The sequence below is a fragment of the Nocardia sp. CC213A genome (assembly GCF_030766805.1).
Classification (GTDB): Bacteria; Actinomycetota; Actinomycetes; order Mycobacteriales; family Mycobacteriaceae; genus Nocardia; species Nocardia otitidiscaviarum.
On record NZ_JASFXA010000001.1, the window covers coordinates 513,187 to 570,857 of the forward strand.

51 protein-coding genes (1 of these 51 running past the window's edge) are annotated in these 57,671 nt (G+C 66.6%); 19 read left to right on the forward strand and 32 right to left on the reverse strand.

The genetic code is table 11. The features are described from left to right. The first annotated feature begins 73 nt into the window (after nucleotides 1-73). Nucleotides 74-2,287: an MMPL family transporter gene (locus tag QJS31_RS02405; protein ID WP_306355846.1), complete on the forward strand. Its 2,214-nt coding sequence runs from the start codon at nucleotides 74-76 to the stop codon at nucleotides 2,285-2,287. Nucleotides 2,288-2,304: 17 nt separating this feature from the next. On the opposite strand, the gene QJS31_RS02410 is transcribed toward QJS31_RS02405, so the two are convergent. The 9 genes from QJS31_RS02410 to QJS31_RS02450 all read right to left on the reverse strand — a co-directional run bounded on the left by QJS31_RS02410 (nucleotide 2,305) and on the right by QJS31_RS02450 (nucleotide 14,483). Next, nucleotides 2,305-2,622 carry a hypothetical protein gene (locus tag QJS31_RS02410; RefSeq protein WP_282776707.1) on the reverse strand — a complete coding sequence of 106 codons (318 nt, stop codon included), beginning with the start codon at nucleotides 2,620-2,622 and terminating at the stop codon, nucleotides 2,305-2,307. A 14-nt stretch (nucleotides 2,623-2,636) separates the two neighbouring features. After that, nucleotides 2,637-3,797, reverse strand: coding sequence for an L-prolyl-[peptidyl-carrier protein] dehydrogenase (gene redW / locus QJS31_RS02415; RefSeq protein ID WP_306355847.1), 1,161 nt, complete (start codon nucleotides 3,795-3,797; stop codon nucleotides 2,637-2,639). A gap of 5 nt (nucleotides 3,798-3,802) precedes the next feature. After that, a complete protein-coding gene (locus tag QJS31_RS02420; protein WP_372341514.1) occupies nucleotides 3,803-6,412 on the reverse strand; it encodes a polyketide synthase in 2,610 nt (869 codons plus the stop codon). Between the two features lie 115 nt (nucleotides 6,413-6,527). Beyond that, nucleotides 6,528-9,191 carry a PEP/pyruvate-binding domain-containing protein gene (locus QJS31_RS02425; protein ID WP_306355849.1) on the reverse strand — a complete coding sequence of 888 codons (2,664 nt, stop codon included), beginning with the start codon at nucleotides 9,189-9,191 and terminating at the stop codon, nucleotides 6,528-6,530. After that, nucleotides 9,188-10,237, reverse strand: coding sequence for a cyclopropane-fatty-acyl-phospholipid synthase family protein (locus QJS31_RS02430; RefSeq protein WP_306355850.1), 1,050 nt, complete (start codon nucleotides 10,235-10,237; stop codon nucleotides 9,188-9,190). Before QJS31_RS02430 ends, QJS31_RS02425 begins: the two co-directional genes overlap by 4 nt. A 6-nt stretch (nucleotides 10,238-10,243) precedes the next feature. Further along, nucleotides 10,244-11,068 (reverse strand): thioesterase II family protein, encoded by an 825-nt coding sequence (locus QJS31_RS02435; protein ID WP_306355851.1) that lies wholly within the window; start codon nucleotides 11,066-11,068, stop codon nucleotides 10,244-10,246. An 8-nt stretch (nucleotides 11,069-11,076) separates the two neighbouring features. Next, nucleotides 11,077-12,618 carry an amino acid adenylation domain-containing protein gene (locus QJS31_RS02440; protein WP_282776717.1) on the reverse strand — a complete coding sequence of 514 codons (1,542 nt, stop codon included), beginning with the start codon at nucleotides 12,616-12,618 and terminating at the stop codon, nucleotides 11,077-11,079. Further along, nucleotides 12,615-14,228 carry a pyridoxal phosphate-dependent aminotransferase family protein gene (locus QJS31_RS02445; RefSeq protein ID WP_282776719.1) on the reverse strand — a complete coding sequence of 538 codons (1,614 nt, stop codon included), beginning with the start codon at nucleotides 14,226-14,228 and terminating at the stop codon, nucleotides 12,615-12,617. Before QJS31_RS02445 ends, QJS31_RS02440 begins: the two co-directional genes overlap by 4 nt. A gap of 9 nt (nucleotides 14,229-14,237) precedes the next feature. Then, nucleotides 14,238-14,483 (reverse strand): acyl carrier protein, encoded by a 246-nt coding sequence (locus tag QJS31_RS02450; RefSeq protein ID WP_306355852.1) that lies wholly within the window; start codon nucleotides 14,481-14,483, stop codon nucleotides 14,238-14,240. Between the two features lie 234 nt (nucleotides 14,484-14,717). Between QJS31_RS02450 and QJS31_RS02455 the strand changes: the two genes are divergently transcribed. The 3 genes from QJS31_RS02455 to QJS31_RS02465 all read left to right on the forward strand — a co-directional run bounded on the left by QJS31_RS02455 (nucleotide 14,718) and on the right by QJS31_RS02465 (nucleotide 17,436). After that, nucleotides 14,718-15,614 (forward strand): AfsR/SARP family transcriptional regulator, encoded by an 897-nt coding sequence (locus QJS31_RS02455; protein WP_306355853.1) that lies wholly within the window; start codon nucleotides 14,718-14,720, stop codon nucleotides 15,612-15,614. Nucleotides 15,615-16,094: 480 nt separating this feature from the next. Continuing rightward, on the forward strand, nucleotides 16,095-16,532 hold the full coding sequence (locus tag QJS31_RS02460; RefSeq protein ID WP_282786336.1) for a YdcF family protein: 438 nt from the start codon (nucleotides 16,095-16,097) through the stop codon (nucleotides 16,530-16,532). 727 nt (nucleotides 16,533-17,259) lie between these two features. Beyond that, nucleotides 17,260-17,436 carry a hypothetical protein gene (locus tag QJS31_RS02465; RefSeq protein ID WP_282786337.1) on the forward strand — a complete coding sequence of 59 codons (177 nt, stop codon included), beginning with the start codon at nucleotides 17,260-17,262 and terminating at the stop codon, nucleotides 17,434-17,436. Nucleotides 17,437-18,413: 977 nt separating this feature from the next. Here the strand turns inward: QJS31_RS02465 and QJS31_RS02470 are convergent. The 3 genes from QJS31_RS02470 to QJS31_RS02480 form a co-directional block, all read right to left on the reverse strand. Then, nucleotides 18,414-19,949 (reverse strand): hypothetical protein, encoded by a 1,536-nt coding sequence (locus QJS31_RS02470; protein ID WP_306355854.1) that lies wholly within the window; start codon nucleotides 19,947-19,949, stop codon nucleotides 18,414-18,416. 448 nt (nucleotides 19,950-20,397) lie between these two features. Then, complete coding sequence (locus tag QJS31_RS02475; RefSeq protein ID WP_282785597.1) at nucleotides 20,398-21,231, reverse strand: UbiA family prenyltransferase; 834 nt, start codon at nucleotides 21,229-21,231, stop codon at nucleotides 20,398-20,400. 105 nt (nucleotides 21,232-21,336) lie between these two features. Then, on the reverse strand, nucleotides 21,337-22,623 hold the full coding sequence (locus QJS31_RS02480; RefSeq protein ID WP_282785596.1) for a cytochrome P450: 1,287 nt from the start codon (nucleotides 22,621-22,623) through the stop codon (nucleotides 21,337-21,339). A 526-nt stretch (nucleotides 22,624-23,149) separates the two neighbouring features. Between QJS31_RS02480 and QJS31_RS02485 the strand changes: the two genes are divergently transcribed. Beyond that, complete coding sequence (locus tag QJS31_RS02485) at nucleotides 23,150-24,262, forward strand: TetR/AcrR family transcriptional regulator (RefSeq protein ID WP_306355855.1); 1,113 nt, start codon at nucleotides 23,150-23,152, stop codon at nucleotides 24,260-24,262. Nucleotides 24,263-24,447: 185 nt separating this feature from the next. Here QJS31_RS02485 and QJS31_RS02490 read toward each other — a convergent pair whose 3' ends face one another. Together QJS31_RS02490 and QJS31_RS02495 are read right to left on the reverse strand one after the other, a co-directional pair. Further along, nucleotides 24,448-25,638 (reverse strand): hypothetical protein, encoded by a 1,191-nt coding sequence (locus tag QJS31_RS02490; protein WP_282783116.1) that lies wholly within the window; start codon nucleotides 25,636-25,638, stop codon nucleotides 24,448-24,450. Then, on the reverse strand, nucleotides 25,635-27,107 hold the full coding sequence (locus QJS31_RS02495; protein WP_282783113.1) for a YiiX/YebB-like N1pC/P60 family cysteine hydrolase: 1,473 nt from the start codon (nucleotides 27,105-27,107) through the stop codon (nucleotides 25,635-25,637). The genes QJS31_RS02490 and QJS31_RS02495 overlap by 4 nt, the downstream gene beginning before the upstream one ends. A gap of 1,097 nt (nucleotides 27,108-28,204) precedes the next feature. Here QJS31_RS02495 and QJS31_RS02500 point away from each other — a divergent pair. The 3 genes from QJS31_RS02500 (at nucleotide 28,205) to QJS31_RS02510 (ending at nucleotide 30,603) form a co-directional block, all read left to right on the forward strand. Next, complete coding sequence (locus QJS31_RS02500) at nucleotides 28,205-28,675, forward strand: DUF4192 family protein (RefSeq protein WP_282783112.1); 471 nt, start codon at nucleotides 28,205-28,207, stop codon at nucleotides 28,673-28,675. Beyond that, complete coding sequence (locus tag QJS31_RS02505) at nucleotides 28,672-29,712, forward strand: site-specific integrase (protein WP_306355856.1); 1,041 nt, start codon at nucleotides 28,672-28,674, stop codon at nucleotides 29,710-29,712. Before QJS31_RS02500 ends, QJS31_RS02505 begins: the two co-directional genes overlap by 4 nt. A gap of 126 nt (nucleotides 29,713-29,838) precedes the next feature. Continuing rightward, nucleotides 29,839-30,603 (forward strand): SDR family oxidoreductase, encoded by a 765-nt coding sequence (locus QJS31_RS02510; RefSeq protein WP_306355857.1) that lies wholly within the window; start codon nucleotides 29,839-29,841, stop codon nucleotides 30,601-30,603. Nucleotides 30,604-30,719: 116 nt separating this feature from the next. Here the strand turns inward: QJS31_RS02510 and QJS31_RS02515 are convergent, their stop codons facing one another. From QJS31_RS02515 to QJS31_RS02535, 5 genes are all read right to left on the reverse strand, one after another. Then, on the reverse strand, nucleotides 30,720-31,997 hold the full coding sequence (locus tag QJS31_RS02515) for an RNA polymerase sigma factor (RefSeq protein ID WP_306355858.1): 1,278 nt from the start codon (nucleotides 31,995-31,997) through the stop codon (nucleotides 30,720-30,722). Between the two features lie 12 nt (nucleotides 31,998-32,009). Then, a complete protein-coding gene (locus QJS31_RS02520; protein WP_282783104.1) occupies nucleotides 32,010-32,429 on the reverse strand; it encodes a YciI family protein in 420 nt (139 codons plus the stop codon). A gap of 106 nt (nucleotides 32,430-32,535) precedes the next feature. Then, complete coding sequence (locus tag QJS31_RS02525; protein ID WP_306355859.1) at nucleotides 32,536-33,714, reverse strand: NADH:flavin oxidoreductase; 1,179 nt, start codon at nucleotides 33,712-33,714, stop codon at nucleotides 32,536-32,538. Further along, nucleotides 33,711-34,280, reverse strand: a complete 570-nt coding sequence (locus tag QJS31_RS02530) for a TetR/AcrR family transcriptional regulator (protein WP_306355860.1) — start codon at nucleotides 34,278-34,280, stop codon at nucleotides 33,711-33,713. The genes QJS31_RS02525 and QJS31_RS02530 overlap by 4 nt, the downstream gene beginning before the upstream one ends. Nucleotides 34,281-34,342: 62 nt before the next feature. Next, entirely contained in the window at nucleotides 34,343-35,266 is a 924-nt protein-coding gene (locus tag QJS31_RS02535; protein WP_282783099.1) for a hypothetical protein, read from the reverse strand. A 102-nt stretch (nucleotides 35,267-35,368) separates the two neighbouring features. On the opposite strand from QJS31_RS02535, the gene QJS31_RS02540 reads away from it, so the two are divergent. From QJS31_RS02540 to QJS31_RS02555, 4 genes are all read left to right on the forward strand, one after another. Then, complete coding sequence (locus tag QJS31_RS02540) at nucleotides 35,369-36,460, forward strand: lycopene cyclase family protein (RefSeq protein ID WP_306355861.1); 1,092 nt, start codon at nucleotides 35,369-35,371, stop codon at nucleotides 36,458-36,460. A 230-nt stretch (nucleotides 36,461-36,690) separates the two neighbouring features. Continuing rightward, nucleotides 36,691-37,608 (forward strand): Ku protein, encoded by a 918-nt coding sequence (locus QJS31_RS02545; RefSeq protein WP_282786388.1) that lies wholly within the window; start codon nucleotides 36,691-36,693, stop codon nucleotides 37,606-37,608. Between the two features lie 78 nt (nucleotides 37,609-37,686). Continuing rightward, the gene (locus QJS31_RS02550; RefSeq protein ID WP_282786386.1) at nucleotides 37,687-38,241 is read left to right on the forward strand and encodes a GNAT family N-acetyltransferase; all 555 of its coding nucleotides are present in this window, start codon (nucleotides 37,687-37,689) and stop codon (nucleotides 38,239-38,241) included. A 233-nt stretch (nucleotides 38,242-38,474) separates the two neighbouring features. After that, entirely contained in the window at nucleotides 38,475-38,957 is a 483-nt protein-coding gene (locus QJS31_RS02555) for a hypothetical protein (RefSeq protein WP_282786384.1), read from the forward strand. Nucleotides 38,958-39,356: 399 nt separating this feature from the next. Here QJS31_RS02555 and QJS31_RS02560 read toward each other — a convergent pair whose 3' ends face one another. The 4 genes from QJS31_RS02560 to QJS31_RS02575 all read right to left on the reverse strand — a co-directional run bounded on the left by QJS31_RS02560 (nucleotide 39,357) and on the right by QJS31_RS02575 (nucleotide 42,113). Next, nucleotides 39,357-39,977, reverse strand: coding sequence for a hypothetical protein (locus QJS31_RS02560; RefSeq protein ID WP_306355862.1), 621 nt, complete (start codon nucleotides 39,975-39,977; stop codon nucleotides 39,357-39,359). A gap of 162 nt (nucleotides 39,978-40,139) precedes the next feature. Beyond that, nucleotides 40,140-40,589: a DUF4189 domain-containing protein gene (locus QJS31_RS02565; protein WP_029924673.1), complete on the reverse strand. Its 450-nt coding sequence runs from the start codon at nucleotides 40,587-40,589 to the stop codon at nucleotides 40,140-40,142. Nucleotides 40,590-40,681: 92 nt separating this feature from the next. After that, a complete protein-coding gene (gene lexA, locus QJS31_RS02570; protein WP_039814829.1) occupies nucleotides 40,682-41,347 on the reverse strand; it encodes a transcriptional repressor LexA in 666 nt (221 codons plus the stop codon). 28 nt (nucleotides 41,348-41,375) lie between these two features. Then, complete coding sequence (locus QJS31_RS02575; RefSeq protein ID WP_306355863.1) at nucleotides 41,376-42,113, reverse strand: sigma 54 modulation/S30EA ribosomal C-terminal domain-containing protein; 738 nt, start codon at nucleotides 42,111-42,113, stop codon at nucleotides 41,376-41,378. Nucleotides 42,114-42,349: 236 nt separating this feature from the next. On the opposite strand from QJS31_RS02575, the gene QJS31_RS02580 reads away from it, so the two are divergent. Beyond that, nucleotides 42,350-44,089 (forward strand): GAF domain-containing sensor histidine kinase, encoded by a 1,740-nt coding sequence (locus tag QJS31_RS02580; RefSeq protein WP_372341513.1) that lies wholly within the window; start codon nucleotides 42,350-42,352, stop codon nucleotides 44,087-44,089. A gap of 9 nt (nucleotides 44,090-44,098) precedes the next feature. On the opposite strand, the gene QJS31_RS02585 is transcribed toward QJS31_RS02580, so the two are convergent. The 8 genes from QJS31_RS02585 to QJS31_RS02620 all read right to left on the reverse strand — a co-directional run bounded on the left by QJS31_RS02585 (nucleotide 44,099) and on the right by QJS31_RS02620 (nucleotide 51,020). Beyond that, on the reverse strand, nucleotides 44,099-44,452 hold the full coding sequence (locus QJS31_RS02585; protein ID WP_282779478.1) for a hypothetical protein: 354 nt from the start codon (nucleotides 44,450-44,452) through the stop codon (nucleotides 44,099-44,101). Nucleotides 44,453-44,557: 105 nt separating this feature from the next. Then, nucleotides 44,558-44,932, reverse strand: a complete 375-nt coding sequence (locus tag QJS31_RS02590; protein ID WP_039814831.1) for a metal-sulfur cluster assembly factor — start codon at nucleotides 44,930-44,932, stop codon at nucleotides 44,558-44,560. A gap of 3 nt (nucleotides 44,933-44,935) precedes the next feature. Then, the gene (gene sufU / locus QJS31_RS02595) at nucleotides 44,936-45,409 is read right to left on the reverse strand and encodes a Fe-S cluster assembly sulfur transfer protein SufU (protein WP_029924662.1); all 474 of its coding nucleotides are present in this window, start codon (nucleotides 45,407-45,409) and stop codon (nucleotides 44,936-44,938) included. 3 nt (nucleotides 45,410-45,412) lie between these two features. Continuing rightward, nucleotides 45,413-46,714: a cysteine desulfurase gene (locus QJS31_RS02600; protein WP_282779475.1), complete on the reverse strand. Its 1,302-nt coding sequence runs from the start codon at nucleotides 46,712-46,714 to the stop codon at nucleotides 45,413-45,415. 5 nt (nucleotides 46,715-46,719) lie between these two features. Further along, complete coding sequence (gene sufC / locus QJS31_RS02605) at nucleotides 46,720-47,514, reverse strand: Fe-S cluster assembly ATPase SufC (protein ID WP_282779474.1); 795 nt, start codon at nucleotides 47,512-47,514, stop codon at nucleotides 46,720-46,722. Between the two features lie 37 nt (nucleotides 47,515-47,551). Further along, nucleotides 47,552-48,730, reverse strand: a complete 1,179-nt coding sequence (sufD, locus tag QJS31_RS02610) for a Fe-S cluster assembly protein SufD (RefSeq protein WP_282779472.1) — start codon at nucleotides 48,728-48,730, stop codon at nucleotides 47,552-47,554. Then, on the reverse strand, nucleotides 48,730-50,190 hold the full coding sequence (sufB, locus tag QJS31_RS02615) for a Fe-S cluster assembly protein SufB (RefSeq protein WP_282779470.1): 1,461 nt from the start codon (nucleotides 50,188-50,190) through the stop codon (nucleotides 48,730-48,732). The genes sufD and sufB overlap by 1 nt, the downstream gene beginning before the upstream one ends. Beyond that, a complete protein-coding gene (locus QJS31_RS02620; RefSeq protein ID WP_143981376.1) occupies nucleotides 50,187-51,020 on the reverse strand; it encodes a metalloregulator ArsR/SmtB family transcription factor in 834 nt (277 codons plus the stop codon). Before QJS31_RS02620 ends, sufB begins: the two co-directional genes overlap by 4 nt. A gap of 619 nt (nucleotides 51,021-51,639) precedes the next feature. On the opposite strand from QJS31_RS02620, the gene QJS31_RS02625 reads away from it, so the two are divergent. From QJS31_RS02625 to QJS31_RS02640, 4 genes are all read left to right on the forward strand, one after another. Continuing rightward, nucleotides 51,640-52,692 (forward strand): alpha/beta fold hydrolase, encoded by a 1,053-nt coding sequence (locus QJS31_RS02625; RefSeq protein ID WP_282779468.1) that lies wholly within the window; start codon nucleotides 51,640-51,642, stop codon nucleotides 52,690-52,692. A 37-nt stretch (nucleotides 52,693-52,729) separates the two neighbouring features. Further along, a complete protein-coding gene (locus tag QJS31_RS02630) occupies nucleotides 52,730-52,930 on the forward strand; it encodes a hypothetical protein (RefSeq protein ID WP_282779466.1) in 201 nt (66 codons plus the stop codon). Nucleotides 52,931-52,995: 65 nt separating this feature from the next. Further along, nucleotides 52,996-54,099 (forward strand): agmatine/peptidylarginine deiminase, encoded by a 1,104-nt coding sequence (locus QJS31_RS02635; RefSeq protein ID WP_372341512.1) that lies wholly within the window; start codon nucleotides 52,996-52,998, stop codon nucleotides 54,097-54,099. Nucleotides 54,100-54,136: 37 nt separating this feature from the next. Further along, nucleotides 54,137-54,712 carry a TetR/AcrR family transcriptional regulator gene (locus QJS31_RS02640; protein ID WP_282779462.1) on the forward strand — a complete coding sequence of 192 codons (576 nt, stop codon included), beginning with the start codon at nucleotides 54,137-54,139 and terminating at the stop codon, nucleotides 54,710-54,712. 87 nt (nucleotides 54,713-54,799) lie between these two features. Here the strand turns inward: QJS31_RS02640 and QJS31_RS02645 are convergent, their stop codons facing one another. Then, entirely contained in the window at nucleotides 54,800-55,666 is an 867-nt protein-coding gene (locus tag QJS31_RS02645) for a hypothetical protein (protein WP_051037385.1), read from the reverse strand. A gap of 465 nt (nucleotides 55,667-56,131) precedes the next feature. Between QJS31_RS02645 and QJS31_RS02650 the strand changes: the two genes are divergently transcribed. Both QJS31_RS02650 and QJS31_RS02655 read left to right on the forward strand, forming a co-directional pair. After that, nucleotides 56,132-56,374, forward strand: coding sequence for a hypothetical protein (locus QJS31_RS02650; RefSeq protein WP_282779459.1), 243 nt, complete (start codon nucleotides 56,132-56,134; stop codon nucleotides 56,372-56,374). 63 nt (nucleotides 56,375-56,437) lie between these two features. Continuing rightward, nucleotides 56,438-57,671: the 5' portion of a serine/threonine-protein kinase gene (locus tag QJS31_RS02655; RefSeq protein WP_306355864.1), read on the forward strand. 788 nt of this gene lie beyond the right edge of the window; only the first 1,234 of its 2,022 coding nucleotides appear in the window; the start codon lies at nucleotides 56,438-56,440; its stop codon lies beyond the right edge, outside the window.

Consider the following 57,671-nt stretch of genomic DNA (forward strand, 5'->3'; position numbering starts at 1 on the left):
GCGCATCCCGACCAGTGAGAGATTCCCGACTAGTGAGAGACAAAGGATGAGACATCACCACTGGGGTGCACGAATGGCACGCCACCGTCGCTTGGTCATTACGGCCTGGATCATACTGATCGCCGTCTGCGGTGCGGTTTTTCCGCTCATGGCCGACCAGTTGAAGGCCCCGAACTACGGGGTGGATCAGGCCGAGTCGACCCGCGCCTCGACCTTGGTTCAGCGCCACTTCTCCGGCCTCGGCAATGAGCAGGACGTCATCGTGTTCGACAGTCCCGAGGGCGCGATCACCGACCCCGATCGACGGGCCGTCATCGACAACGTGCTGGCGACGGCACGTGCGGAGGACGGAGTGGTCACCGTTATCGGCCCGTTCGATCCGAACGCGAGGAATCAGGTGTCCGACGACGGACGTGCGGCCCTGGCGCTGGTCGGCTTGGAGGGTGACGCCGGTTCACTCCCCGGTCGCGCGGCCGCGTTGCAGCAGGCTGTCGCCGATGCCAGTGGCGCCGGCGTGACCGCGAATGTGACGGGCTTCTCGCCGATTACGAACGACCTCACGACGGTGGAGACCGCGGCGACGACCGAAGCCGAATCGATCGGGTTGCCGCTCGCCCTGGTGATCATGGTGCTGGCATTCGGAGCGGTGTTGGCCGCTGTCCTCCCCCTGCTGCTCGCCATCGCCGGGCTCAGCCTGACCTTCGGCGTGCTCTACCTGCTCAGCTTCGGACTGACCTTCGACGCCTTTCTGATCAGCATCGTGACGATGATCGGTACCGGAATCGGCATCGACTACGCGATGTTCATCGTCAGTCGATTCCGCGAAGAACTTGCTCGTCGCCGTATCACCGAGTCCGATCCGGCGCTGATCGCCGAGGTCACCGACGTCGCCGTCACCACGTCGGGACGTACCATCGCGTTCTCCGGTGTGGTGGTGGGTATCTCGGTGTGCTCGTTCTTCATCATGGACTCGCCGATCTTCCGTGAGGTCGGTACCGGCGTTCTCGTCTCGGTGATCTGCACTCTGATCGCCGCGCTCACACTCTTGCCCGCCATGCTGGCGGTCCTCGGCCCCCGGGTGAACAAGTGGCAGCTCCCCGTCCGGTGGCGCCCCGCCGACGTGCGTTCGGATTCCGCTGCGACACAAGGAATGTGGGCACGATGGGCGCGACTGGTGATGCGTCGCCCCGTCCTGTTCGCGACGGCGGCGAGTACGGTCCTGGTACTGGCCGCACTGCCGATCGGGAGTCTGCGCTACGGTATCGATCTCGGTACGGCGTCCCTGGGTGACCAGCCCACCGCGGAGGCGCAGCTCATCCTCGACCGTTCCTTCTCATCCGGTGCGGTATCCCCGATTCAGGTTGTCCTCACCGGATCCGGCGACACCGCGCTCGACGACTCCGGCCGACAGCAAGCCCACCGCTTGGCGGCCACTCTGGCCGACGACCAGCGTGTCGACGACATCGAAACACTGGTCAACAACGACCGGATCCTGCTCAACGTGGTACCGGTCGTCGCCATCGACTCGACCGATGCGATCGCTCTGGTCCGGCACATTCGCGATGACCTGGCCGAGGCCATGCCGGACACACAGGTCCTGGTCGGTGGCGCGACGGCGGGATTCGTCGATCTGTCCGATGAGACGACGCGGAAGCTGCCCTGGGTCGTCGCGTTGGTGCTCGGCATGTCGCTGCTGTTCTTGCTGGTGATATTCCGCAGTGTCGCCTTACCGGTGAAAGCCGTCCTGATGAATCTGCTCGCGACCGCCGCGGCCATCGGCCTTACGGTGGCGGTGTTCCAATGGGGTCACGGTGCAGGTGTACTCGGCTTCACCAGCCCAGGTTTCCTGCAGGTCTATATCCCCCTCACGGTGTTCGTGCTGCTGTTCGGATTGTCGATGGATTACGAGGTTTTCCTCATCCGCCGCATCCAGGAAGCCTGGGAGAACGGACACGACACCGATTCGGCTATCGCGGTGGGTATCGAGCACACGGCGCGTCCGATCACGGCGGCGGCAGCGATCATGGTCGCGGTATTCGGTAGCTTCCTCATCGCCCCGGTCCCGGAGCTGAAACAGTTCGGGTTCTCGTTGGCCATAGCCATCGCCATCGATGCGACCCTGGTGCGCCTCGTCCTGGTCCCGGCACTGCTCAAACTGTTCGGCGACTGGAACTGGTGGCTGCCCGCCGGTCTGGACCGGACGCTCCCCCGCTTCGGCAATCGAGCGCCGAAGAGCGGCAATCGTGCACCGGAGCACGCCACACAGGCCGTCGTCGACGCGAACTGACCAGAGCTGGAACGGAATCAGGTAGCCGAGTAGCCGGGGTCCAGCCGTACCCCGGCGAACTCCCGCACCACCGACGCCATCGTGTCGAAGGCGCTCACCAGCTCGGCGAAAGCCGGGGTGCGCATATCGGCTTCGAAGTCGGCCCGACTGGTCACCTGGATGATCTCGAAATAGTGCCGGGGTTCCCCCACAGCGTCGTCCGCACGCTGCACACTGAACGCGCGCACACTGGGAAGCTGGGGGCAGGTGGCGTAATCGACTGTGCGTACCCAGTGTTCGAAGGCGGCCGGATCGATGCCGGAGTGGAGTTCGATGAGATGGACGATGACCTGCATGGATCAGCTTCCTTTCAGCGTCGCCGGGCCGGTGCACGTCGGCCCAACCCCAATGCGCGCGCTACGTTGTTCTTCTGAATCTCATTCGTGCCAGAGAAGATTCGTGAGGGCAGTGCGTCCCGAAGCAGGGCTTCGGCTTCGCCTTCGGTGACGCCGAGGCCGCCGCGCACCCCGATGGCGTCGAGTCCCAGTTGCACCGCCGCCTCGCTGACCGCGATCTTCGCCAACCCCGACCACACTTCGCTGTTGCCGCCATCGGCCAGGTCCGCGGCCGCCTTGAAAAGCAGCAGGCGCGCGGACTCGAGTCGCATCACCATATCGACGATCCGATGACTGACCGCTTGGAAATCACCGATGGGTGCACCGAATTGCACGCGCTCGCCCGCGAATTCGATGGTGCTGTCGAGCACCCGCCGCATTGCGCCGAGATAGACGCCGAACAGGCAGGTGCGCTCCCATTTCATGGAACCGGCGAACACTGCCGCACCCGCGCCAGGGCCACCGAGCACACAATCCAGGGGCACACGGACGTCGGCCAGGTGCACCTCACCCGTCGGTGAGCCGCGCAAGCCGACCTTGTCATAGGGGGGACCCGCGGACAGGCCCGGTGTTCCAGCCTCGACGATGAAGCTGGTCAGACCGAAGAATCCACCTCCGGGAGCGGTGACAGCCTGCACGATGAACACATCGGCGACCGGACCGTTGGTGGCGAACGCCTTGACACCGTCGAGTACGTACTCGTCGCCGCGTAGTTCGGCGGTGGTGCGCATCGCGAAGATGTCGGAACCGGCCTCGGGTTCGGTGATGGCGTGTGCCGCGATCAATTCACCGGAGCTCAATCGAGGTAACCACCGCTCTTGCTGCTCGGGGGTGCCGAACTCGACGATGGGCATCAGGCAGGCGAACAGGTGTGCTGCCACGGAGAAGCCGAAGCCCGTATCGGTGGCACCGGCTCCGAGGGCTTCCATCAGCGCGACCGCCGACACTGCGTCCAGGCCGCTGCCGCCGTACTGCTCGGGCACCGTCGCACCGAGAATCCCCTGCCTTCCCGCGAGCTGCCAACGGTGTCGGAAGTCCTCGGCGACGAAGGTTCCGGTGCCACCGAGGTCGCGGCGCGCGAACGCGGTCAGCGCCGCGCACATCGCCTCGGTGTCGGCGGGTAGATCGAAGTTCATCCGGCTCAGCCTTGCCTGTATTCCTCGAGGAGAAGGTGATAGTTGATGCCTCCGGTGCCGAACGAACTCACGCCGGCCCGGCGCGGACGGTCCGGCTCCCGCGGCCACGCGGTCGGCTCCCGCGGCAACACCGCGGGGATGGCTCGCAATGGCAGATCCGGGTTCACCGTCGTCAGGTGTGGGTTGTGTGGGTATACGCCCGCGCGCATCGCCTGCAGCGCGTGCAGCAATCCCGCACCGCCCGCTGCCGCGAAGGTGTGCCCGACCAGAGCCTTCACCGAGCCGATCACCAGCGGCCGAGTACGCTGCGATGCACCGTAAACGGTTGCCGCTGCGGCGATCTCGACTCGGTCGCCGACGTGGGTCCCCGTCCCGTGCGCCTCGAGATAGTCCACGGTGGCGGGTTCGTAATCCACCTGCGCGTACGCCGCGCGCATGGCTCGGACCTGGCCGTCGACGTCGGGCGCTATCAAGGACTTCGCGTCATTGCTCGCACCGACTCCACGGATCAGCCCGAATATCTCGTCACCGTCGCGCCGTGCGTCGGAGAGTCTCTTGAGCAGAAACAACGCACAGCCGTCACCAGGACTGAATCCGTCGGCCCGGATGTCGAAGGGGGTGATCCTCGTCTGGGACAGCAGCCCCAGTGCCGAACACAGCACCAGATCTCTGGGAGTGCACGCCAGTTCGACGCCGCCCGAAATAGCGAAATCCGCACGACCCATCCGCAGGGCATTGACCGATATATCGAGCGCCGCGAGGGCGGACGCACATGCGGCCTCGACAGCCACGGGGACGGCTCGCAGCCGAAACGCGCTCGCGATGGCACCCGCGACGCCGCTGGCGAGCCAGCCATCCAGATCTGTGAGCTCGAGCGGATCCGGATCAGCGGTATAGCTGCTACGGGCGCGATCGAGAATGCGGGTATGGACGGTCAGAGGCAGGTCCGTGAGTGCCGCGATACCAGCCGCGGCTGATTCCAGTTCCCAGAACGAGCGCTCGCTCGCTTGCCTGCGCTCCGTCGACAGACATAGCGTGCTCCCGATCGCCACAAGACCGGCCCGTTCGCGTAGCGCGGCCGTCCGCCCGTACCGGGCGAGCGCTTCGTCGGCTACCGACAGCGCGACGCGCTGGGCGGGGTCCATGGCCGCATGGCGACGCGCGGAGACATGCGTCGCCGGTGGCGGATGATCTGGTATGCGCATTGCCGCACCGATCTCGGAGTAGCTGTGCGTGAGCGTGACTTCCCCCGGCGCGAAGTACAGGTCCCGATCGAATACGGTCTCGGGTACCGGACCTATACCGCCCCGACCTGACCGGCAGTTGTCCCAGAAGTTCGCCGCGTTCGCGGATCCGGCGAACGCCCCGCCGAGACCGACTATCGCGATGGGTTCGGTACTCATCGTCGGCCGACCGCGCGCAGCGGTCACCACGCTCGGCTCACGATGGCCTTCGAGTAGCAGGTATCCGAGCGTGCCACTCAGTCCCGAGCCGCATACGACCGCATACCGGGACCCGGATTTCGGCTCGGCAGGCCACGTCTCACCATCGTGAGGGGTGTGCGGCCCGGTATCCGTCGAATCGGCGAACCGGGTGCGGTGTCGCGGTACCGTTCGGTGGGACAGTGCCAATGCGGCTTTGGTGACTGCGGCGACACCCGCATTGGCGAAGGTGTGTCCGAGTTGCTCGACGGCGCTGCCGAACACCATCGCATCGAATGCGTCGTCTCCGAATATCTGGCCGAAGCCTTTGGCATCGGCCGCCGCTACTGCCGCGATGCCCGGTCCCACGGTATCGACATAGCGCACCGCCGCGGGCTCGACCGAGCTGACCGAATGACAATGCTGGGCAAGTGCATAACGCTCGGCCGTCGCCGTGGAGTATCGGAAGGCACCACGGTGCGGTTCGCGGCGCAGAGCGCATTCGAGTATCGACGCGTAAACGCGGTCACCGTCGGACACGGCGGTTGATTGCCGTTTGAGCAGCAGCGCGCCGACCCCATCGGACAATGTGAAACTCTCATCGCGGCTCGAACCGAACCCCTTCGCGGACAACGCCTCGTCGATGAGCGAGCCGTCCCGACGCTGGCCGGTCACCACCAGGACCGCGTCGGCGGCGCCCGCGCGAAGATTCGTCACAGCGGTCTCCAGGGCCACGAACGAGGTCGCATCGGCGCATTCCACTGCGATCGTGCGGCCGAGGAGTTGGAAGCTCGCCGCGATCCGCGCCGGAATCGTGCTCGCCATCTCGCCGACCCGGTCGTGGCGCGAAGCGCCGAGGTGACGCCCGAGTCGGCTGCGCAGTTCACCGGACAGCCGACCGGCGACGCGACGAGCCCGATCGTCGAGGTCGTTCTCCGCCGCCCGCTCGAGTTCGCGGCCATAGCGGGCGCTGTCGATCCGCAAGGCATTCGCGTACTGGCGATCGAGCCCGAAACAGGTCCCCACCACAACATCGGTACGTTCGCGTGGAAGCGGCCGGTCCGGATGTCCGGCGTCGGCCAGGCATTGCCGGGCGGCCTCGGCCATAAGGATCTGCATCCTGCTGATCGATCCGCGCTGGACCGGCGGAATGCGGAACGTCGTGACGTCGATGTCGAGGTCGTCCAAATCCACGGGCGCGGTGTCGGTTTCAGCGGTAGTGAACAGCTGCCACAGATCCGCTGTACCGCGGGCGGCCGGGTAGAGTCCCGCCACTCCGACGATGGCGATGGGATCGTTCGCCATCACCTCACCCCTCCACGAACTCGACCACACCGCGGTCGCCATCGACCATGATCAGGTCGCCGGTTTTGATCGCGGCGGTGGCGAATTTCGCGTTGACCACCGACGGCAGCTGGAACTCCCGCGACACGATCGCCGAGTGCGACAGCATCGATCCGATATCGGTGACAATGCCGCCCGCGATCGCGAACAGCGGGGTCCAAGAGGAATCGGTGTACTGCGTCACCAGGATCTCGCCGGGCTGGAATTCATCGGCCTGCCAGACCAGGTCCTCCACGACACGGGCTCGCCCGATGGCGGTACCGGGGCTGACCCCGAGTCCTTCGAGGGCGGCTCCGTCCGGGACCGAACGCACGGATCGGGCAGGGTCCCATTCCCCGACGAAACTCATCGGCGGAGCTGGCATCCGGGCGTAGTTCTGGAAGGTGCGACGGGCTTCGTCGATCGCGGGGCGGGTGAAGATATCGCGCGCGTCCTCCGCACCCGCCAAGTAGCGCAGGACATCGGTGAAGTTCAGATAGGCGACCTCGTCAAGGGAGCGCAGAACCCCCATCGTTACCAACCGTGCGCCGACCTCGTAGACGATCTCTCGAACCAGCCACACCGACGTGATCATCGACATGCGTGCGACCTCCCGCAGGGAGCTGCACTGCTCATACATCGAGATCGCGGATCTCAGCGCACGACGTTTGATCCACGGCAGCCGGCGCACGGCCTCGTCCACCTCGCCGGAGCGCGGGTCGGGAGCGGATTCGATGGCGTCATCGAACGAGAACCCGTCCTCGGCGTAGCGCCGAATCATCTTGACCACGTACGACAGATCATCGATCCAGCGCGGATGGGTGAGTTCCATCTCCTGCTGGGCCCGCGCGCCGTTCTCCCGAAGAAACGGCTCCATGTGCGTCTTCCAGAACGTCCTGCCCACCCGGTCGGCCCGCAGTCGTTCGACCACATCGCCCGCAGGTCCGGACATAATGATCCGCAGCACTCTCGGACGCTGGCGTACGATCCGCGCCAACTCCCACACTTCACGCACGGACGCCACGGTGCGCAGGTTCGACATATCGGCTTTCACCCGATTCTGCAAGTGGTCCCCGGCGGCGCCGAGCCAGGAACCGCACATCGCCTCGAGGGCGCCGTACAGTGTGAAGGCGTTGATGAAGTACGGCATGTAGCCGACGTGCATGTCGTGGAGGAACCCCAGCCGGCGCTGCATCTCGGCACGGAGCGCGGACAGCTCAAGCACGGTCAGGTCGATGCCGCGGGCACGGTCGAATTCACGGACCCGTGCGGCGACCATACGGTCCGCGCGGCGACGCATGTCTCGCAGCTCGGCCACCGTCGCCCTGCCCCAGAACGCTGTCGATCTGGCCGTACGGATACCGGTTCGGTAGCTGCCGAAGGGATTTCGGTAGGCGGCACGGTCGACATCCTCGCTCGCGAAGCGTGCGGTGATCCGCTCCTCGTCCTTGGTCGCCAGACTCTGGCTGAGCAGATAGCTGGTATAGGAGACATTCAGATATACATAGCCCTGGAGATACCCCATCTGCACGGCGATATCGCCGGTATCGCGCACGCCGGTCGCACGAACACAATCGCTGTGGACGTTGTACTGGTAGTACTCGGAGAACGAGATGCCCAGCGGGGTCATGATTCCGGTGAAGATCTCGCCGATATCCATCCTCGACCACAGGGTGTTCCGCTGTATCGCATCGGGTTGGGGGTCGCGATAGGGGCTGCGCCGCAGGGGTTTCGGAGTATCCACGGTGATGGGCCGGGCCTGAAGCAGATAGAGCGCTCCGCCTTGTACTGCCCACTCGATGTCCTGCTCGGAACCGTACTGCTCGCGTACCCGCACCGCCAGTGCGGCGAGTGAGACCAATTGCGCGTGCGACAGACAGGCGACGCCGCGTAGTTTCTCGGCCACCTTGACCAACTCCACGATGCCCGGTGCCACCGACACGGCCTGGGTGACCTTGTAGCGGATGTTCTGGTCTATCACGTGCGGCTCTGCCGGATCCACGATGAACGAGTCGGCGCTCACCCGTCCCGAGACGAGCCCCTCACCAAGACCCCACACCGCGTCGACCACGAAACGGTCGGTGCGCCCGCTGATCGGATCACGGGTGAACAGCACACCGGCGGCGTCAGCGTGGACCATCTGCTGGATGATCACGGCGATCGAGCCGGCATTTCCGGAACCGCGATAGACAGCCGCGCGATCCGACCACAGCGAGGCCCAGCACACCTTCACAGCATCGAGAACATCCGCGGCGCTGGAGATATCCAACACGGTGTCGTGTTGTCCGGCGAACGATTGCGAGACCGAATCCTCTCGGCAGGCCGAGGACCGCACCGCGACGTGCCGCGCTCCGAGTGCCGCATAGGCGTCGAGGATGGCATCGCTGATCTCCGAGGGAATCTCGGCGGTCAGCACCCGTTGTCGGAGGACCTCGGGATCGGCCGCCAGCGCCTGGGCGTCGAGACCGATCTCCCGCTGGAAACGTTCGAACAGATCGGCGGTGAGACAGACGGCCGGCGGTACGGGCAGTCCGGCCCTGAGCATCTCGTCGAGTCGAGCGCCTTTGCCGCCCAACGATTCCGGGGAGGCAGCCGGTGATTCGCCGAGTACGACGATCAGGTTGTGCAGGCTCTCGGGGGTGGCTGTCATGACAGGCGCTCCTCGGCATCGGTGTGCGATGACGGATTGCGGCCGAGGAAGGAGCAGAACTGCTCGCCGGGTATCAGGCGGCGCACTTCGACATCGGCGAAGCCCGCGTCACGCAGCTGCTGTGCCAACCCCGCGGAATCGGGAAGCGGACCACCGAAGTCTGCGAACTCGAACCACAGGCCGAGCACTTCGGTACTGAGATTGCCGCCCTTGCACGCGCTGGTGATCAGCAGTCGCCCGCCGGTCTTCAGCATCGAGCGCACGCGCGCGAGCAGCTCGGCGCGTTCTGCTGCCGGGAAGTAGTAGATATTGTTGTGCATCGTGACGATATCGAAGAGTTCCGACGAGCCGAACTCCCTTATATCGGCCCGTCCGATCTCGACGCGTTCCGCCAATCCCCACTCCGTCATATTGGCCGCGGCCGCCGCGGCGACCTCGTCCTGGTAGTCGATGGCGACAGCTGTCAGCTCGGGATTGATAGCGGCGGCGTGCCGGACATACGCTCCACTGCCGCATCCGATCTCGAGGAGCCGAACCGGGCCGGTACGACCCAGCACGCCACTCACCGCCTCCTCGATGAACGGCTGCACGATCCGGCTGGAACGGGCGATGATCGAGCCGTCCTGATCCGACATGGTCAGTCTGTCGCCGCTACGCACCATGGCGGGCCCGTTCAGCAGCACCGGCAGATGAAACCGCACCAGCTCTTCCAAGGCGGCGGCGACCGCGTCATTGCGCGGCCGAGCCAACGCCCTGGCCCGACGGCTCGCCAGACGATAGCGGCCATCGGCGACACCGAGCTCGCCGAGCCGCACCCCCAGGTCCAGCCAGGCACGCAGCAGCCGTCGATCACCGCCGATCCCGAGGGCCTTCGCGAGTGCCTCGACGTCGCAAGGGCCTCCGGCGAGGTGTCGCAGGACGCCCTGGTCCAGTGCCGCGACGAGGAAGCTGGCGCGGTAGAGCGGGGTGGCGAAACTCCTTGCCAGTGACAGCAACAACGGCAAGCTGCCCGCGGAGTTGACTTTGGTCAAGGTGGAGAACTTCATGGGTGGTTATCCTTCGGCGATCGCCGGTGGGACCGTCGATCCGAGAGCGGTGGTGTGGCGGGCGAGTTCGTCTCGTATCTCGTGGAGCAACCTGAACCGGTGCGGACCAGCGAGATAGAAATGACCTCCCGGAAAATGACTGCGCCGCACCGGGCCGGTGGTGTACGACAACCACTGGTCGCTGTGCTCCGTGTCGACGACGAGATCGCCCGCGGCCGAGAAGATGGTCAGTGAACAATCGAGCGGTGGCCGAGGTCGCGGGTGATAGTTCTCGCACGCACGCAGGTCCGCGCGCAATGTCGGCAGGCGGCGGTCGAAATACGATCTCGCACCGGAATGCGACCCGTTGAGCGCACGAACCCAAGCCAGCAGCCTGTCATCGGGCAGTTCGGCACCGAGCGGAGTCCCATAGAGATGCGGCGCCCGGCTGCCCGAGACGAAAAGGTGCTCCGGCGCGGGCGCACCCCGATCGCGGAGGACGCAGGCGACCTCGTAGGCCAGCAGCGCACCCATGCTGTGCCCGAACATCGCATAGCGGCCGGGAGCGGCCTGTTCGACGACCGCCGTGGCAACCTCGCGAGCCAGCATCCCGATATCCGTCCATGCCGGCTCCGACAGACGAATTCCGCGTCCGGGCAACAACACCGGCGCGACGAGTAGATCGGGGCCGAGATGGGCCGACCAGTCCCGGAACAGCGACGGCGTACCGCCCGCATGAGCGAAGCACACCAGCCGGATCGCCGCCCCGCTGCCGGCGGACCCAGCGAACCATCGATCGCCCGTAGTCCGCGGCGGCCGAGGTTCACGGAGTTCGAGCGGATCCTTTCGCATGGCTTCGCTCACTCGCCGAGGCGCCTGTAGTCGATCTTGCCGTTCGCATTGCGCGGCAATGTCTCGACCCGGATAGCCTTGCGCGGCAACATGTACCGCGGTAGGTGCTCGGCACAGTAACTCTTCAGGTCGATCAGCGTCAGATCCGACGCGTCGGATCGAACCGTGTAGAAGGCCGTCAGCCGCGCCGTCGGACCCTCCCCGGCGACGACAACCGCTGCCTCATCGATCGCGGGATGCCGCACGAGCACCGATTCGATCTCTCCCAGCTCGGTACGGTAACCGGACAGTTTGACCATCCTGTCCTTGCGTCCGCGATAGATGATCTGACCGTCGACGCAGCTCACCAGGTCACCGGTCGGGTGGCGGCGTTGCCGATGCTGCTCCGCCATCGGTTCCCGCTCCCGACCCCAGTATCCGGGGGTGACGCAGCTGCCTTCGACCACCAGCTCGCCGAACCCATCCGGCCCGTCGATCGGTAGTCCGTGCTCGTCGACGATCAGCAATGAGGCGTCGCCGACCGGGCGTCCGAGAGACAACGGCTCGTCACAACTCAGATCCTGTGCGGTGACCCGGTGGTAGGTACATACGTTCGTCTCGGTAGGCCCGTATAGGTTGTAGAGTTGAGCGCTCTCGTGCAGCAGTGCTGCTAGTTCCGCGAGCCGCGGCTTCGGATAAACCTCACCAGCGAAAAGCACGTAGCGCAGGGTGCCGACCACCGCAGGCGTCAACGCACCGCACGTGGTCAGCAGAGTCAGGATCGACGGCACCGAGTACCACACGGTGACACCGTGTTCGCGAATCCCGTTGGCGAGCGCCACCGGATCCCGAGCCTCCGCGTCCTCGATGATCCACATCGCCGCACCCACCGAAATAGCGGCGAACAGGTCGAATGTGCTGAGATCGAAGTTGAACGACGCATGGTTGGCGAAGACGTCCGTCGCATCCAGATCCAGCTCGGCGCAGGCCCAGTCGATGAACACGCCGAGATTGCGATGAGAGATCTGGACGCCCTTCGGCGGTCCCGTCGACCCGGAGGTGTACAAGATCGCAGCGAGGTGCGACGGTGCCAGCACCGCTCGTCGCACGTGGACTTCCCCGACGCCACCGACGAAATCAGTCCAGGTGACCGTCCGTTCTGGCGTCCCCGCGTCGTCCGCGCTGCCGACCACCACCACGGTGCGGACGGAGTCCGGCAGGTCCAGCTTCGCTACGTGCGCCAGATGGCGCTCATCGGTGACGAGGAGGATCGGCTCGGTGTCCGCGACGACCGCCCGCACTCGACTCGCCGGATGGGCACCGTCGACGGCGACGTACGCGCACCCGACATGCAGTGCGCCCAGTATCGCCTGAACGAATTCTGGGCGTTTGTCCATCCAGATGGCTACCCGGTCCCCCAAGGCCGCACCGAGTTCGCGCAGCCGGTAGCCCACCGCATGCACCGCGGTCGCGAGTTCGCCGTAGGTGACTGTGGTCCTTCCGAGCAATGCCGGACGGGCCGCATGCTCGTCGGAGACGATATCCGGCAGGCAGATGACGCGGTCGCTCATTCCAGTACTCCGGTTTCCCGCCCCGCGTCGATGAAGATCTGCGCCGCCAACGCCAGATCCTCCGGCGTGTGCTCGGAGGTCACGCTGACACGCAAGCGTGCCTCACCGAGCGGCACCCCCGGGAAGACCACGGTCTGACAGAACAAGCCACGCGCCCGCACAGCGCGTCCCATCTCCATCGCTTTGCGCTCGTTGCCGATGACGATCGGCACAATCGCGCTCCGGCTACGTTCCAGATCGAAGCCGGCGTCGGTGAGGTATCCGGTCAGGCTGCGAATATTGTTCCACAGCACCGTGATTCGTTCCGGTTCGCGTTCGATCACATCGATCGAGGCGATCAACCCGGCCGCGACACCAGTGGGGATGGTCGCGGCGAACACGTACGAATTCGAGTAGAAGCGCAGGTAATCGATCACGTCCTCGTCGCCGACGACGAATCCACCCATGCCTGCGAGGGTCTTGCTCATGGTGCCGAGTTCCAGATCGACCTCGTTCTTCAAGCCGAAGTGCTCGGCGGTACCTGTACCCCGGGCACCGAGAACCCCGGTGGCGTGCGCGTCGTCGACCAGTACCCGCGCGCCGTAGCGCTGGGCCAGCCGGATGATCTGGGGCAACTCGCAGATGTCACCGTGCATGCTGAACACCCCGTCGGTGACGATCAACATCCCGCGGGCATGCTCGGCACACACATCCAGGACACTCTCGAGATGCGCCATATCGTTGTGCCGGTAGATCCGGCGCAGCCCGCCCGACAGCTTCCAGCCATCGACGATGCTCATGTGATTGAGCTTGTCCACGATGACCGCGTCCTTGGAGCCGACCAGAGCCGAGATGGCACCGAGGTTGGCGCTGTAGCCGCCCGGGTACACGATGGCGGCCTCACGACCCTTGAACACGGCGAGCCGGCGTTCGAGTTCCTTGTGCAGGTGGTTGGTGCCGCCGATAATGCGACACCCGGTGTTGGTGGCACCAAATTCCCTGGTAGCGGAGCAGATCGCATCGACAACCTGGGGGTGGTTGGCCAGGCCGAGGTAGTTGTTGGAGCCGAACATGAGGAATTCGCGTGTACGGCCGGTGATTTCGTCGTAGATCCTGGCCCGGTTGGTGCATCGCGACTGCAACGGCATGCCGTACCAGTACAGATGCTCCGCCTCACGGGCGCGGCGATGTGCGGCGAACTCCGCGGTTTTCGCGAACAGATTACGTTCGTCGCTGGTGAGGAAGTCACGCATCGAACGCCCATCCCACGTCCCGATCCCGGCTGGCTCGGTCGGATCCAGCTCTCCGACCGCCAATTCCGGATCCGCTAGGGGCAGCGCGCCGAGATCCGCGAGTGGCTCCTGGATGACCGCACCGGCGACATAGGCTTCCAGCTCTACGATCAGCGCACCCAGAGTGGTGACCGAGATATCGGAGGTGAGATTGGGAGGCAGGGCCAATTGCTTCGCCGCGTCACCGATGATTCCGATGAGCACGACGGAGTCGATCCCGAGCTCCCCTTCGAGATCCGCCGAGGTATCCAGCTGGTCGCGGTTGTAGTGCGTGTGCCGCATCGCTGTCGCGATGACCACCTCGGACACCGATTTCACTGTCGCCGTCGTTTCAGTCATCGAATTCCCCTAGTTCCCGCGAAAACGTTCGATCAGATCAGCGATCACCGCGACAGACCGAAAGTTGTCCGGCCTGACCTCCTGCAGTGGAATCGAAATTCCGAACTCCATCTGTATGGCATGCACCAGATCGAATACTTCGGCAGAAGAGATGATGTTCAACTCCAACAGCGGCGTATCCGCGGACAGTCCTTCCTTCTGCCCACCCAGCCATGAATCGGCGATGCACTCCAACAGGAAATCTTGCGCTGTCACAGCTACTCCAATATCGCCCTGAGCCTCGACGGATGTCTCATAAACAACCCGACTTTGACTCACCACGCTGACGGATTCACTGACAAGGGGCTGACGAACTCTCCAGCGTCGGACGGCCACAAGCCACCACGCCGAACATGGTGACAGATAACGAAAGTGCCGTCTGTTCGATGGTTGCAACCCATCGCTAGGATCGCCCACCAGGGAAATGTCGAATACGAGAGAGGTTCGCCGATGGCGCTCAGTCTGTCCTGGGATGCACCCGCCAGCACCACACGGGAGGACACACTTCACACCGGTGCCATCCAGGTCGAGATACTCGGTGCCGTTTCCCTGGCCGCCGGCGGCAATCGTGCAGAGGTTCGGGCCGAAAAGATCCGCGCGATGCTGGCCGCCCTCACCCTGAAGGCCGGCAACACCGTCTATTACAACGAGCTGGCGGAAGAGTTATGGCCGGGCGAACTACTCAAGAATCCACGCAACGCGATCCAAGCGCAGGCCACGCGCATCAGAAAGATGATCGATAAGTTTGCGCATGGATTCGGAGAACCCGCTACCCTGCGGGCGGTACAGAATGGCTACGTACTCGAAATCCCACGCGATGCGGTGGACGCCAACCGATTCTTGGATCACGTCGCGCGTGGATTCAGTGACTTGACCGTTGATCCGGCACGCGCACTACGGTCACTGCAGCACGGGCTGCAATTGTGGCGGGGCCCCGCACTCCTGGACACCCTCGTCGGCGAACGCTGCCGGTCCGCCGCGGCCTTCCTCGAGGAGCAACGCACCCTGGCTCAGGAAGACCTCGTGAGCGCGTACCTGCTACTTGGCAACAATCGGCAGGCCACGGTCGAACTGCAACGGCTCATCGCCGCAGCCCCGTCCCGCGAACGCGTGTGTGAACTGCTGATGCTCGCGCTCTACCGCACGGGCCGCCAGTCCGAAGCTCTGCACCTGTTCCACCGCACCAGGCAACGCCTGGACGCGGAGCTCGGTGTAGAGCCCGGACGTGCGCTCTCGTGCCTATACGAGAGCATCCTCGCGCAGGACAGTGCGCTGGACACGGCTACAGCAGTCCTGAGACGTGCGGAAGCCGTGCATCCGGCATTAAGGAACCGGTTGACGGCCTGATGTAAGCCACGGCTATCGCCACAATGCCCGTCGCGGCGATTTGCGGTTAACGCTTGAATATCCGTTCAGACGCCACCAATCAAGCGTTCCCCGAATGGTGACGGATCACAAAGCAAATCCACCGAGGGCTCCTCGGATCGAATACTGGATATCACAATATGGCACGGCTACTGCGGTGAGTTGTCCACACATCGAGTTGAATCGACGACAAACAACCGGCGCAGGGCAACCATATAGCCACCCGGTAATCGAACCGGGATATCCATTCGTGAGCAGCCCCCGGAGTTTCCCATGCGCGGCATTGTGTTCCGTAGTTCGTTCCGCGTTATTGCACGCACAACAGCCTTGCTCGCATTGAGCGTCAGCCTGCACGTAATAGTTGTGTCGGCCTCCCCGGCGCCCGTAGCGGAGCCAGTTCTCCACAGCGGGTCCGCAGCGGAACAGGCACCGCCAGGGCCACCGCGAACCACCGGACTGCCGGTGCGGGTATCACACACGACAGCGATCATCATCCTCGGCTACGGACTACGACCTGACGGCTCCATGCGCCCCGCTCTGGTCGAACGCCTCCGGGCAGGGTATGTGGCGGCGATCGTGTCCCCTGTCGCGCCGGTCATCGTGACCGGCGGCAATCCCCGGTCCGGCACCACCGAGGCGCGAGCGATGGCCGACTGGCTCATCGCGCGCGGCATTGCCCGTGATCGCGTCCACCTCGAGTCCGGCGCCAGGTCGACATGGGAGAACGCCAAGCTGGCGGCGCTGGTCATGGGGGGACTCGGTTGCCACGACGCCCTCCTGGTCACCTCAGCCGATCACCTTCCCCGAGCACAGTCGTACTTCGCCGACAACGGGGTCTCCGTCGTCGGCACCTACACCCCTGAGCAGACGCCCCCGCTGCTGAGATTCGGACCGCTCTGAGTCGCGGGCGTTACCACCGTTACCTCCGCACGTTTTCAACCTGCGCCGATCACATAATTCCGCGATCCCGGAAGGAACTCGACCAGCATGCCCGAAATCCCTGCCGATCCCACGCCCCACTCGCTTCGAGTTACGGTGTATTTCGATGGCGACCAACCAGGCGAAGAGCTGAGCGTCGAATACTCCGCATCCACTAAGGAAGCATGGGAGTACGCCTCCGCAGCGATCAACGCGGGGCTCACCGTGACTATCGACAATATGGTACGGCCCGGCTTACGCCCACTGCCGTCACGCAGCCTCTGGCCATGAGCACGAACTGATCGGACGAGGAACTCGGAGCCGCGGACCGGTACACACCGGGCGAATCGGAATTGGGCAGGGCACCCGGTGTGCACCTTGACGTGGACAACACTGTCCACTACCCGCTGTGGGGTTTGTAGCGGGTGAATTCAGCCTAGGGCCGTTCCAATCGGCGCGGCGAACCGGCCAACGTGGTCTGATCCAGATCACAGCAGATATCCTCATCGATTGGCACAGAACACAAATAGATGGCACACCATCCTGCCCCTTTCACCCCCTCGCGCTGTGAAAAATCACGACGATCCTGCAATAAAGAAGATGAAGACCCAAGACTCTGCGCACATAAACTGATTCGCTCCGCGAGCTGTGATCTGATAGTCCGGTCTCCGAATCCGAGACACGTACATCGCACAATCGAGGAATGCCAATGAATTCCAGAATTATCCGCGCGCTGGCCGTATCCGCCTGCGCGCTCTCCATCGGCGCTGTCGGCGCCGGTTCCGCCGCTGCCGCGACTCCCACCACAGCCACACCGATCGCAGGCTCGGTCGAACTGTGCTTCGGGTTGCCGTTCGGTCCGGGCGATCTCAAGTTCTGTCTCTGATTCCTCGAAGCACCAACCGCGGCGGTGGCGTTCGGCCACCGCCGCGCATGCACCGATTCCAGGTCGACGACTGCCAAAAGGAAGCTCCGCGGCTATGCGCCCAGCCACCGACGATCGTGACCACGCCCGTGCGATGCTCAGCTCCGGACTCAGCCTGGCTCTAGCCCTGATCGAGGTTGCGGAGAGCTACGACAGCATCGCGGCATTGCATACCCTCGAGACCGTCGCCGCACGCTGTGCGGCGATAGGAGTACCGGTCGACTCCGTGCACGAGATGGTGCATGAAGGAGTCGAATCAGCGACAGGCGCGCTCGAGGAAAATCAGCTCAGCTCAGCGGTACTCGCGCACGTATCCCATCTACTGCACAGCTCGGTGACACACGCGTACCGGGCGCGGCCGACCGGAACAGCCCCTATTCCGGACACCACGGGCAAGTACCCCGTTCGTCCTCACCGTGCAATTCCGGTGCAGCGCCACGAGTAGCGACCGAGCGGCAAAGTGCGGGCGCGCCGCCCTGGTGCCATAACTCGAGGCGGCACTCTGGCCGACTCCCAAAGGCCGACCCCCTCGCCCAGCGCGAGGCGGCAGAGCCATGAGCGATTGCGACGCGATCATCATCGGCGCGGGCAACGCGGGCCTGACCGGTCGACGAGTTCGATGAACCCGTCGACCGCGGCCAGTGATGAGTGCGGGTCGCGGAATCGCAGTCCAGGAAATTGTCGCGAGCGAGCGACGAATGCCTGCTCGTTCGTTGACCACTCCACATCGATGGACGACAGACGAACCTCCGTACCCACCCTACTTCCTGGCAGGCATTCGTCTTCGGCGCGAGTGCTCGGCGTCGATTGCAGGGAGCGGCGGAAGTGACGGAACAGCCAGCAAATCATTGACATACAGTGTCTTCAGAACGCGTGGCAACCGAATGCCAGTGGCACGCTGTTGGCGGTATCGATGACAAGGCGCGGGGTTCGTCGTATCAGTGGCAGCTTCCGATGACGGTGAGGTCGTCGCATGCGGCGACGATGTTGGACCGGGCGCTGGTGAGCAGTCGTTCGAGTAGGTAGAGCCGCAGCAGCTCATTGGTAGGGCCTGTCGTGGCACAGCTCGATCCCCGCACCCGGGCATAGGTGGCGGAGTTGACGTGCGGTTGGACGACGACGACTTCGGTGCGGTCGGTGCTGTCGCGGATCTGGAGGACTTTGAGGAATTCGGTACGGTCTTCGACCCGTACGCCGTCGATCCAGCACGCAGGTCGGGCAATGCCCGGTGACGTCAGATTGGTTGTGAGTAGCTCAGAGTCGGCGTAGATGACATTCTTGACTGCTTGGCTGACGACGACTTCATAAGGCACGACTGCGATTTCGCGGCGCGGACTGGCGGAGTGGGCGGCTTTGACGTGAATGAGGGTCAGAGTGCCGTCGTTGGCGATATGGACGAAGTCGGCGACTTCGCCCGATCCGTCGTCACATATCAGCCAACCATCGCGGTACTGGCGGACCACCCAAGCGAACAAGGATTCATCGCCGTGCACGCCGATGGCGTCATGGATGGCCTGGGTGCCAGCGGCTTTCGGCTTCTCCTGGTCAAGTCGGTAGCCAGTGAAGTCACGGAAGTCCCAGTTGGCGAAGCGTGCCGTGGTGATGGGTGCGGTGTAGAAGGTGTTGTGGGCGTATGCATGTCCCGAGCGGTAGTAGATCGTGAGCAGGTCGCCGTGGACGAGGGCGTCTCGGACCGGCTGAACCCGGGCCGGATCGGTGGGATTGCCGCGCAGGCCGATGTCGAGAATATACCGGCCGTTGACGTGTTTCGGTGTCACGCCCAGGCGGCCGCCGATGGCGCCGTCGATACCGACGTCGAGGGTGAAGGCCGCGGAGTGTGGATCGCCGTCGATGGCATGGATCGCGTGCTGGAGCAGTTCGGCGTCGGAGACGAGCTCAGTGTCGGTGTTCGGGAAGCTCAGCAGGTCATCAGGAGTGAGGACGGCTACGGCGTATGCGCCGGTGATGCCGCTCAGGTCGGAGGCTTGGCGGGCAAGGACGGGCAGAGGGCCGGCGGTGGTGGGTCCTCGGTGCATGGCCGCACGCACGAGTGTGAGCAATTCGATTACCGCGGTGACGTAGTGGGCGAAGTCGATGGTGGGGGCCGAGGACCAAACCGATGAATTTGCTGGGGTGGTGCCGACTTTGCCGGCGAAGGCGGTGCGGTCCGGCGAGCTTTCGAGGTCGACGCGGGCCGAACGCATCGCGAAGGATGAGTCGTGTGCCGGATCGAGTGCGTCCTGTAGCCGGGTCCCGCTGATGTTCTTGGAATCGGGTTTGGTGGTGCGTCGGCGGTGAGTGCCTTGCAGCCACAGCCCTTTTACTTCGCCTTGCAGCAGCGCGGTCTCGAGGACCTGCGGCGGGATACGGCGCCATTCGGGTTGGGGAGGCTTGTTGAGCCAGCCCTGCAGCCGCCGGGTGGTGGCGGCGTCGGCGTATACAGCCACCAGATGCTGATGGCGCAGCGCCAGCACCAGAGTGTGCTCGGTGTCGCGGAACTCGATAGTGTCCTGTGCCCAGCTGGGGGCGTATTCGAGCCGCCAGACGACACCGACCAGGTCGTTGATGTCGGCTGCGGTCAGGATCTCGAGTGTGGGCTCGTCGGCGGGGTCCTCGGCGCGCCACCGGACCCGTGCGAGTAGGTCGACCGAACGGCCGGGGTGACGCCGTGGCGCGGACCCGAGGAAGGCCGACAGTCGCTCGAAAGCGCGTGCCGGGTCGGGGCCGTGGCATTCGAGAACCACCACCGACAGGTAGGGGCGCAGAGCGTCCAATGCCAAGGTGTGTGTCTGCTGGGATATCTCGTCGAACACGCGAATCCTCCAGGACTGCGATCGGGATGAGAGTCGTTCGGTCATCGCGGTGGTTCCGCGATGATGCTGCGGGAGAAGTCGGCTGGGAGGGGAGCCCCCGAGTGAGGAGCTACCGCGCGAGCGCGGGTACGGCGCTGGCCAGCGTGAGGCAGTACCAGTAGGTGTAGAGCATGTAGGTGGTGTTGTCGGAGCTCCGATCTCTACATCGCAGGACTCGGACCGAGATCGTGAACGACACCAGGGCGGCGACGCCACCGAGAAGGGTTGCCGTCGTTGGTGCGTGCGCGTAGAGCAGGACGTAGAGCACGAAGGGGTAGATCGCGAAACTCGCGCCGAGCAGGACGCGCAATCGCTGCTCGCCGAATACGACAACGGCGGTGCGACGGCCCGCGGCAAGGTCACCCTCCAGGTCGCGGAGATCCTGCAGCGACACCAGGACTCCGAGCGGCACCGCGATCGCCAGGATCCATGTCCACGCCGCAGCGGACAAGGGTGTCACGATCTGCCAGGCGGCCCCGAGCTGTGCGACGGTGCCGGCCACCATCGCGGTGTTCTTGCCCCACCAGGTCATCGCACCGCGCAGGTGGTTGTGGAATACCCAGGCCGCGATCCAGAGCACGGTCCATTCGGCGACACCGAGCACTACCCCCACGACCAGGAACACTCCTGTCACCACGACGAGCCGGCACCGTGCCCCGTCGGGCGTGATCAGGCCCCGTACCAGCGGGCGGTGCGGTTTGTTGACGCGGTCCTCGTTGATACCGGTGAGTTGGTTGGAGAGGTTGAACGTGTAGATGTAGAGCCAGAAATAGACACAGCAGCCGAGCATGATCGCGGGGATGCGCCCCGCCGGGAGCCCGGCGTTGCCCGATGCCGCGAGCACGAAGATGGTCGCGGGGACCACGGTGGCGGTCAGATCTCCCCAGGTGAATGACCAGCACACCGACAGTTCGTGTCCGACGGCGTACAGGATTCTGTGTGCCGCAGTGTGATTCCGCGTTCTTACCGTTGTCACTGCTCCGTGCTTTCGTGTGATGTCGCAGGGCGGTCAGCACTGGAGTGACTGCGGCTGTCTGGTCGACAGTCGCATCGGCAGACATCGGGGCGCGGGAAGGTCCTTCAGTGCCACCACGGTCGGGGCAGCGCGCACAGGTGAGAGCCGCCACGCCGCGGTGATGTGCGCGAGCGCGAGTGTCGCGGTGGTGAGGGCGAACTGGTCACCGATACAGCGGCGGGCCCCCGCGCCGAAGGGGATGAACGCGGTTCGAGGCGGGGCGAGGCCGATCCATCGATCCGGCACGAACGCGTCGGGGTCGAGGTACAGATCGGGCCGGCGGTGGATCAGGTGGGGACTGACCGCAACGGTCGTCCCGGCCGGGATCGAAATATCGTCGATGAGTGTGGCTGCCGTGGTGATCCGGGTCAGGAGCCATCCGGGAGGATACAGCCGCAGCGTCTCGGTGACGACCCGTGATAGGAACGGCAGTCTCGTCAGGTCATCGACCACGGCCGTCCGACCGGCCAAGGCCGTATCGACCTCGGCGTGCACCGTGCTCGCGCTGCGTGGGTCACGGCCGAGCAGGTACAGCGCCCACACCAGGGTGCTCGCAGTCGTCTCCGCACCGGCGAGGAAGAAGGTGAAGACCTGGTCGATCAGCTCCTCATCGGTCAGCGTCGCTGCCGCACCAGGCGACCGGGGATCGTGCGCGCTGATCAACGCCGACAACAGATCGCCCTGATCGTCCCCGCCGCCACGGCGGTGCCGGATCAACTCCGCGCCGAGCCCGCGAACCCGGTCGCGGGCGAGCAGGAAGCGCCGGTTGGCCGGTGTCGGAACGCGATTGAGCGCCGAAGGCATGACGGTCCTGCGAAACAGTCCCGCCGCGAGGACACCCACATCACTAGCGGCCCGGCGGATTACCTGTTCGGGCAGCGACGTCGAAAACATCGTCCGCACGGCGATATCCACGGTCAGTTCCGACATCTGCGAGACCACGTCGACCTCGTGACCGTCGCACCATGACCGTAGTCGCGCCTGCACCGACGCGGTGGCCACCTCGGCGTACCCGGGTAGTCGGTCGATCCGGAAAGCGGGCTGACACAACCGGCGTTGGCGTCGATGCCGAGTGTGGGGGCAGGTTCCCAGCCCGCCGCCGGCCACCTCCCGCGATCGCTCATAGAACGGTCCGCCCTTGTCGAAGGTGCGGTCGTCGAGCAGCACATTCCAGGTCAAATCCGGGTCGCATACCAGGACAACGGGCAGCGTTCCCAACTGAATACGCAACACCGGCGCACCGCCGATCAGCGATGACAAGAACCCCAGCGGGTCCCTCATGAAAACCGCCGCGTGCCCCAACAGAGGCCGACCTCCCGGCGCGGCGGGAACAGCATCCAGATCAGACATGCCTCACCCGCATCCTCGCGTTAACGTGCCGATGGTGACTGTGGCCGCGCGGGCTGATGCCGTGCAGTGAACTGAACGCGCCAGCGTTTACCCGGAACCCCTCGATCCGAGCATTCGATCCGTGCCGACGAGCACACACCGCCTCGACCATCGCCGAGATACACCGATCGCCCGGTACCCGGCGGTCGCACGCCTTCTCCCGATCGGAGCCCATATGTCGTGCCCTTCATCGACCGGCCGTCCCACACGCCGGATGGTGGATGGGCGTGAAGCGCTGTGCCCGCGAAGCCAATTCAGATGCTAGCAACATCTGAATGGTTAGAACATCCAAATCGGCCGAATGAGCGCCTCTCGCCAGCGGGCGGGGTGGTATTGGTAGCAACGACCGACTCGCCCAGTGGCTACGGTCGAAGGTGATCGCCGCGACTAGGCGGCCAGAGATGAGACGAAGGTACCGATGGGACGGCTGACCAGAGCTGAACAACAGGAGGTGACCCGTCGGCGGGTCCTCGACGCAGCCCACCGCGAATTCACCGAGCGAGGGTTTCGCGGTGCCACCGTCGACGGCATCGCCGAACGCGCCGGACTCACCCGCGGCGCGGTCTACTCGAATTTCCCCGGCAAACGTGGCCTCTATTTCGCCGTACTGGCGCGTGAAGCCGAACAGGCAGCGCCCCCCGAGGGCTCCCCCGCGACCACGCCCGCCGCCGCTCTCGCGGCATTCGCCAGTACGTGGGCCGAGCGGCTCCCTCGCTCACAAGGCTATGCTTACACCGCACCCGAGCAGCTGACCTCACCAATCCTCAGCATTGACCTGATCCCGGAAATCCAGAGCGATGACCGGATCCGCAGACCGTTCGCCCAATTGATCGAGCTCGACGCCATCCTGCTCGCGCTCGCGCTCGAGGCCCTCAGCGCGCCGTCCGATCTACCACTACATCGCTTCCTCGATGTCGCATCCTCAGCGCTGACCGTTCTGTACGGAGCGACCCAGTTGTCCTTCGCAGCACCCGGCTTCGTCGATCCGTCCCAGATAGTCGCCTTGTGCGAACAACTCCTGCGATTCCATCCCGACCCGGAACCAGCACCCCGTCCCTATGCCGAGACACCACCCGCGCACACAGTCGACGAACCCTGGACGCCGCGAACCTGTTTCGACATGGTCCACAGCGTCCCGATCCGACTCGACGGGAACCGTACGATCGCGATTCTCGGGATGCACCGGATCTCCGCTGTCCGCGAGCTTCTCACAACAGACCCTCGTCCATCGCCTGCGACCGTCGTTCTCGTCACCGGTGACGCGACCGGTGAACTCGCTCCCTTGGCCAGGCTCGCTCTCGCCGACCTCAGCCGATCGCTGCGATACGCGTTCCCCGCCGAGGCCCTACCCGCGCTGCAGATCGTCCTCGACGAACCAGGCGAGCTCGCCTCCAGTTGCGGGATCGCCCCGATCGGTGACGACACCGAAGCCGCGGTCTCTATCAGCAACGGCCGGATCACCCAGCGGGCCACCGGCCCTGGAGCCCTTCGTATTCCCACCACCGTGCAGGCGTGTGCAGGCAAAGCATGACGGCGTGGCCACGAATATGGAAGACGCGGCCGAACCGTGAATCTGGCACGCTTCCACGACTCGGACCGATCGAACTGCGCAGTTACAGAACACAATTCGCGTGCGGAGCTGGTCGATCTGGCACGTCCGAACATCTGCCCCTCGAGTTCCCTCCGAACCGCTCGCACATGCTGGTTGCCTCGCCGCTACCTGCACCTCACGGTGTGCGCGCGGTTGGTCGGGAGGATGCTGGTGATCGTGATGAAGCTGGAGTCCCCGCGCCGCAAGCTCGCCAGCGTGGATTGGTATCGCCAGTTGGCCAACTCCAGCGTCTCGCCTTTGCATATCCCGCGATCGAGGTCGAATTCGCTCATCCTGAGCATTGACCGGTCGTCGTTGGGATAGTGGACGATGTAGGCGGTCCCGCCTTCGAAGGTCGCCGAAATCGGTACATCACCATCGATCGGGAGATCGATAGACCTCGCTCGGGGCTCCCCTGTCAGGCTCACCGAGACGAGGCTGCCTTCTCTGGTCACCCAGTACAGCACGCCGTCGTGGACCCCCCACGACTTCGATTGGATGTCACCGGGGAACCGGGGAACCGTCCTGTCGGAAAGAGGGTGGGGTCCGCTGTCGCTCGCTATCTCGATGATCCGGTAGTCGGTTGTGGAATCGGCGGGCACGATCGCGTATCCCCGATCGAGTTCCGCTGTGTCACCGCACAACACCGAGCTTTGCGATCGCGCCATCGTCGGCCCGGTGTCGTATGGATGGCCGAGTTGGACTCCGTCGGCGGTCCAGTGATTCAGTCGCACCGTCGATGGGCTCGCACTGTAGGCCGCGGCGAGCCATTGAACCTCACCGGTCCGGCAGATGGATAGCCCGGAGATATCGCCTTCGACATACTCCCGGAACGCCTGACCGGACGACGACACTCGGACCAGCAGATGCCGAATCTCGTTGTTGTCCATGCCGACGTTGAACGCGAAAACCGCTTCGGTGCCGTCCGGTGAGGCCGCTGATCGTGTCAGCACCGCGCCGCTGTCGAGACCGGTGCTCCACACCTCGCGCAACGCCGTGTCCACGACCACGATCCGATCGCCGGCGGGGAAGGCGAACCCATCTCCGAGGCGCTCCATCGTCGGTTCGAACGCGATCGGATACTCGCCCGCGAGCGTGGTTTGGCCGCGACCCGAGATTGTGAGCAGGCTGACCTGATCGTGGCGATTGATCGGTGGGTTCAACTCCGCGGAGATCGCGACCCAATCCTGCGGGCCGGCATAGGGCGGACCGTCCTCACCACGGTATGTGAAGTAGACGTAGGTACCGGCCGCAGCGATCGCGATGACAGCTGCGGCCGCGCCCGCCGCGAGCTTGAGACGGGTGGAGGGTGTCACTCGAATCTCCGGGTGTTGTGCGATTTGAGGATGTCGATCGGATAGACGCCGAAGTTGGGTGGCTGGTACGGGTAGCGCTCGCTGATGTCGAGACCGCCGCCGGAGGCGTGTTTGTAGGCAGCCCACACCAGTTGGGAGCAGTTGTAGGAGTCGTCGTACACCTGCGTCCGGGTGAGCAGGAAGTTGCCGTTGTAGCCCTTGCCGACCTGCTGCTCGGCGAACGCTGCGGCCGCGTCTCGGGTCGCGTTATCGGTGTTGACCGACAGGTAGATCGGTCGGCACACGCCCTTGCGGGCGTCGCCCTTGAGCAGCCGGACACCCAACTCTTCGTTCACCGCCTCCACTGTCCAGATATCGCCGGTGCCGCCGGTGTGGTCATTCCTGACGAATATGCCGTTGTGCCCGTGATTGGCAACCCGGTAGGACGTCGCGTCGGAGAAGAAGACATCACCGCGGTTGGTCCGGTCGTTGCCCGGCGGGACGAAGTCGCAGTTGGTGCTGTTGCCGCCATCGGAGATCTCCTGCACCTCGTCGTAGGAGCCTTGCACACGGTCGAGGACTGCATGGAACCCTTCGTCGGTCGCCATGCCGGCTTCTTCGATCACTTCCTTGCCCGTCCGATAGATCTCGTCGAGATCGCCGATCTGCAGCAAATCAGCGATCTGCGCGATCACGTCGGCGTAGCCGCTGATCTCACCGTGCTGGAACTGCTGGACGAAGCGAACCGTACCGTCGACCGGGCGCGGAGGCTCGATCGGGTATCCGTGCGGTCCGGTCTCGTACCCCTCGGCGGCCCACTTATCGTGGATCTGTCCAGTAACCTCATAGGCGCCGGTGCCAGGGTGCCAGTAGATCGAGCCGTTGTCGAAGCGGTTGAACCGGCCCACTCCGTCCGCGGTCGCGGTCTCGTCACTGACCGGGTACCCGAGAAGGCCTTGCTCCCAGCCGATCTCACCCCATCGGTCGCGGATAGCGCCCGCGACGTAATAGGCCTCGTTGAGCTTCCAGTAGACGGTGCCGCCGTCGAAGTACTGGCGGCGGCCGATGCCGTCGGGGTTGACCAGTTCGTCGGAGGTCGGATACCCGAGCACACCGCCTTCCCAGCCGTTGCGCTGCCAGGCTGCGAAGAAATGGTTTACCACCGGATGCGCGCCGCCCCACGGCGACCAGTAGATCGGCCCGTTCTGGAACGTCGACCGCTTCCCCACACCATCGGGGTTGGTCAGCTCGTTGCTGATGGGATAGAGCAGGAAGCTGTTCGGGCCACCGAGGGAGTTGTACTTGTCGCGGATCGCGCCGCACACTTCATACGGGGCGGGCCAGTACACCTGGCAACCGGGCGCGGCGAACGTGGTCACCTCACCCGAGGTGGACGCCAACTGCGCCTCCATGGTCTCCGCCTTGTCGGCGTCTTCCTTGCTGAACCCGTCGGGGATCTCCTGACAGTCCGAGCGCATCTTGCCCGGCACGACCTCCCGGTTCGGGTTCTTGGTCGGCTCCCACGTCTCCGGCTTGACCTTCTGCCCGCCCGGCGGGCCGGCCGGACACGAGCCTTCCTGCGAGGTACGCGTTGTCGACGACGGCTCTCCAGATGGTTGCTGTCGCGGGCCTGTGGTCGGTTGAGGTGACGGCCGAGAGGTCGTCGACGGCGAGGGAGTGATGATACTCGGCGGCGCCGGTGAGGTGGTCGCCGGTGGTCTGGGCGTGGCGGGGGCCGGTGTCGTGGTCGTCGGTATGGTGGCAGCCGGTGGTGTGCTGGAAGGTGTCGTCGGAGTTGGACTATCGGTAGGGGGTTGGGCATGAGCGAGCTGTGTCCCGGCAGCGATCACGAGCACAGCCATACCGACAGCGCTGACATGACGGAGGTTGCGGCGTCTTCGCGAAGCCTCACCCTCTGCTGGACTGAATGACGTTCTCATCAGACCCCCCTCTACCTCATCAGGTTCGCCAGACTGTTGCCGGCGCGGAACTAGAGAATCACATGGGCAACTGCTTGTCACTCTTGCCACACCCGAAAGGTCAACCAGGCCAGCCAATCTTCTCGAACCCGGGTGGCGCAGCCACTGCGTTGACCTGCGAGCCAGCTTGATGCCGCGTTCGACCATGCGTGTAACCAATCGATTGCTACCTGCACATAATGTCTGGCCAGCGTGACGTTTCGCGGATCTGGATCTGTCCGGAATCTGAATCGGTGGCGGCGCGAGGTCGTCGGCCAGGGTGCGAGTCAAGGTCCGGTCAGTCGGCGTGCGGGCAGGTTCCGTGGCGAGCGACCAGTGGGGTGTTGTTACTTCAGGCCGACTTGGAGCGTTATTGTCGCGCGGCCTTCGGGGCGGTGGGCGGGCGCACGCTACACCGGCGGCGTGGGCGGTCAAGCCGCGTATGCCGACCAGGATGGGTGCCAACCGCTCGATGATGGGCCGGAGGGCAAGGTTCTCGGCTTGACCGCCCACTGACGCCGCCGGTGTCGACGCGTTGCGCCCACCGCCCCGAAGGCGCGGCGCGGACACCCGTATCTGGTTGTCTCAGTGCGCTTATCGGGCTCGTCCCTCCAGTGAGGAGCCGTCACGTGTCGTCGTTCGAAGCTGTACTGAAGGATCCGGACCAGTTCATCGCCGCAGTACCCGCGATGCTGGGATTCGTCCCGGAACGCTCGTTGGTCGTCGTCGCACTGCACCACGAGGCGGGACAGCGCTACGCGGTCAAGGTCGCTGTCCCAGCTGGCCGCGGCGGCGCGCCAGATACCAGATCGGAGGGCCTGTTGGCTCATCTCAAACAGCAGTTCAAGGACGCGCTGAGCTCGATCGAGCCCGGCGATGACAAGACCAACGCCCCCGAGGCCCACCGGCTGGTGCGCGATGCGCTCGAAGCCGACACCGTGCTGGCCGGATACGGCGTCAATGACTGCCTTCTGCGTCCCGGCGACCGAGTTCTCATTGTCGCCGCACCCGCCTATTCGCGACTCATCGTCTATTCAGCCCGGATTCTGGCAGCGGCGCTCTGGTCGTTCCGCTCCACGCCATGGGGAGACATCCCGTGAAAGACAACGATGTCACGACGGCGCTCCGTCTTCTGTCGCGACTCGGCCTTACGATCGACGACCTTCCCGAGCGCGGTGACGGCCAGCGATCGGTGCCCACCTTCTCGGAGTACATCGAGCACCTGCGCGCCGCGCTGCCGGACACCACCGTGCACAGCTACGAGCCGTATTGGCGGGCCCTGGAAGATGCTTGGGCCGACCGGCCACTCGACTCCCCCACGACCACCGAGATCGATAAGCTCGTGAAGCAGCGCCGATGCACAGCCGCAGTCCGATCCAATTACCGTGGCGGCCGCGGCGCGGCAGCGAACATGGTGGCTGCGATCCGATGCATTTACCGACATGCCGAAGCAGACAATCTGATTCGACCGTCGGACAACCCGGCGACCAAGGCAGCGAAACCCCGAAGACTGCCGAGCACCCGGCACGCCCTGACATTCGAACAGGTCCGAGCGATCGGGCGAGTGGCATCCACAACAGGAAACGATCAAGAGCTCGATTCGCTGATCGTGCGACTACACATCGAAACCGCGTGCCGCAGGGGCGGTGTACTCTCGCTGACCGTCGACGACCTCAACATCGAAGATTGCCTCATCAAGCTGCGCGAGAAAGGCGAGACCGCACGCTGGCAGCCGATCTCTCCCCTGCTGATGGCTCGGCTGGTCGAACATGTTCGCAGGCGGGGTGGGCCGGAGGCGACCACACAGGTCCTTCGGTATCACAATGGACGCCCGGTCGGCCGTCGCCGCTACGACTACCTGTCGAATCGACTCCGCGAGCACCTCCCCTGGGCCGCCGCCATGCAAGTCAGCGCGCACTGGTTGCGCTACACCACGCTCACCTTCGTCGAGCGCGAGTTCGGTTACGCCGTCGCCCGCGCCTACGCCGGACACAGTGAACCCACCCGCATCGACGGCGCCACCTACACCTACGTCCGGGCCTCGTTGCCGGAGGTGGCCGAGGCGTTGACCGCTGTCTCGGGGCAGTCTCACCCCCTAGCGCACTCCAATCGCCCCGCTCAGACCACGCAAGCCTGAATCCGCATGTGACTGCACAGAAGTTGCTCTTCCATGTGTTTGCACGGCCGGTCTACTGTGACTGCATGACCACCCAACCCGGGGCAAGTTCGCCCACCTCGAGTGACAGAAGTAGCGTGCCGTCACATGAGTGATGATCTGAAGGGCAAAGGCGCGCTGGTCAGTGGGGCGAGCCGGGGTATCGGGCATGCGGTGGCGGCGGAGTTGCTGTCGCGGGGGGCCAGTGTGCTGATCACCGCGCGTAAGCCGGGACCGCTCGAGCAGGCCGCCGAGCAGTTGCGGGCGTTGGGGCATCCGGGGAAGGTGCTCGCGGTGGCGGGGAATTCCGGGGACGCCGGGGCGCGGGCGGAGCAGGTGGCTGCGGCGGTGGCCGAGTTCGGGTCGCTCGACATTCTGATCAACAACACCGGGATCAATCCGGTGTACGGCGCGCTGATGGACGCTGACCTGGATGCCGTGCGCAAGATCTTCGACGTGAATGTCGTCGCGGCGCTGGGTTATATCCAGGAGGCCTACAAGGCGTGGATGCGGGACAACGGCGGGGCCGTGGTGAACCTGGCCAGCGTGGCCGGGATCCGCTCCACCGGGGTGATCGCGGCGTACGGTGCGTCCAAGGCCGCGCTCATTCGGCTCACCGAGGAGCTGGCGTGGCAGTTGGGGCCGCGTATTCGGGTGAACGCGGTCGCGCCCGGCGTGGTGAAGACGAAGTTCGCGGACGCGCTGTACTCGGCCGATGAGGAGGCCGCCGCCAATGCCTATCCGATGAAGCGGCTCGGCAAGCCGGAGGATGTGGCGGCGCTGGTGGCGTTCCTGGCGTCGGATCAGGCGTCGTGGATCACCGGTGAGACCGTGCGCGTGGACGGCGGGCTGCTGTCCACCGGCGGCATCTGAGGTTCGCCCCCGCAGCCGGGGCTGGCATCGCTCGGCGAGTCGGAACCGCGAAGAACGCTCGTGGCTCGCCACCCGTGCCCCCCGGGCGCTCGGCATCAGCCTCCCCGGGCGGCGGCTCAAACCAGTTCGGCGAGTTTGCGTTCCAGCACCGCCCGCTCACGATCGTTGCCGCACAGTCGAATCGCGTCCTGGTATTCGGTGCGCGCTTCGGTGGTGCGGCCCAGGCGGGCCAACAGTTCGGCGCGCACGGTCGGCAGCAGGTGCGAGGTGGAAAGGCTTCCGCTCGAAGCCAATTGATCGACGATCGGGAGGGCGGCGGCGGGGCCGTGCGCCATGGATACCGCGACCGCGCGGTTGAGGTCGACGATGGGGGCCGGGCGCAGGCGGCCCAGCGCCTCGTAGAGCACCACGATGCGCTCCCAGTCGGTCTCCTCGACCGAGGGGGCGACGGCGTGGCATTCGGCGATGGCGGCTTGCAGGCCGAAAGCGCCCAGGCCCCTGCCGATCTCGGCGGCGCGGGCCAGGGCGGCCTGGCCGCGCCGGATGGCGGACCGGTCCCAGCGGCGGCGGTCCTGGTGTTCGAGCAGGATCGGTTCGCCGTCGGGTCCGGTGCGGGCCGGGAAGCGCGCCGCGGTGAGTTCGAGCAGGGCCAGCAGTCCGTGGGTTTCGGGTTCCGTGGGTACCAGCCGGGCCAGCACCCGCGCGAGACGCCGTGCCTCACTGGCGAGGTCGAGTCGGATCAGGTCGTCACCGGAGCTGGCCGACGAGCCCTCGGTGAAGATCACGTAGACCACCGAGAGCACCGAGACGAGACGTTCTGCCCGTTTGTCGGCGGGTGGAACCTCGAACGGAACCCGTGCCGCCGCAAGGGTTTTCTTGGCGCGGGTGACACGCGCCTGCACGGTGGCGGTGGGTACCAGGAACGCCTTGGCGATCTCGTCGCTGGTGAGACCGCCGACCACCCGCAGCGTGAGGGCCACCCGAGCTTCCGCCGACAGCACCGGATGACAGGCGGTGAACATGAGCGCCAGCACGTCGTCGTCGATCTGATCGGGATCCCACGGCATATCCGGTTCCGAGTCCACGGGGGTCGCGCCCGCGACGATCCCGCCCTCCCCCAGCCCGTGTGCGAGGTCGGCGTAGCGATCGTCGAGGGCGGCGCGGCGGCGGAAGGTGTCGATCGCGCGCCGACGGCCGACGGTGAGCAGCCAGCCCGCCGGATTACGCGGCGCGCCATCGCGCGGCCAGCTCACCAGCGCCTCGGCCAGCGCCTCCTGCGCGAGGTCCTCGGCCAGCGAGAAATCCCCGGTGTAGCGGGCGAGCGCGCCGACGATCCGGGCGGATTCGATCCGCCAGACCGCGGCGACGCTCTCCCTGCTCGCGACCTCACTCATGCGCTCGGACGCTCAGAGCTGACCGGTCTCTTCGCGCCAGGCCCGCTCCCGCTTGACCCACTCGTTGTCCTGCGGAAATTCGTCGATGCTGGGCACACGGCGGATCTCGGTCTTGATGCCCGGACCGGTCATGGGCATCCGCTTGGCCCATTCGACGGCCTCCTGCTTGGAGGTCACGTTCAGGATGTAGTAACCGCCGAACAGTTCCTTGGTCTCGCCGTACGGTCCGTCGGTGACCACGGGGGTCTCCGACGAGTAGTCCACGACCACGCTCTCCGCCGGGTCGTCGAGCCCCTCGGCGGCGACCAGTACGCCCGCCCGGATGAGCTCGTCGTTGAAGCGGCCCATGGTCTCGAGCATCTCGTTGAAGTCGACCTCGGCGAACCGGGCGAAGCCTTCGTCGGTGGCGCGCATGATCAGCATGTACTTCATGGTTGTCTCCTCGGTGTCGCGGGTCCCTCTCGAACCCTCTCATCCCTAGGTCGAACGGGCGCGACATCGAATCGACACGGCCGCGAATTTTTCTCGCGAATTTTTTCTACAGCGCTGCCGGGCTGTCCAGCCGCAGCACGCAGCGGGTGCCGGAGTAGATGGTGGGCATGCACTGATTGCAGTGGATACAGGCCGACCGCCGGGTCCGGTCGGCTTCGATGCGCCGCACCAGATCGGGTTCCCGCAGCAGTACCCGGCCCATGGCGACGAAATCGAAGCCCTCGGACATGGCGAGCTTCATGGTGTCGTGGTTGGTGATGCCGCCGAGCAGGATCAGCGGCATGGTCAGCTCCCGCCGGAACTGGCGGGCGCGGTCGAGCAGATATGCCTCCCGGTACGGGTATTCCCGCAGGAAACCGCGGCCGATGAGCCGGAATCCCCAGCGTGCCGGGGGCGGCAGCACCTGAGCGAACTCGTGGCGCGGCGCATCGCCGTGGAAGTACAGCATGGGGTTGAGCAGGGAGCTGCCCGCGGTCAACTCCAGGGCGTCGAGCGCGCCGTCCTGTTCCAGCCAGGCCGCGACCCGCAGTGATTCGGGCAGCCGGAGTCCGGCGCGCACGCCGTCCTCCATATTCAGCTTGGCGATGACGGCGAGCCGGTCACCCACGGCGTCGCGCACGGCACGGGCGATCTCGCGCGCCAGCCGGGCGCGATTGGCCAGCGAGCCCCCGTAGCCGTCCTTGCGCCGGTTGAGCAGTGGGCTGAGGAAGGAGCTCACCAGATAGTTGTGGCCGAAATGGATTTCGATCGCGTCGAATCCGGCCTCCTCGGCGATCCGGGCCGCGGCGGCGTGTTCGGCGATGATGCCCCGGATCTCGGTGTCGTCCGGGACGTGCATGGGACGCATGCCGAGCGGACTGAACAGGCGGCTGGGCGCGAGTGCGGGCGCGCGATTGGAGGCAGCGTTGGCGACCGGCCCGGCGTGGCCGATCTGGGCACTGGCCAGGGCACCGGCGGCGTGCACGGCATCGGTGAGCCGCCGCAGCCCCGGTACCGCCGCGGGCCGCATCCAGATCTGATGCCGGTCGGTGCGGCCGCCGGGTGCGGTGGCGCAGTAGGCGACGGTGGTGAGTCCGACTCCGCCCGCGGCCATTTCGCGGTGAAAGGCGATGAGCTCGTCGGTCACGAGCGCGTCGGGGGTGCGGCCCTCGAAGGTCGCGGCCTTGATCACCCGGTTGCGCAGGGTGATCGGGCCGAGCCGGGCGGGTGCGAAGATCTCGGTCATGCCCGGCCGCCCGGTGATGTCAGCCCGGCGACGACGAAATCGCGCAAGGCCGCCACGGATTCCGGCGATACGGTGGTGTCGGTGCTGAAGCGGCTGATGATGAGATCGAAGGCCAGTCTCCAGCGACGGCGACTGTCGGCCGGGGTGAGTTCGGGTAGCAGGCCGACCCACGAATCCATGTGGAACCAATGGCGAGTCCACGTCATCGGATACCGGCCCAGTACCAGCTGCGCGAGCAGCCGCAGGTGCAGCCGCCCGACCGGATCGCCCGAGAGCTCCACGAACGGCGCGATGACCGCGTCCACCACCGTCGGCACCGCGGCGTGCTCGGTGTCCAGATCGGTGAGCCGGTCGGCCCACAGCGGGCCGAGACGATCCTCGATGAGCGCGGCGACCAGGTTTTCCTTCGAACCGAAGTGGTAGTGCACGGCAGCGGGATTGGCCCCCGCCGCCGTGCAGATCCCGCGCACCGAGACATCCTCGTAGCGCTCGGTCAACAGCAGTTTCTCGGCGGCGGCAAGCAGCCGGTCGCGGGTACCCGCCCGCGCGGATGTCTTCTCGACCATGAGAGAAGTGAAACACGTTGCATTCGTCGTTTCAATCATTGATTGAAACGCGTGTGGAGCGGCTAGCGCCAGAGCAGCGCGGCGGTGGTGTCGCTGTGGCGGTAACGCAGGTACTTCTCCACGGTCTCGGTCGGCACGGCGGCGGTCGCGGTGGCGAAGGTGATCACCAGGAACTCCTTCTCACTGCCATTGCGCCACTTACCCGTCTCCCAGTGCTCGACGTACATGCCCGGGCCGAGCTTCACATCGCCGTCGTCGAACTGGTCGACCGCCGCGGTCGCGGTGGCCGCATCGCCCATGCCCAGGATCAGCTGCGTGAGGATGAGGTCGCCGCCCTCGGCCGACCAGGTCAGCTCCGCCGCGTACTCGCAGCCGAGATTGGTGAGTGTGCCGTTCTCCTCGATGGGGGCGCAACTAGTGTCGTCCTTGCCCTGCACCCACTGCGCCTGCAAGGCCACATCGCCGAGCCGGAAGTTCCAGTCGCCGCCGTACTCGGTGTAGCTGAGTTTCGCGCCCGCCGCCGGTTTCGTGGTGGGGGCGGCGGTCGTGGTGGTGCGGGTCGTGGTGGTGGGGGCGGCGGAGGTCGTCGCCGTGGCGGTGGTCGTGGTGGCGGCGGCCTGCTTGTCGTCATCCTTGCCGGTGACGACCACGACCGCGCCGATGACCAAGCCCAGCGCGGCCACCACGACCACCGCTAGGGTGATGAGCAGGCCGTTGTTCTTCTTGGGCGGCATCGGCTGATAGCCGGGCGGCTGATAGCCCTGCTGGAAGTCGGGCTGCTGGTACCCGGCCTGAGGTTCGGGCTGCTGGTATCCCGGCGGTTGATAGCCCGGTTGTTGATAGCCCGGCTGCTGGTAACCCTGCTGCTCCCAGCCCGGCTGACTCGCCTGGGGTCCGGGCGGCGGCACCGGCTGCCCCCACCCGGCCGGGTCCTGTTGCGGTTGCTGGCCGTACCCGTACGGGTCGTGCCCAGGTGGGTATGTCATCGCGTTGCTCCTCCCCGATCACTGCTGACCTCGTGACCCTACCGAATCAGACAAAACGCGCCCGCACCGAACGCTCCGTGCGGACCGTGATGCAATCACCGGGTGAGCTGCGATCTCCTCGTCTGCGGGCTCGGCCCCGCCGGGCGAGCCCTCGCCCACCGGGCACTGGCCCACGGGCTGTCGGTCACCGTGGTCGACCCGCATCCGAACCGGCGATGGACGGCCACCTACGCCGCCTGGGCCGACGAGCTGCCGCCCTGGCTGCCGTCCGCGGCCGTCGCGGCGACGGTCGTGAACCCCGCCGCCTGGGCGCTGTGCCGCGTCGACCTGCACCGCGCCTACTCCGTGTTCGACACGACGGCCCTGCAACGCTGCCTGGACCTGACCGGGGCGGAGATCGTCGCCGACAGCGTCGTGGAAATCCTTCCCGCCCACCGTGATCGGACCGAGAGCGTCCGGCTCGCCTCGGGCTCGGTCCGCACCGCCGGACGCGTCGTCGACGCCCGCGGGCTCACCCGCTCCCCCGCTCGCGCCGAGCAGACCGCCTTCGGCGTGGTGGTCGATCGCGATCCGGAGTTCGACACCCTGTTCATGGACTGGCGTCCGGACAATGGCGCGGATGCGGCGGCACCGCGGTCGTTCCTCTACGCGATCCCGCTGAACGAGCACAGCATGCTGCTCGAGGAAACCTGTCTGGCGGGCCGCCCTGCTCTCGGCACCGCCGAACTCCGCACCCGGCTGCACCACCGCTTGCGTTCGCGAGGCATCACAGTCGGCGTGGACGCGCCCGTCGAGCGGGTCCGGTTTCCCGTTCAGGGGGGTAGACCGAGCCGCCGTGGCTTCGGCGCGGCCGGTGCGCTCACCCACCCCGCCACCGGATACAGCGTCGCCACCGCCCTGTACACCGCCGACGACCTGGCCGCCGGACACTCGCTCTGGTCGCCATCGGCGCGGGCGGTCCATGCCCTGCGGCTGGCGGGCCTGCGCGCCCTGCTCGCCCTCCCCGCACCGGAGGTGCCGGTATTCTTCGACGCCTTCTTCGCGCTGCCACCGCAGCTGCGGCGCGCGTACCTCTCCGGCCGCGACGACCTACCCGGTACGACGGCGGCCATGGTGTCCCTGTTCGCGGCCCTCCCGTGGCGGCTACGGCGCACCCTGGTGAGCGCGACGCTCGGCGCTCGCCCGCCGAGGTGATGCTGCGCGCACCCGGCTGTGTCGATGCGGCGCACCCGGCTGTACCGATACGGCGCGCCCACTGTGCCGATACGGCGCGCCCGCTGTGCCGATGCGGCCGGGCGAATCGCCGCCGATCGGTGCCCCGCGGCAGCTCGATGCCGCCGATGGTCATATCGCGGGCTGCCGTCTCCCCAGGTCGGCGGCGATTCGCGAAGACAGCGAATCGGACCGAACGTACAGTGGAGGCCATGCGGTCTATCTGGAAGGGCTCGATCGCGTTCGGACTGGTCAATGTACCGGTGAAGGTCTACACCGCGACCGAGGACCACGACATTCGGTTCCACCAGGTCCACGCGGCCGACGGTGGGCGAATCAAGTACGACCGGGTATGCACCGTGTGCGGGAAATCGGTGGCCTTCGCCGATATCGACAAGGCGTATGAATCACCCGAGGGCGATCGTGTGATCCTCACCGATGAGGACTTCGCCAAACTGCCGGTGGCCGAGAAACACGAGATCCCGGTTCTGCAATTCGTGCCCGCCGAACAGATCGATCCGATTCTGTACGAGAAGAGCTACTACCTCGAACCCGATTCCAGCACCCCCAAAGCCTATGTGCTGCTGGCCAAGACCCTCGAAGACGTGAATCGGGTCGCGCTGGTGCACTTCACGCTGCGGCAGAAGACCCGCCTGGCCGCGCTGCGCGTGCACGACGGCGTGCTGCTGCTGCAAACGCTGCTGTGGCCCGACGAGGTGCGTTCGGTGGAATTCGAATCCCTCGACGGGGTGGCCGAGCCGAAGAAACAGGAACTGTCCATGGCGGAGACGCTGGTGGACACCATGTCCGACGATTTCGATCCGAGCCTCTACACCGACGAATACCAGATCGAATTGAAGCGCATGCTGGACGAGGCCATCGCCAGCGGCAGCAGCAAGGTCACCCGCGCTCCGGAACCGGCCGCGCCGGAAATGGACGCCGAGGTCGTCGATCTGGTGGCGGCGTTGCAACGCAGCCTCGAGGCATCGGGGCAGAAGCCGGCCAAGAAGGCCGCGTCCGACAAGAGAGCCGAGCCCGCGAAGAAGGCTCCCGCCAAGGCCGAGAAGAAGACCGCGAAGAAGGCTCCCGCCAAGAAGACCGCGAGCAAGCAGACCCGCAAGGGTGCGTGAGCGGCTTTCGCGCCGCTCATGCCGCGCCTACCAGCGCGTTTCGATATTCACTGGCATACCCCTGGCAAACTGGCGGGTATGGAATCCGACATAGCCATCGTCCCGATGGGACTCGGCCATCTGCGCCAGGTCATCGACCTCGGCTACCAGGTGTTCGACACCTCCGCCAAGCCCTACACCTCCTGGTCGCTCACCTCGGTGGCCGAGCATCTCGACAGCGCGGGACGCTCCTGCTGGGTGGCGGTCGATTCGGATCGGGTGGTCGGATTCGTGCTGGCCTCCATGGAGTTCGAACTGCGCGACGACTGGGCCTATCTGGAGTGGATCGCGGTCGCGCCGGATATGCAGGGCCGCGGGGTGGCGGGACGGCTCATGACCGCCTGCTGCGACACGCTGTTCAAGCACGGCGCGCGGCGCATCGTCACCGATGTGGAGAACCACAACACCGCCTCGGCGAACATGATGCGCAAGAACGGCTTCACCGAGGGCACCACCGTCACCCTGTTCGTGCGCCCCAATCCCGTTGACGACGCGGGCGACGACCAGATCACCCTGGGACCCGGCACCAAACGCGACCTCATCCGCCGCGGCCGCATCACCGGCGACGGCAGGCACGGGCGTCCCAAGGGCTGAGCCCAGCTCGCCACTCGCGCCCGACTCCCGGGTGCCAGCCACGCCCGCCTCCCGGGTGCCGGTGACCGACACTCGCCGCGTCGACACGATGGATGCCACCGAACGCCGCAGGCACAGGCTGTCGCCGTGCCGCGGGCACGCACGCCAGGAACGGATCGACGAGCACGGGGCCGATGCCTCCGACGAGCGGCGGGGTCGCCGATACTGTCGGACCCCTCCCCTACGGTGTCGGCATGACCGTCGCGGACCCGACCATGCTCGCCATCACCGACGCGGTAACCCTTGGGCGTCAAGGGGATACCGCCCGCGCCCGGGAGGCGCTCACCGCACTCTGGGAGACGGTGGGCGTCACCGGCGACGCCCTGCACCGCTGCACCATCGCCCACTACCTGGCCGATCTGCACGAGCACGCCGCCGACGCGCTCACCTGGGACGTGCGCGCCCTGGACGCGGCCGCCTCGCTCACCGACGAACGCGCCCAACAGGAGAACTCGGCCCTCACCGTGCGCGGCTTCTACCCGTCACTGCACCTGAACCTCGCCGACAACTACCGCCGCCTGGGCGCATTCGACACCGCGCACACCCACCTGGACGCGGCCCGCGCCCGCCTCGACGCCCTGGACGACGACGATTACGGCGCGGGGGTGCGCGCGGGCATCTCCCATGTGGAGACCGCCCTGGCCGAGGGATCCACCGAGCGTCTGCCCACGCACTGACACCGGCGGCTCGCCTCACGGCCGGTATATCCGGCCGACCGGCGCGGCGCGGGCGGTCCATGCGCGACCTATCGCGACGTGACCGGTACCGACGCGGCCAGCGCGGGCACAGCCGTGGCGACATGACCGGTGCGGGCACGAGCGGCACGAGTGGGCCACAGTTGACGTGACCGGTGCGGCGTGGCCGTTTACCGCGTGACCGGTGCAGGCGCGACCCGGGTACCGGCACGGCTGTGGCGGCGCGATCGGTGCGGGGCACGGCTGTGGCGGCGCGATCGGTGCGGGGCACGGCTGTGGCGGCGCGATCGGTGCGGGGCACGGCTGTGGCGGCGCGATCGGTGCGGGGCACGGCTGATACAGCCACGCTCGCCTGGCACGGGCACGGCCGGTCGCGGCGGCTCAGTTCTCCGCCGCGCGCGCCCGGCCCTCGTGGAAGAAGTCGAGCAGCCCCGCCACGGTGCCGACCTCGTCGCGCGGGCGCATGGCGCCGAAGGGTGCGTTCCAGAACTCGCCCCGGCGGCGGGTCCACGGCCCGACATACGCGTAGGGCCGGGGGTTGTCCCAGTCGCCCGGTGACACCCCGTAGTTCACTTCGTCGATGGCGACGGACAGATCGAAGTGTTCCGGCCACAGCACCGGCTGTTCGGCGGCGAAGCGGCGTAGTGCGGTATCGCCGATGGCGAACCAGTCGTGCACGGTCGCGGCCGCGCCGGAATCGAGACTGAACGGCTCGTCGGGGTCCATATTGGTGCCGTCGCTGTAGAGACCGTCCGGCGGCCCGTCCGGTTCGAATCCGGCGGCCGCGGCCAATTCGCGGTAGGTGCCGTGCAGCGCGGCGCGGCCCCGCGGCCAGACCAGATCGGTGCCCGTCACCGAGACCGGCCATGTGATTCCGGTGAACCCACCCAGCACGATGCGCATGCGAATGGTGCCGAAACGCCGGTACTGCGGTCCCGCGATCAGCAGTTCCGCGGCCGCGTGCAACGCGAATCGGGTGTCCTCGTAGGTGATGTCGTCCACCTCGAAATCATCTCCGGGGCACCGTGGGCGAGGCGGGGAATTCGGTCTGCGGACACGCCGATCACTGCCGGTTGCCCTCACCCGATTTCCACCCGGGAAAGCGAAACGCCGCGCCCTTCCGAAAGCTCCGGAAGACCACGGCGTTCGCTTGTTATTGCTGTCTCACCTGGCGTTATCGGTGCAGGCGGAAAGGATCACCTTCGCCTGCCGCGGCGACGCCGAACCCGCATCCGGGAACGACGGCGCACTTTTACCGAGCACATCGATGGCGGCCTGCTCGGCCTCCACCTTGGTCGCCGCCCACGCCCAGCCGAAACGGGTGTCGGCGCCCTGGGACACCGCACCGCAGGCATTGGCGAAGTGCACGACGACCTCGCAGTCGCCACCGCCGCATTCGGCGATCGCGGCCGTGTCCGCGGCACCATAACTGCCGTAGTTCACCGCGTAGGCGACGTTTCCGGTGCTCTTGGACAGCGCCAGGGCGCCGTACAGGTCACCGGCGGTGGCGGTGAAACCGCCATCGACCGCGGACGCGGGACCCGCGGCGACGACGCCGAGCGTCGCCATCGACGAGACAGCGAGACCCAAACAGGTCTTGCGCAACAACGACATTCACTTCTCCCCGTGAAGAAAGGCAATAACGGGTGGAATCTTTGCCGAGACCAACCGTTATGTCCAGTTGGCTGGTAGTGCGAACAGCAGGGTCAAACCCGCCGCATTACCGAGACGACCTTACCCAGGATCACGGCCTCGTCGCCGTCGATCACCTGGTAGGCCGGATTACGGGGTTCCAGATAGACGTGCCCGCCGGTGCGTCGATACACCTTGACAGTGGCCTCACCGTCGATCATCGCCGCCACGATCTCGCCATTGTGCGCCTCGTGCTGTTTGCGGACCACGACGATATCGCCGTCGCAAATGGCGGCGTCGACCATGGAATCACCGCGCACGCGCAGCCCGAACACGGTTCCGCGCCCGACCAGTTCGCGCGGCAGCGAGAGCACGTCGTCGGTGTGCTCCTCGGCCAGGATCGGCGTACCCGCGGCGATATCGCCGACCACCGGCACCGGCACCTGCTGTTCGGACTCCGCGCGGCCCTGCGGTGCGGAGTGCAGGAACATACGCACGTCGATGGGCCGCGACATGGTGTCGCTGCGGCGCAGGAATCCCTTCTCCTCCAGTGCGTTCAGATGCTTGGACACCGTGGAGGAGGATTTCAGCCCGACCTCGTCGCCGATCTGGCGAGTATTGGGCGGATACCCGTGCCGCACCACCCAGTCCCGGATCACGGCGAGGATGTGGTGTTGGCGCGGCGGCAGCGTCGAGGTGTCGAGATGCTCGAACGCGTCGGAGTAGTCGTATCCGGTCACCGGGGCATCCTAATGGCCGGACACCGCTCTACCGGGCGATCACCACGCCCACATCCCCGTCGTAGCGGCGGTAGAGCAGCCGCCCGCGCCGATCGGCGATATCGGTGCAGAACAGGAACGGCAGCCCGTAGCGGCACAGCCGCGCCGCCGCCTGATGCTCGGCGAGCACCGGCACCCGATGCGGATTCATGGTCAGGGGCAGCTCGTCCATGCCGCGCGGCGGCCGCAGCCGCCACTGCCGCGCGAAGCGCACCCCGCGCGGTCCGGCCCAGTACACGATCGCGTCCTCACCGGTTTCGGCATCGGTGAACAGGTGCGCGTCGTAGTCCATGGCGTCCATGGTCGCGATCGCCTCGGCCGCGTCGCAGCTCCGCGCGTCCACCGTCTTGCGCCGGGTGACGGGTCGGTCATCGGTGACGCCGGCGAGCACCGCCCGCCGCCGATCCGGCATGCGGCGCGCCACCGACCGCTCCACCCGCCGCAGTTGCAGATCCAGCCGCTCGGCCGCGAAGGTCAGCGCCCAGCCTCCCGATCCGTCGATCTGGGTGCGCACCTCCCCCTGCCCGGTCCACACGTTCGCCTGCACGGTCATCACCCCGGTCCCCGGACGGTCGACCATCCGCACCCGCGCCGGTTCGTGAATGTGGTGCCGCCGCAATACCTGTCCGATCATCCGTTCCGCCCGTACGACCTCGGCGAAGGACACTTCCCCCACCGCGTTCACCACCACGTGCGCATCTCCGACCACCACCGCGTGTGTGTCCACTGGACGACGACCACCTTCCCCTGAGCTACGAACCGGTTTGGGCGTACCCATGCCACCACCGGAACTGCGAGGCTCCTAGGGCCGAAGGTCCCCTCGGGTCCTTTCTCGCGACGCGCACGGCGCAGCCGACCACGGAATCGAAAAGCTTGCCGCGACGAGGAAATCCGACACGCGCAGGCAGTTCGGCATCGTCCGAGCTACTGACAGATCCGGGGAGCGAGAGGACAATGTGCCGCATGTCACACGACCCGGACGCGGTCGGCGGCGATCGCACGCGCGTCCTCGAAGCCCTGTCCCAGTTGCGATTACGCGAACTCCTGGCGGGTGTGCAAGACAGGATAACCCAACTGGTCGGTGTGCACGAGCGGATGGACCGGCTCATCGACGCCATGCTCGTCATCACCGCCGGACTCGATCTCGACGACACCCTCCGCTCCATCGTCCACACCGCCATCGAACTCGTGGACGCCCGCTACGGCGCGCTCGGCGTGCGCGAGACGCGCGGATACACCCATCCCCTCTCGGAATTCGTCTACGAGGGCATCGACGATCGCACCCGGGTGCTCATCGGCGACCTGCCGCACGGCGGCGGCGTCCTGGGCCTGCTCATCGAACAGCCCGAACCGATACGGCTGGCCGATCTCTCGGATCATCCGGCGTCGATCGGCTTCCCGGAACACCACCCGCCGATGCGGACCTTCCTCGGCGTTCCGGTGAAGGTACGCGACGAGGTGTTCGGCAGCCTCTACCTCACCGAGAAGGCCGGTGGGCTGGAATTCACCGAGGACGACGAGGTGGTGGTGCGGGCGCTGGCCGCCGCCGCGGGGATCGCGGTCGAGAACGCCCGCCTCTACGAGGAATCCCGCATCCGCCAAACCTGGCTGGAATCCATCCGCGACGTGGCGACCGAACTGCTGGGCGGCGGCGAACCGGCCGAGGTGCTGGAGCTGATCGCGGAACGGGCCATGACCCTCGCCGGAGCGGTGTGCGCCTTCCTGGCGCTGCCCGAAGATCTGGAATCGCCCGATCAGGAGGTGGAGGAGCTGATCGTGGCGGCCGGTACCGGCACCACCGCGGCAGGCATTCTGGGCCGTCGAATTCCGGTGGCGGACTCGCACACCGGCTCGGTGTTCCGCACCGCGGAGTCGAAGGTGACACAGGGTCTGGCCTTCAACGCGTTCACCGATATCCTGCCCGCATTCGGCCCGGTGCTGCTGCTGCCATTGCAGGCCCGCAAATCGATGCTGGGCGTGCTGGCGGTCTGCCGGAGCCCCGAAGCGCCGGAATTCGATACGCCCACCCAGGCGATGATGGCGGTGTTCGCCGGTCAAGCCGCCTTGGCACTGCGTTTGGCCGACACCCAGTTCCGCATGCGGGAGCTGGACGTGCTCTCCGAACGCGACCGCATCGCCCGCAGCCTGCACGACCGGGTGATCCAACGGCTGTTCGCCACCGGCCTGGTCCTGCAGGGCACCGCGCAGCGCATCCGCACCCCCGAGATCCGCACCCGCCTCGGCCGCACCCTCGACGATCTGCAATCCATCGTGCAGGACATCCGGCAATCCATCTTCGACCTGCACGAGCCCGAAACCGGTTCGGCGCGCCTGCACCAGCGCCTGCACGATCTCATCGCCGAGATGACCGCCGAGGCCGACCTGCGCACCACGGTGCACGTCTCCGGACCGCTGTCGGTGCTGCCGATCCCCCTGGCCGACGATGTGGAATCGGTACTGCGCGAAGCACTCAGCAATGTGGTGCGGCACGCCGAAGCCCACAGCGTGCACATCAATATCGCCATCGACGACGAGATCAGCATCGAGGTGACCGACGACGGCGTCGGTTTGCCGTCGGATCTGCCCCGCCGCAGCGGCCTGTCCAATCTGGATGTGCGCGCCGACCGCACCAACGGGCGCTTCGACATCGGTCCGGCAGGTGACCGCGGCACGGTCCTGCGCTGGGCCGCACCCCTGGCCTAACCCGGCGGGTCAGAACACGGCCAGCAGCAGGGTCCCGATCAGTGCGCACCCTCCGGCCGACAGCAGCGTCAGTGGGAGCAGCGGCCACAGGCCCGCGGTGGTGCGTCGGGCGAGCAGATACCCGGCTCCGGCTCCGCAGGCGGCCAGCACGAAGCCACCGCCGGAGACGAGGTAGAAGACGCTCGCGAAGGCCGCGTTGAGGGCCTCGCCGCCGCCCTCGGCGTAGCCGTCGAACGGGATGGGGAAACGGAAGGCCAGCGCCGTCAGCGCGGCCGTGAACGGTGCGGCGAGAACGGCGGCGAGCGCACCCCACAGCATGACGGCCAGCAGCGGGATCAGCGGGGTGTCGACGCGCTCTGTCACTCGCTCATCATGGCCCATGGACACAGCGGCATGGCGGAGCACCGACGACAACGGCCTGCCGATGACGTGATGTCGTCGGCAGGCCGCGTTCGGTGGAACGCACTCCTAGACGGTGAAACCCAAGGCGCGCAACTGCTCCCGGCCGTCATCGGTGATCTTGTCCGGACCCCACGGCGGCATCCACACCCAATTGATCTGGAGGTCCTCCACCAGGCCGCTGCGGACCAGGGCATTGCGGGCCTGGTCCTCGATCACATCGGTGAGCGGGCACGCCGGGGACGTCAGCGTCATATCGATCTTGGCGATGGACTCCTCGACCTTCAGGCCGTAGACCAGGCCGAGATCGACCACATTGATGCCGAGTTCGGGGTCGACCACATCGCGCATGGCCTCCTCGAGGTCCTCGAGGTGCTGTACTTCCTCGGGGGTCAGCTGAACCTCCGCCTCGGCGGTCGGGGCCTGCTGTTCGGTGTCGCTCATCTCTTACTCCCCGTTACCCATCGACTTCGTGGCCTCCTGTGCGGAGGATATCCGCACCACCGCGTCCTTGAACGCCATCCAGCCCAGCAATGCGCATTTCACCCGCGCCGGGTACTTGGCGACGCCCGCGAAGGCGATGCCGTCGCCGATCACGTCCTCATCGCCCTCGACGGTGCCGCGACTGGTGATCATCTCGTCGAAGGATCCGACCACCTTCAGCGCCTGCTGCACGGGCAGGCCGATGACCTGGTCGGCCAGCACCGAGGTCGACGCCTGGCTGATGGAGCAGCCCTGGCCGTCATAGGAGACGTCGGCGACGTCGCCCTTCTCGTCGATGTGTACGCGCAGCGTCACCTCGTCACCGCAGGTGGGGTTGACGTGGTGCACCTCCGCACCGAACGGCTCGCGAAGGCCGCGGTGGTGCGGGTGCTTGTAGTGGTCCAGGATGACTTCCTGGTACATCTGCTCCATGCGCATGGTTTATGCAACTCCGAAGAAGGTCTGGGCCTTCCGCACCGCGGCCACCAGCGCGTCCACCTCGTCGAGGGTGTTGTAGACGGCGAAGGAGGCCCGCGCGGTGGCGGCCACGCCGAAGCGGCGGTGCAGCGGCCAGGCGCAGTGATGGCCGACACGGATGGCGACGCCCTCGTCATCGAGAATCTGGCCGACGTCGTGGGCGTGGATACCGTCCACCACGAAGGCCACCGCGCCACCGCGGTTCACGTTCTCGGTCGGTCCGATGATGCGGACGCCGTCCAGCTTACCCAGTCCGAGCAGGGCTGCCTCGGTGAGCGCATGCTCGTGCGCCGCAACGGCTTCCATGCCGACCGCCTCGAGATACCGCACGGCCGCGCCCAATCCGACGACCTGCGAGGTCATCGGCACGCCCGCCTCGAAGCGCTGCGGCGGCGGCGCGTAGGTGCTCTCCTCCATGAACACGGTCTCGATCATGGAGCCGCCGGTGATGAACGGCGGTGTGTCGGCGAGGATCTCGCGCCGCCCGTACAGCACGCCCACGCCCGACGGGCCGAGCATCTTGTGCCCGGAGAAGGCGGCGTAGTCGATACCCAACTCGCGGAAGTTCACCGGCATGTGCGGCACCGACTGGCAGGCGTCGAGCACCACCAGCGCGCCGACCGCCTTGGCCCGGCGCACCAGCTCCTCGACGGGCGCGACCGCACCGGTCACATTGGACTGGTGGGTGAAGGCGACCACCTTGGTGGCGGGCGACAGTTCCAGCGAATCGAGGTCGATGCGCCCGTCGCCGGTGACCCCGTACCACTTCAGTGTCGCCCCGGTGCGCCGCGCCAGCTCCTGCCACGGCACCAGGTTCGCGTGGTGCTCGAGTTCGGTGATGACGATCTCGTCGCCCGGCCCCACCCGGTACGGGAAGCGGTTGTCGGCGAAGGAGTAGGTGACCAGGTTCAGCGATTCGGTCGCGTTCTTGGTGAACACGATCTCGTCGGCGTCCACGCCCACGAAGCGGGCGATATCGGCGCGGGCGCCCTCGTAGGCGTCGGTGGCCTCCTCCGCCAGCTGATGAGCGCCACGGTGCACGGCCGCATTGCGCTGGACCAGGAAGTCACGCTCCGCGTCCAGAACCGCCGTCGGCCGCTGCGCGGTCGCGCCCGAGTCCAGGTAGACCAGGGGTTTGCCGTCGCGCACCGTGCGGCTCAGGATCGGGAAGTCGGCCCGGATGCGGGCGACGTCCAGGGCCGCCACCCCGGCGAGCGGGGAATCGTGCGGCCCGGCGAGCCGGGAATCGTGACCCGTGGCGGTCATGGGTATCAGGCTCCTACGGCAGCGGAGGTGAAGCGCACGTAGCCGTTGGCATCGAGTTCCTCAGCCAGTTCCGGACCGCCCTCGGCGACGATGCGGCCGTTGACGAACACGTGCACGAAGTCCGGCTGGATGTAGCGCAGGATGCGGGTGTAGTGGGTGATCAGCAGGACGCCGCCCGCCGTAGGCTTGCCGGAGCCATCGTCCCAGCCCCGCTCCTTGTAGCGGTTCACGCCCTCGGAGACGATGCGCAGCGCGTCCACGTCCAGACCGGAGTCGGTCTCGTCCAGGATGGCGATCTTCGGCTTGAGCAGGCCCAGCTGCAGGATCTCGTGGCGCTTCTTCTCACCACCGGAGAAGCCCTCGTTCACCGAACGCTCGCCGAAAGCCGCGTCGATCTCCAGCTCGGCCATGTTCTCCTTGACTTCCTTGACCCACGTGCGCAGCTTGGGGGCCTCGCCGCGCACGGCGGTGGCGGCGGTGCGCAGGAAGTTCGACATGGACACACCCGGAACCTCGACCGGGTACTGCATGGCCAGGAACAGGCCCGCGCGCGCCCGCTCGTCCACCGACATCTCCAGCACGTCCTCACCGTCGAGGGTGATGGAGCCGGAGGTCACGGTGTACTTGGGGTGACCGGCGATGGCGTAGGACAGCGTCGACTTGCCGGAGCCGTTGGGGCCCATGATGGCGTGGGTCTCACCCGAGCGGACGGTCAGGTTGACGCCGTTGAGGATGGGCTTGGCCTCGCCCTCGGGGGTGGTGACCTCGACGTGCAGGTCCTTGATTTCCAGGGTGGTCATCGAATTCGGATTCCTTTGCGGAGTGGGAAAGTTCGTCTTATACGCCGACAGCGGCGAGCTCGGCCTCGATGGCCGCCTCCAGCCGCTCCCGGACCTCGGGGACCGTGATCTTCTGGATGATCTCGTGGAAGAAGCCGCGCACCACCAGGCGTCGCGCCGTCTCCTCCGGAATGCCGCGAGCGCGCAGGTAGAACAGCTGCTCGTCGTCGAAACGGCCGGTGGCCGAGGCGTGTCCGGCGCCGATGATCTCGCCGGTCTCGATCTCCAGGTTCGGCACCGAGTCGGCGCGCGCGCCGTCGGTGAGCACCAGGTTGCGGTTCACCTCGTAGGTGTCGGTGCCCTCGGCGGCGGCGCGGATGAGCACATCGCCCACCCACACGGTGTGCGCGTCGGGCTTGGACGAGGCCGGATCGCCCTGCAGCGCACCCTTGTACTGCACGTTCGACTTGCAGTTGGGCTGCGAGTGGTCGACCAGCAGGCGCTGTTCGAAATGCTGGCCGTCGTCGGCGAAGTACAGGCCGAGCAGTTCGGCATCGCCGCCGGGACCGTCGTAGCGCACATTCGCGGTGAGCCGCACCAGGTCGCCGCCGAGGGTGACATTGGTGTGGCGCAGGGTGGCGTCGCGGCCCAGCCGGGGGTGATGCGCGGTGGCGTGGACGGCGTCGTCGGCCCAGTCCTGCACCGCGACCACATTCAGCCGGGCGCTGTCACCGAGCACGAATTCCACGTTGTCGGCGTAGGTTCCGCTGCCCCGGTAGTCGAGCACCACGGTGGCGGCGGCGAAGTTGCCGAGCCGGATCTGCACGTGCCCGAAAGCGGTCTTGCCCGCGCCCGGACCGGTGATGGTCACGGTGACCGGTTCGGCCACTTCGGTTTCCGCGCCGACCGACACAACGGTGGCCTGGTCGAAACCCGAGTACGCCTGCGCGGCGACCCGATCGGTGGGCACGCCGCCCTGGCCGAGGCGGCCGTCGGCGCGGTCCACGGTCTCCACCGTGACACCGGCGACCTCGCTCACCTCGACGGTGGCCGCGCCGTCGCGCACCGCGCTGCCGTCGTGCAGGCCGCCCAGGCGGCGCAGCGGGGTGAAGCGCCACGCCTCGTCCTTGGCCGAGGGCACCTCGAAGGCGTCCACATCGAAGGAGGCGAACACCTCACCCTTGTTGACGGCGGGGGGCCGTACTTCCGCGGCCTCCGCAACGTTCTCGACGGCCATCAGCCGACGGCTCCTTCCATCTGCAGCTCGATCAGGCGGTTCAGTTCCAGGGCGTACTCCATGGGGAGTTCCTTGGCGATGGGCTCCACGAAGCCGCGCACCACCATGGCCATCGCCTCGTCCTCGGTCAGACCGCGGCTCATCAGGTAGAACAGCTGATCCTCGGACACCTTGGAGACCGTGGCCTCGTGGCCCATGGTCACGTCGTCCTCGCGGATGTCGACGTAGGGGTAGGTGTCGGAGCGGGAGACGTTGTCCACCAGCAGCGCATCGCACTTCACGGTCGACTTGGACGCGTACGCGCCCTTGTTCACCTGCACCAGGCCGCGGTAGGAGGCGCGACCGCCGCCGCGCGCCACCGACTTGGAGATGATGTTGGAGGAGGTGTGCGGCGCCAGGTGCAGCATCTTCGCGCCGGTGTCCTGGTGCTGGCCCTCACCCGCGAAGGCGATGGAGAGCACCTCGCCCTTGGCGTGCTCACCGGTCATCCACACCGCCGGGTACTTCATGGTGACCTTGGAGCCGATATTGCCGTCGACCCACTCCATGGTCGCGCCCGCCTCGGCCTTGGCCCGCTTGGTGACCAGGTTGTAGACGTTGTTCGACCAGTTCTGGATGGTGGTGTAGCGGCAGCGGCCGCCCTTCTTCACGATGATCTCCACGACCGCGGAGTGCAGCGAGTCCGAGCTGTAGATCGGCGCGGTGCAGCCCTCGACGTAGTGCACGTAGGCATCCTCGTCGACGATGATCAGCGTGCGCTCGAACTGGCCCATGTTCTCGGTGTTGATCCGGAAGTAGGCCTGCAGCGGAATGTCGACGTGCACGCCCGGCGGCACGTAGATGAACGAGCCGCCCGACCACACGGCCGAGTTCAGCGCGGAGAACTTGTTGTCACCGGAGGGGATCACCGAGCCGAAGTACTGCTGGAAGATCTCCGGGTGCTCGCGCAGGCCGGTGTCGGTGTCGAGGAAGATGACACCCTGCTTCTCCAGATCCTCGCGGATGGAGTGGTAGACCACCTCGGACTCGTACTGCGCGGCGACACCGGCGACGAGACGCTGCTTCTCCGCCTCCGGGATGCCGAGCTTGTCGTAGGTGTTCTTGATGTCCTCGGGCAGGTCTTCCCAGGACGCGGCCTGCTTCTCGCTGGACCGCACGAAGTACTTGATGTTGTCGAAGTCGATGCCGTCGAGGTTGGAGCCCCAGTTCGGCATGGGCTTCTTGTCGAAGATGCGCAGGGCCTTGAGCCGGAAGTCGAGCATCCATTCGGGCTCGTTCTTCTTCGCCGAGATGTCGCGCACGACCTCCTCGGACAGGCCGCGCTTGGCACTGGCACCGGCGACATCCGTATCGGCCCAGCCGTAGCCGTACTTGCCCAGGGAGGCGATGGTCTCCTCCTGGGTGAGGGGAGGGGCCTGGGCTGCGTCATTCTCGCGGCTCGCCGCAGCGGTCGTCGTCATTCGGCACTCCTTCCGGAGTCGTTCGTCGATGTCGTCGCGGGCTGTGCGACGGGTTTTCCAGCGGTATTCGGTGTGGCCCCGGCGGTGCCGGGTGTCAGCGCCCCGGCGGTGCCGGGTGTCAGCACGGTGAGGGGTACGTGGGTGGTGCAGGCGCAGTCGCCGTTGGCGATGGTGGCCAGCCGCTGCACATGGGTGCCCAGCAGTTCGCGGAACGCCTCCAGTTCGGCGGCGCACAGCTCCGGGAACTCCTCGGCCACGTGCGATACCGGGCAGTGGTGCTGGCAGATCTGCACGCCCGCGCCGACCTCCCGGGTGGACGCCGCGAATCCGGCGGCGGTGAACGCCTCCGCGATCTCGTCGGCCTTGGCGGCCGTCTCCTCCGGCGTGTGCCGGGCCAGCCGGTCGATACCGGCGACGATGGTGCCGACCCGCTTGCGCGCGAAGTCGACGATGGCCTTGTCGCCGCCGATCTCCCGCAGCTGACGCATCGCGGCACCGGCGAGGTCATCGTAGGCATGCCCCAAACGGCCTCTGCCCTGGGCCGTCAACTGGAACTGCTTGGCGGGACGGCCACGCCCCTTCTGCTGCCACGGCGCGGAGCGGGCGGCACGCGCCTCCCCCGACTCGATGAGGGCATCGAGGTGCCTGCGCACCCCCGCCGGAGTGAGGCCGAGCCGCTTGCCGATGGCGGTCGCGGTGATCGGTCCTTCCTCGAGCAGCAGTTTCACGACGGCTTCGCGGGTGTGGCCTTCGCCTGCGGGTTCGGACACCGCAGCAGACCGGGCGCCCTGCTGGCGCCCGGTGCCTGCTTCCGCATTCCGCAAACCCATGGTTTTCACAACACCAGTGTGACGGAATTCCTTCCCGGGTTCTAGTAAGGGTCACCTGACTTGGAGGGGGTTGGGAGTGTGAACCTTCGCACACGGCAGAAGGGGGCGATCCGGCCGGGAATCGCGGCGACGCTCGGACGACCGCGCGCGGACCAAGATTGCGAGCAATTCGCCCGCGACCGCCGATCCCGCCGCGAGCCCGTCACCGCGAGCGGATTCGACGCCGAGAAAATCGACCCCGTGCGGATTCACCTCGTGCGGATTCAGCCCGCGCGGGTTCAGCCCACGTGGGTTCACACCCCCGGCGCGGGTTCACCTCGTGCAGATCACCTCGTGCGGATCACCTCGTACGGATTCACCCGCGCGGCTTCAGCCCACGTGGGTTCAGCCCGCGCGGGTTCACACCCCCGGCGCGGGTTCACGCCCACGTGGGTTCAGCCCCGGCGTGGGTTCGACGCCGTCGACCCACACGCCCGCGTGCGGTGAATTACAGTGGCGGACAATGCGATAGCACGTCCGGCAGGGGGTTCCACGACCCGAACAGTTGCCTGTTATCGTAAGTTACATCTTTTCCAGGCGGTACGACCTCCGCCGATCGAGAGGGATCCACACCCGCGCCATGAATCCGGTGATCACCACGAACCTGCCCGTCGCACTGCGCAACGGCTGGGCCCTGACCTTCGGCGACGGCATCGAAGCCCCCGCGCGCACGCCCTCGACCGTGCTCTACGACCTGCCGCACCGGCAGCTGCGCCGCTTCGACCGCGACACCCCCGCCCACGGGAATCCGGTGCTGCTGGTGCCGCCGCTGGCCGTGGACGCCTCCTGCTACGACCTGCGGCCGGGCCAGAGCCTCGCGCGCTTCCTGCGCGACAGCGGTCGGCAGCCGTACGTGATCGACTACGGCCGCATCACCGCCGCGGACCGCGACCTGGGGTTGGAGGAGTGGGTGGACGATATCGTCCCGACCGCCATCGCCCATATCAGCGAGCTGCACGACGGCGCGGACGTCGACCTGATCGGCTGGTCGCTGGGCGGCATCATCAGCCTGCTCACCGCCGCCGACCACGCCGATCTGCCGATCGGCTCGGTCACCACCCTGGGCTCGCCCATGGACTTCGGCCGCAACCGCCTACTGGCACCGGTGCGCATGGTCGCGAAGCTCACCGGCGGGCGGGAGATCGCCTATGCCACCCATCTTCTCGACGGCATCCCGGCGTTCTTCGTCCAGGCGGGATTCCGAGGCATGTCCCTCGGCCGGGAGCTCACCCGCCCGCTGTTCATCGCCCGCAATGCCGGACACACCGAGGCGCTGGCCCGCATGGAGGCCATCGACCGCTTCATCGCCACCATGCCCGGCTACCCCGGACGTCTCTACCGCCAGCTGTACAGCCGCATCATCGTCGGCAACCAGCTCGCCCACGGCCGCGTCCACCTGACCTCCGGCCGCGTCATCGACCTGGCCAAACTCACCTGCCGCGTCCTGCTCCTGGGCAGCCGCTCCGACACCCTCGCCCCCGCCGCGACCATCGAACCCGGCGTGGACGTACTCACCGGAGCCGCCGAAGCCCGCTTCGCCGACCTCCCCGGCCTCAACCACCTGGCCCTCGTCGCCGGCCCCCAAGCCGCCACCACCACCTGGCCCCTGATCGACGAATTCCTCGGAACCTAGCCACACCGCCTCGCTCGCACTCGGCCACGATGGCGGAATGTTCACCACCGCATTCCTCCAGCATTCCGGCAAAGGCCCACTCCGCCACGAGGAGTCGCTGTTGGAGACAGGGCTGCGGCGGCGCGGGATCCCGGTCGAGTACTACACCGTCAAGCGCATCCACCGCCCGTGCACCGAGCCGGTGCCGCGGCGGTGGCAGCAACTGCTCGCAGGTCGCGACGACTCAGTCTTTGACTGAAATTTCAGTCAGGCCGTAGGGTGGGTGTGTATTCAGACGAGAAATCCCAGTTCGAGGAGATGGCGATGCGGCGGCGTGAGTTCGTTCGGGCGGCCGTTGGCGCGGTCGGCGGGTTCGTGGTGGGAGGTTGTGGAATGGGCGGGAACGACGTGGGGTCCGAGGCGGGCGGTGGGTGGATGATGCCCGAGGAGGGGCGGCGGCATGTTCGGACGTGGATGTCGTTCGGGGCCGGTGAGCGGGTGTACGGGGCGGAGTTGTTGCCGCTGGTGCGGCGGGATCTGGCGACCATCGCCACCACCATCGCCCGGTTCGAGCCGGTGTCGATGCTGGTGCGGGCCGAGGAGATGGAGCTGGCGCGGGGTTTGCTGGGCGGGGCGGATATCGAGCTGATCGAGGCGGAGCTGGATGATCTCTGGATGCGGGATACGGGGCCCGTGTTCGTGTCGGGAGATCGGGGGCGGGCGGGGGTCGACTTCAATTTCAACGGATGGGGCGGCAAGCAGGAACATCGGCGGGACGCGCGGGTGGCCGGGGCCGTAGCGGAGCATGCCGGGGTGGCGACGCTGCGTAGTGAACTCGTGATCGAGGGCGGCGGGCTGGAGGTCGACGGGGAGGGAACGGCGATCATCACCGAGAGCTGCGTGCTCAACGACAACCGGAATCTGGGGTGGACGAAACAGGAGGTCGAGCGGGAGCTGGCCGCCGTGCTCGGGATCACGAAGGTGATCTGGCTGCCGGGGATCGCGGGCGCGGACATCACCGACGGGCACACCGACTTCTACGCGCGCTTCGCCCGGCCGGGCGTGGTGGTCGCCGGGCTCGACAACGACCCGGACTCCTTCGACCACGACGTCACCCGCCGCCACCTGGAGATCCTCCGCACGGCCACCGATGCGCACGGCCGCCCGCTGGAAGTCGAAGTGCTGGAAGGTCCTTCGACCATCCGCGCGGAGTGGGCGGACGACGATTTCGCGGCCGGGTACATCAACTTCTATGTCTGCAACGGCGCGGTGATCGCACCGGAATTCGGTGACCCGCGCACGGATTCGGCCGCCCGTTCGACACTACGACGGCTGTATCCGGACCGTGAGGTGGTCCAGATCGCCATCGACGCCGTCGCCGCGAGCGGCGGCGGCATCCACTGCACCACCCAGCAGGAACCCGCCTGAGCGGTCTACCCCTCCCCTACCCCTACAGTGAGGACCCGTGTCGGAGCGTCGAATTCAGATTCTGGAAGCCGCGGTACGCGTAATCGCACAGGATGGCGTGCGAGGATTGCGCGTTGAAAAACTCGCCGCCGCGGCGGGCGTCTCGACGGCACTGATCTACTACCATTTCACCGATCGTGCCGGCATCCTGCATGCCGCTCTCGAACACATCAACCACCGCGCCGTGGATTACACCGAACGCGCACTCGCCGAAACCGATCCGCGCCGCCGACTGGAACAGGTACTGCTGCTCGAACTCCAGGACACCGACGAGGTCCGCGAAACCAGTGTCGCCTGGGGTGAATTGCGCGCCAGCGCGGTATTCAACACCGACCTGCGCGATCCCCTGCGCGCCACCACGGACTCCTGGAACGTCGATATCGAAACCCTCATCCGCGACGCCCAGGACTCCGGCCACCTGCACGCCGGAATCGACGCCGCCGCCGCGGCCGAACGCCTCACCGCCCTCACCGAGGGCCTCAGCGAACGCTGGCACAGCGGCTCGCTCACCCTCGACCGCGCCCGCGAACTACTCAGCGGCGCAATCACTCTCGAGCTCGGCACCGCACGGTGACACAGACGCGGCATCGCCGATCGACACAATGCCGTCACACAGCACGACGCCATCACACAGCACACTCCATTGGCACAGCGCCGCGACTCAGCGCAGCAGATTGATGATCTTCCGGTAGGCGGCGCGGGTCTGTGGTGAAAGCCGCGACCAGGTGACGGGTCCGCCGGTGGCCAGATGGGTGTCGTACGGGATCTCGGTGACCGCCCGCACGAATTTGCCCAGATAACGTCGCGCGTGCTCGGCCACCGAGGGTCCGTCGTGCGGATGCTGCCGGGTGACGACGATGACGGATTCGGCCAGGTGGTACTGGCTGTAATTGTCGTCGAGCCAAATCAGTGCGGGTTTGAGCCGATTCACCGCATCGGCCCGCGCGGCCAGCGTGATGACCAGCGCGATCCGGGAATCGGAGAGCAGCGGCGCGAGCATGCGATTGCTGACCGGCGATCCGCCGTCGTAGACGGGCAGACATCCGGCCGAGCACAGGTCGCGGTGCACCGAGGCGTAACTCTCCCGCCGGGGTAGTGGTTCCGGCCCCCGGGGCAGCACTCCGAAGCGGGCGCTGTTCTCCCCCGAACTGTCGAGCACCGACGGCGCGAGCCCGCGCGGGCTCATATTGAGCCAGGTCTGCACGGTGCCCGCCGGATCGATGGTGTCGCATCCGCGCCGGGCGAGGTCGCCGCCGGTGGGCGTGGCGTCGACCACGATGGGTGAGCGTTCGCCGTAGTCGGAGGCCGCGGCGGCCGCGAGACCGATGGCGGTGGTGGTGGTTCCGGCGCCGCCGGAGCTGCCCATGACGAGCACGGCCGGGATGGTGGCCCACAGCAGGAATCCGTCCCCGCCGTGCACGCGCACCAGGTCGGTGGGCGATCCGGGCGGGGCCGGTCGCAGCAGCAGCGACAAATCCGTTGGGGCGGAGGACAGATCGGCGGGTTGGTCGGGGAATTGGTCGAACACTCGGGATTCCTTTGTGCGAGCGACATCCGGTTCTGCGGAATCGGCATGGTCACCGCCTCGCCGATGAGAGCGGTGACATCCATCGCGTGAACGATCCGCGGCGCGCGTGAGCACGCGAAGAATGGGCATTTCAGCGTCGGTCGACTCGTCCCCCCGGTCGACACCCACACCGTGTCGACGAGATCCCCTGCGCTACGAGTTCTCGATGCAGTCCTGCGGTTCCGCGCCCGTGCACCCCCACTGTCGATACACATACCAAAAGAATTGCAGTGCAACGCCTTTCAATGTCGCCAGATACTACACGAATCGGGCGAGCGCGACAGTTCTACGCGAAACTCATTCGGATGAATCATCGATCTTGCGACACGCCCGTGTTACAGGATGGACGGGTGTGGCGCGTTTGAAATTCTGAGCACAAGGGAATCGCTGGAACATACCTCCCCACGCAGGATCGAGGAGTATTCGATGACCCGCACGATCCCTACCCGCGCGCGTCCTGATGAACACGTTCTCATCGACAATGTCGACGGTTCGAGACTGGCGCTGTTGCTGATGGGCGTCATCGGTCTCGCCTGGACGCTCACCGCCTCCGACGCCGATGCCCACGGCTGGATGGTGGCGGGGCTGGCGGTGACCGCCCTCGCGGTCGTCACCGGCATCGGTACGGCCATCGAGCGGCGCCGACACCGTGGGAGTCGCAAACGCTGAACCTGTTTCGGGAATCGCCGTCCCCGGGGCGCGGCGCGCGGACGGTGGTCGTAGGCTGTCGCGGTGAATTCCGGGCGGACAGTGGTCGACGGGCGATTCGAGTTGCTCGAGCCGCTCGGCAGCGGCGGAATGGGCACCGTGTGGCGGGCCTACGACATCGCGCTGCATCGTGAGGTGGCACTGAAGGAGGTGCGCACCGACGCATCGGACGGCACCGCGAGTTCCGGCGGCGCGCAACGAGAGCGAGTGTTGCGCGAGGCGCGGGCGCTGGCCCGCATCGGGCATCCGAATGTGGTGGCGATCCATCACATCGTGGATGCCCCGGGCGCGCATCCGTGGATCGTGATGGAGTTGGTGCGCGGCCGCAGTCTCGCCGATCGACTCGCCCAGGGGACGATGAGCCCCGAGCAGGCGGCGCGGCTGGGTCGCGGGATTCTCGCGGCGCTGCGGGCCGCCCATGCCGTCGGCGTCCTGCATCGCGATATCAAACCCGCGAATGTGCTGCTGCGCGAAGACGGTTCACCGGTGCTCACGGATTTCGGCATCGCGGCCATCGACGGACTGGACGGGCTCACCGCCACCGGCAATGTGGTCGGCTCGCTGGATTACGTCGCCCCGGAACGCCTGGACGGCCAGGAGGGCTACCCTGCTTCCGATCTGTGGTCGCTGGGCCTGCTGCTCTACGTGGCCGTGGAGGGCTATCACCCGCTGCGCCGGGAGAGCACGGTCGGCACGCTCGCGGCCGTGCTGAAAGGCGAAGTGCCGCCGCCGCAACGGGCGGGGGCGCTCACCACGGCCCTGGCCGCCCTGCTCGTCCCCGACCCGCACCGGCGGCCGAGCGCCGAACAGCTGGACTGGCTGCTGGCCCAGGCCGCGAGCCCGGACGCGCTGCCGTACCCGCCGCCCGCCGCAACACACCTACCGCCGACCACAGCCCGATCCGCGACGCAGGCACCGCCGGCCGTACCGAACGCATCGCGCACGGGCCAGCTCGCGCAGCCATCCGACCCACACGCACAGACGTCCAGTCCGCACGCACAGCCAGCCGCCCCGACTCCGGGGCCACCATCACAGACGTCCGGCCCGCACACAGAATCTCCAGGGCCATACCCGCAGTCGTCCGGCCCGCACACACAACCACCGGGGCCATATCCGCAGCCACCCGGCCCGCACGCTCGAGCAGCCGGACCGAGCCCACGGTCCTTCGGCTCGCACGCAGGGCGGCCCGGTTCGTCTCCAACCCCGGTCACGCCCGATCCGCCGTTCGCATCGGGATCCGACTCCCCACCACAGCACG

What these genes read in the sequence shown, in the direction of transcription:
- QJS31_RS02620 (WP_143981376.1), bottom strand. Translation starts at nt 51,020, where the DNA reads ATGGGTTTGCGGAATGCGGAAGCAGGCACCGGGCGCCAGCAGGGCGCC.
- QJS31_RS02510 (WP_306355857.1), top strand. Translation starts at nt 29,839, where the DNA reads ATGAGTGATGATCTGAAGGGCAAAGGCGCGCTGGTCAGTGGGGCGAGC.
- QJS31_RS02535 (WP_282783099.1), bottom strand. Translation starts at nt 35,266, where the DNA reads ATGACATACCCACCTGGGCACGACCCGTACGGGTACGGCCAGCAACCG.
- QJS31_RS02545 (WP_282786388.1), top strand. Translation starts at nt 36,691, where the DNA reads ATGCGGTCTATCTGGAAGGGCTCGATCGCGTTCGGACTGGTCAATGTA.
- sufU (WP_029924662.1), bottom strand. Translation starts at nt 45,409, where the DNA reads ATGCGCATGGAGCAGATGTACCAGGAAGTCATCCTGGACCACTACAAG.
- QJS31_RS02650 (WP_282779459.1), top strand. Translation starts at nt 56,132, where the DNA reads ATGACCCGCACGATCCCTACCCGCGCGCGTCCTGATGAACACGTTCTC.
- QJS31_RS02465 (WP_282786337.1), top strand. Translation starts at nt 17,260, where the DNA reads ATGAATTCCAGAATTATCCGCGCGCTGGCCGTATCCGCCTGCGCGCTC.
- QJS31_RS02590 (WP_039814831.1), bottom strand. Translation starts at nt 44,932, where the DNA reads ATGAGCGACACCGAACAGCAGGCCCCGACCGCCGAGGCGGAGGTTCAG.
- sufD (WP_282779472.1), bottom strand. Translation starts at nt 48,730, where the DNA reads ATGGCCGTCGAGAACGTTGCGGAGGCCGCGGAAGTACGGCCCCCCGCC.
- QJS31_RS02405 (WP_306355846.1), top strand. Translation starts at nt 74, where the DNA reads ATGGCACGCCACCGTCGCTTGGTCATTACGGCCTGGATCATACTGATC.
- QJS31_RS02580 (WP_372341513.1), top strand. Translation starts at nt 42,350, where the DNA reads ATGTCACACGACCCGGACGCGGTCGGCGGCGATCGCACGCGCGTCCTC.
- QJS31_RS02440 (WP_282776717.1), bottom strand. Translation starts at nt 12,618, where the DNA reads ATGAGCGACCGCGTCATCTGCCTGCCGGATATCGTCTCCGACGAGCAT.
- QJS31_RS02525 (WP_306355859.1), bottom strand. Translation starts at nt 33,714, where the DNA reads ATGACCGAGATCTTCGCACCCGCCCGGCTCGGCCCGATCACCCTGCGC.
- QJS31_RS02565 (WP_029924673.1), bottom strand. Translation starts at nt 40,589, where the DNA reads ATGTCGTTGTTGCGCAAGACCTGTTTGGGTCTCGCTGTCTCGTCGATG.
- QJS31_RS02485 (WP_306355855.1), top strand. Translation starts at nt 23,150, where the DNA reads ATGGGACGGCTGACCAGAGCTGAACAACAGGAGGTGACCCGTCGGCGG.
- QJS31_RS02455 (WP_306355853.1), top strand. Translation starts at nt 14,718, where the DNA reads ATGGCGCTCAGTCTGTCCTGGGATGCACCCGCCAGCACCACACGGGAG.
- sufB (WP_282779470.1), bottom strand. Translation starts at nt 50,190, where the DNA reads ATGACGACGACCGCTGCGGCGAGCCGCGAGAATGACGCAGCCCAGGCC.
- QJS31_RS02515 (WP_306355858.1), bottom strand. Translation starts at nt 31,997, where the DNA reads ATGAGTGAGGTCGCGAGCAGGGAGAGCGTCGCCGCGGTCTGGCGGATC.
- QJS31_RS02430 (WP_306355850.1), bottom strand. Translation starts at nt 10,237, where the DNA reads ATGAAGTTCTCCACCTTGACCAAAGTCAACTCCGCGGGCAGCTTGCCG.
- redW (WP_306355847.1), bottom strand. Translation starts at nt 3,797, where the DNA reads ATGAACTTCGATCTACCCGCCGACACCGAGGCGATGTGCGCGGCGCTG.
- sufC (WP_282779474.1), bottom strand. Translation starts at nt 47,514, where the DNA reads ATGACCACCCTGGAAATCAAGGACCTGCACGTCGAGGTCACCACCCCC.
- QJS31_RS02625 (WP_282779468.1), top strand. Translation starts at nt 51,640, where the DNA reads ATGAATCCGGTGATCACCACGAACCTGCCCGTCGCACTGCGCAACGGC.
- QJS31_RS02410 (WP_282776707.1), bottom strand. Translation starts at nt 2,622, where the DNA reads ATGCAGGTCATCGTCCATCTCATCGAACTCCACTCCGGCATCGATCCG.
- QJS31_RS02555 (WP_282786384.1), top strand. Translation starts at nt 38,475, where the DNA reads ATGACCGTCGCGGACCCGACCATGCTCGCCATCACCGACGCGGTAACC.
- QJS31_RS02530 (WP_306355860.1), bottom strand. Translation starts at nt 34,280, where the DNA reads ATGGTCGAGAAGACATCCGCGCGGGCGGGTACCCGCGACCGGCTGCTT.
- QJS31_RS02520 (WP_282783104.1), bottom strand. Translation starts at nt 32,429, where the DNA reads ATGAAGTACATGCTGATCATGCGCGCCACCGACGAAGGCTTCGCCCGG.
- QJS31_RS02635 (WP_372341512.1), top strand. Translation starts at nt 52,996, where the DNA reads ATGCGGCGGCGTGAGTTCGTTCGGGCGGCCGTTGGCGCGGTCGGCGGG.
- QJS31_RS02550 (WP_282786386.1), top strand. Translation starts at nt 37,687, where the DNA reads ATGGAATCCGACATAGCCATCGTCCCGATGGGACTCGGCCATCTGCGC.
- QJS31_RS02630 (WP_282779466.1), top strand. Translation starts at nt 52,730, where the DNA reads ATGTTCACCACCGCATTCCTCCAGCATTCCGGCAAAGGCCCACTCCGC.
- QJS31_RS02445 (WP_282776719.1), bottom strand. Translation starts at nt 14,228, where the DNA reads ATGACTGAAACGACGGCGACAGTGAAATCGGTGTCCGAGGTGGTCATC.
- QJS31_RS02435 (WP_306355851.1), bottom strand. Translation starts at nt 11,068, where the DNA reads ATGCGAAAGGATCCGCTCGAACTCCGTGAACCTCGGCCGCCGCGGACT.
- QJS31_RS02600 (WP_282779475.1), bottom strand. Translation starts at nt 46,714, where the DNA reads ATGACCGCCACGGGTCACGATTCCCGGCTCGCCGGGCCGCACGATTCC.
- QJS31_RS02425 (WP_306355849.1), bottom strand. Translation starts at nt 9,191, where the DNA reads ATGACAGCCACCCCCGAGAGCCTGCACAACCTGATCGTCGTACTCGGC.
- QJS31_RS02480 (WP_282785596.1), bottom strand. Translation starts at nt 22,623, where the DNA reads ATGAGGGACCCGCTGGGGTTCTTGTCATCGCTGATCGGCGGTGCGCCG.